Raw genomic sequence first — 57,671 nt, 5'->3', positions numbered from 1 at the left:
AGCGACGCCGTCGGAGACGACGCGTACGTCAGCGATCGTCGGATCGGCGACAAACAGTGACTCAACGGCCGCAGGAAAGCGCAGCACCCGCCCTTCCCCCGGCGTCAGGCCGATCTGCTGGGCACTGCCCGGATCGATCGTGACCGGGCGGGCCTGTGCCATGACCGGCAATAGCCCCAAGGCGAGCACCAGCCAGCACAGCGGCCGGCACATGGCCGCTGTCAGCCAATGGATAGCGTTCAGAAAACGTTCGGGCATGGGCGCTCCTTGCCGACTCAAGAGGCTGCCAGTGACGCAGGGGCGCGTTCTGGCGACGGTTTATAGCCCCGCGGCAGCTCCACAGGCGCGAGTGGCTGCACGGAAAATTCGCGGGTCAGGTCCTGGAAGCTCAGTACGGCGATATCGAGCCCTTGCCGGACAACCAATTGGCGCAGATAGCGGCGCAGGTCTGGTGAGGTCATCAGCACCGGTTCCAGGTTGCCGCTCAGTCCGTCGTAATGCCCCTGGAGCTGGGACAACACGCCACGAGAGAGGGCTTCGGGCAATGCCTGGGCGCGATCGCTACGACGTAGCGCCTGTCTGATCGCCTCTTCCAGCGGACGGGTGAGGGTAAAGGCTGCGATGACGCGGTTGCCGTCGGCGTGGCGGTGGCAGATCTGACGCGACAGTGCCGCACGGACATGCTCGCTCAACACATGAATTTCCAGATCGCGCCCGCCCCACTCCACCAGCGCTTCGAGCACGCCGCGCAAGTTGCGCAGTGCAGTGCCTTCGTCCAGCAGCCGCCGAAATACTTCGGAGGTGCGCTGCAACGACACGACGCGCTGGGCTTCCTTGACCAGCTCAGGATACTCAGCTTCCATTCGCGACAGCAGTTGGCGAGTTTCCTGGATACCGAGAAACTCCGCGGCGTACCGCCGTAGCGTATGCGCCAGATAGGCCCCGAGCGCTTCGTCGATTCCCCGACAGGCCACTCCTGCCTCATTCAGCGCAGTGCGTGCGCCTCGCTCGACCCATAAAGTTTCCCGCCGCCCGATCAAAGGTGGCAGGCTCTGTGCGTCGAAGCCGGCCAGTGACAGCGTCACCGTGTCGTCAAGTACCTGCAGACAGCCCGGCGCGACGCTCGCCTCGGCGATCGGCACCCCATCGATATCGACACCGATGCGGCCCTGCGCTGCGCTCGGATCGCATCGCACACCGACACGCGGCAGCTCGATGCCCAGTTCATCCATGACCTGCTGGCGCGCTTCGTCCGCCTGAGCTCTTACAGCGTCGAGGACCAGATCACGCTCCAGCGCAGACCCCAGCCACAGCGTAACGCGGCAGTTCCGGTCATCGCTTTCCACCAAGGCCGGTCCAACCTGCGGCTCAGCCGGCGGCGTCGCAATCAGGCTCTCGAGCACCGGGTCGGCACCGGCCGCCTGTACTGGCCGCTCGCGACGCGCCAGACGGTAGGCGAAGGCGCCAAGAATCGCAGACAGGGCCAGAAACACAGGTGCGGGGAAGCCCGGCACGATCGCCATGCCGCCAAGAATGACGGCCGTCAGCCCCAGCGCCCGCGAGTTGGCACCCAACTGACCGACGATTTCCGCACCCAGGTCGCGCTCGTCTTCAGACGCGACGCGGGTCACTACCGTGCCCGCCGCAACGGCAATCAACAGCGCGGGAATCTGGGCGATCAGACCATCACCTACAGTCAGCAGTGAATAGGTATGAAGGGCCTCGTCAAACGGCATTCCACGCTTGAGCATACCGATCATCCAACCGCCGAACAGGTTGACGAAGAGGATCACGAGGCCGGCGATCGCGTCGCCTTTGACGAACTTCATCGCGCCGTCCATCGCTCCGTAGAGCTGGCTCTCGCGCTCCAGACGGGAGCGCCGCGTGCGCGCCTCCTGCTGATCGATGTCGCCGTTGCGCAGATCGTTGTCGATACTCATCTGCTTGCCCGGCATCGCGTCGAGCGTAAAGCGGGCGGCTACTTCGGCCACGCGTTCCGAACCCTTGGTAATCACCAGAAACTGCGCAACCGTGATGATCAGGAACACCACAAGGCCGATCAGCACTTCACCGGCAATGACGAATTCGCCAAAGGCTTGCACGATCTCGCCAGCGTCGCCTTCCAACAGGATCAGGCGAGTGGTCGTGATCGACAACGCTAACCGAAACAAGGTGCTCAGCAGGATCACTGGCGGCAAGGCGGAAAAATCCACTGCTCGGGTCAGGTAAAACGCAACCACCAGGATCAACAGACTGAACGCGATGTTGATGCCAATGAGCAGATCTACCAGCCAGGTCGGCAGCGGCATGATCATCATCGCCACAGCGAGGAGCATGAACGCGGCGATCACCACGTCGCTGCGACCAGCAGCCAGTTGCGCCAGGCGATTCAGCGGAGCCAGGGTCATTCGGTTCTCCAGGCCAGATAACGGTGAAAACACCCGCGCGCATCGTCACGCCGGTTGAGTATCCATAAGGCCCGGCTGCGCAATAACTGGTGGTCGGCCTTTTCGCCTTCGAGCAAGGCCAGCTGATCGATCGCTAGCAGCGCGCGGCGGCCATCACCCGCAGCAAGGAAGCTACCAATCAGCGTCCGGAGAATGGAAGGCTGCGTGGGGGCAAGGCGCACGGCGAGCAATAGCATCGCCAGCCCGCGCTGGGGCTGCCCGGCGCGCGAGTACAGATCGCCACGCACTTGTAGCCATTGCGCGGCCTCGTGGTGGTGAATGCTCATGAAATCGGATCCGGCGATAACCATTCGAGAAGCGCCATCTGCTGATCGCACTCTTCCAGCAGCATGCACTCGAGCGTTTCCAAGGTTTCAACGTCGCCTTCCAACGATGGCAGCACCTGGTCCAGCAGGTACTGAAGAACTTCCAGCGAACGGCTTTCGCCGAGCAGCGCCGGATCGTCAATGATGGGCATCGTTGCCCGCTCCAGCGCGCTGATCAGGGACCGAGTCTGAGCACCGCGCCTTGTACGCAGCAAGCGCTCGAAGGTGTCACCAGCGGTACCGTTGACGACCGGATTGAAACGCCGCACCGCATCGGCAGTGGTTGCTGCCGACACGTCCGGGCCCGCTGAACGACCAAGTCGATGGGGATCGATTCTCACCGCCATGAGCTCCGGTGGATGTCTAGCGCTTGTCGGCTCATAGGGTCAGCACGAACTCAGCGCCATCGCGACGCAGCAGCAGGCGCTCGGCTTCGATGTTCGCCAGCACCCAACCACCGTCTACTGCTGCACCCGGGTATAAGCGTTGTCCGTTTTCGCCGATCACGTAGGGGTTTTCCCCTGTCCAGATCGCTTGCACCCGCACACGAGGCGGTTCGATCGGCGCGGCCGGGCTGACCGCACCGTGCAGCAGGTGGCTGTGCCCGTAGGTTTGGTCGAACCAACGCTGGACATCGCGCCACCGTTGCATCCTGTCGGCATCGAGCGCGCCGGTCACCTGCAGGTAGCTGCCCTGAACATCTAGGCGTAGCGCTTGAAGATCCTCGTCTGCCAACCGGGCGCGCAGTTCTTCGATAGGGTCGGCAGACGTTGGGGCAACGCTTATGGATGTTTGGGCGGGCTGCTCTGGCTCTACACGCGACGAAGCGCCACTCATGGCCAGAAACGGAAACAGGCACAACCCGAGACCCGCGACACTTCCGGCTACCACCGCAGCGCGACGATCCAGCCAGCTCCGCAGCGGCGTAGCGATCGCACCAGTGGTACCCGCGCAAATGTGCATCTCCACATCACCGATCCTGAGCGTGACAGGTAGCCGGCCAAGGTACCCGCAGCCCTGCGCGACATTGGTGCCGTCGACATGCAGATCGGCACCAACGGCTTCGACGCGCAACCCCTTGCGCTTGACCAGTTGCAGCGCGAAGTGCTCGGGCGCGATCACGGCGTCACTGAGCACGACATCGCAGGTCAGATCGCTGCCGATCCGACAGCGCTCATCGGTAAGCAGAAATGAGGCACCAGCATGCGCGCCGGCCGAGACCACGAATCGCGGTGGCGTCGGCGCCGAGTGGGTGGTGAGTGTCTGGGCAGTCATTGGATTCGAGCCCCGGAGCGGTGTTCATGGGACGTTCTACTCGCCACATGATGAAGAAAATCGATGTTGAACGGCCGGGCGACGACAGTTCGCCGCCCGGTCGCGAATCAGTTCTGAGGACGCTGTTTGGTGGCGTCGAGCTCAGTCTTCTTCTCGGTGGTGATCTCGGTGATCTTGGCCGATTTTTCGATAGCGGCGTCGAACGCTGCTTCCATTTTGGCGATTGCGGCGTCTGCGCTGGTGGTGCTGGAAGGGGCAACAGTACTCATATCGATGTCTCCTTGAAGGGATAGAAGGACATGCGCAAACCGCGACTGCTCGGCTGCAACCTGCACACTGCTTACGAACAAAGCACCCCGTTGGGCTGCGCTGTCCGTTGCATTTTCAGGATGAAGGCCAAAGGTGACGGGAATATGGCGAAAGGCTTGATGCAGAGCAGTTTATTGACACGCACCTGACAGACGGTAGGGCCGTTTACGGCCCTTCTGGCCAAGCGCCTCCCAGAACTGACGACCGTCGTCATGCACGCGAGCAATCGGCCGTCAGTGCAAAAAAAGCCCGAACGGCCAGGGGCCACTCGGGCTAACTTGGTGCTTCGGTTTCCTTGATCGAGCGAGCCGAACAAATAGATCAACTCGCTACGGTACTTCCCTCATCCATCTGGGTCTGCAAGTTACTTCCGTCCCCGTCGTAGTCCACGTGCGTGATGTAGTCAAAGCCTGGCGATGGCAGATTTCCATCCTCAACGAAGAACTCGTACTCCTCTTCGCGGTACTCGAAGATGCTCTGGTCGTCCGGCGCGTCACGCTGGCCATAGCTGTACATGTACTGGTCAAGAAACTCGAAGCGCTGCAACCCGTCTTCGGTCAACAGGCCCTGCTCATCCAGGTCAGCGAACAATTGCTGCAGGTCATCGCGATGGGCATCCATTCGATCGTTGTGCTTGATGTCCTCGACGATCAAGAACGGTGTCAACGCCACGGTCAGTGCGGCGCCTACCCACAGTAGCGGTGCGGCAATGGCCCGGGCGGCATTGGAGCCCAGAAGCGCCGCCATCTGTGCGCCACCGCCGGCGAAGTTGAATGCTCCCGCGGCCACGGTGATAGCCCCTTGCGCCACTGCAACCTTGTCGTTGCTGGCTAGTCCTGACTTGATCTTCAGTCCCCCAAGCACAAGGTCGGCCACACCGGTAAATGTGTTGGCCCCTGCGTCCATTACCCGAAGAAAGGCCGAAACGCCCCGGGTAGTCGGCGTGCTGCCGTTGAGTCCTGGGTTCTTGGCGAAGCCGTCGCGGAAGCCGGCGTTAAGCTGATCCCACTGATCGGGCGTCAGATCAAGCTTCTTCGCCAGCTTGTCCTTGTCTTCGATGGGTGCGGCATCAACGGCGGTGCTGAAGTCCGTGAGAATCTTATGCAAATCGCCTTCGACCAGACCCATGTTCCGGCCGGCACCGCCTGGCACGTCCTTTCCAAATATCTGCGGCAAGGACTTGTCGAGCCCCAACATTTGATTGACGTGAGTGCCACGGACGCTGTCGACGATATTGCTGCCCAGATTGACGAAGTGCTGCCCTGCGCCCAACACGCTGACGAAGTCCTTGGCGATGGCCAGTCGCTCCTCTGGCGTGTCCGCCAGCGTGCCGCCCTTGCCCGCGATCTGATAGATGCCAGAGGCCAGCGAAATCAGACCGCCTGCCGAGCCGAGCACGCCGTTGCTATTGAGCTCGGTGATGGTCTTCAACATGCTGCCGTGGGCACCCTCGCCCAACGTCTTGTAGATGTCCTTGCCCATGACCTTATCGATATCGGCCGCGGTCACGGTCCCGTTTTTGGCAAAGGTCGCGCCCAGCTCCTTCAGGGCCTCACCGAACGCTTTGGCGGTCTGCTTGTTGCCCAGAAACTCCTGGACGAAGCGCTCGGTTTCCACAGTACGGCGGGTCATGTCGACGCCGCCTTTTTTTAATGCAGCCAGCAGCGTCTTGATGGTGTCCTGGGTCGCAAGCACCGTGTTTTCGTCATTGATTCCGGAGGGATCGGCGAGCAGCTTGTCCAAGTCCATGGTCGTTGCATCGATCATCATGTGCTGCGAAAACTGTGCGGCCTTGTCCGGATCGAAGGCAGCAAGCGATGCGTAGGTCTTGCCGATATCGGCTTCAGCCAGATCAGCCTTGCCGCCTTCCTTCAGATCGGCAATGTAGCGCGAGTACTCCTCGGAGAAGGCCATCTTCTCAAGCTTGTCGAGTACCGCGTCTTTGTCCGGCAGCGCGTCAAGAGCCTTGCCCTGTTGGGCCTGGAAATCTTTTTGCACAATGCTGGAGCCGAACAGCTCGGCCGTTTGCTCATCAACCTTGGCTCGATCGATGATCGAGGCGAAGTCCTCGCCGTTGACCTTGGACGTGCTCTGACCCATCGACATGTCCAGCGTCACCATGTCCAGGCCATTCTCGCTGGCAGCCTGGGCGCGCAACGCGTTGTACAGCTTGGCGCGGTCGTCGTCCTTGCCGATGCTGCCGTTGTCGATGCCGGTCTTCCATTCGCTGATCAGGTTCTGCCAGGTCAGCTCGCCTACGGTCAATTTGCGGTTCTTGTCATTCGGATCGACAGTCGTGGTTTCCAGGTTGGCCACATCCGTTTCGGAATCCAAAGGCAGACCGGCGCTCTTGCGTTCGAACTCCAGTTTGCTGTCTTCGGTAGCCTCAGGTCCCTTGAGGCTTGAGAAACCGTACTTACCGAAGTCCTGGAGGCGGCCTGCTTCGGTGCCATTCCTCGCCTCGCCATCCTTGGTGATGCCGTCAATGCTGCCATTGCCCACATCGCTTCCAGACAAAAGCTTTCCGTCACTGTCATGTGTTTCGATAAATTCGAGTACTTGCGACGCCCTGAACGCGGCGTCGGCATCCGTCTCGAAATCGCCGACCTGGTCTTTCAGCATGTCCTTGATGCCGCTCTGGTTCCCGAGATTCTTGAGCAGTGGATCGCCATTGATGATGTCTTGTGCCGAGCGATCATCGCTGTCGGGTCGCTCCCACACGATGCCGAGCTTTTCCGCCTGTTCGCGAGCGTCCTTGTCATTGGCGGCCGACGCCGGGTCCTTGAGTTCGCCTTTGAGGTGGGAGAAGCCGAACTTGCCGAAGTCCTGAAGACGCCCGGCCTCCGTGCCGTTCTTCGCTTCGCCGCTCTTCGTGAAGCCATCGACACTCCCATTGCCGACATCTTTCCCCGCGATCTTCTGGCCTGAACTGTCCATCGTCTCGATATGCTCGAGAACCTGAGCCGCTCGGTAAGCGGCATCGGCATCCTTCTCGAAGTCGCCAACCTGCTCCTTGAGCATGTCTTTGACACCGCTCTGGTTCCCAAGGTTTTTCAGCAACGGGCTGTCGTCGATGATGTCCCGGGCAGAGCGCTCATCACCTTCGGGACGTTCCCATTTGATACCCAGCTTCTCGGCCATTTCGCGTGATTGTTTGTCATCCGCTGCAGCGGACACCTGATTGAGCTCCCCCTTGAGGTGAGAGAATCCATACTTCCCAAAATCCTGTAGACGTCCGGCCTCGGTGTTCGCCCTCGCCTCGCCGCTCTTGGTGAAGCCATTGATGCTGCCGTTGCCGATGTCACCGCTGATGATGCGGTTACCGTCGCCATCAAGCTTCTCGACATGTTCCAGTACCTGAGCGGCTCGGTAAGCGGCATCGGCATCGTTTTCGAAATCGCCGACCCGCTCTTTGAGCATGCCTTTGATGCCGCTCTGGTTACCTAGATTCTTGAGCAGGGGATTGTCATCGATGATGTCTTGCGCTGAGCGGTCATCCCCGTCTGGACGTTCCCATTGGATGCCGGCGGCCTCGGCCTGCTCTCGGGCTTCGGTGTCGTCGCCAACAGTGCTGACATCGTTGAGCTCACCCTTGAGGTGGGTGAAGCCATATTTTCCGAAGTCCTGCAGTCGACCCGCTTCGGTGGCATGTCTCGCTTCGCCGCTGCTAGTGAACCCGTCTACTCTGCCGTTATCCACATCGTTGCTGGCGATACGGTTGCCGCTTTCGTCGAACTTCTCGATATGCTCCAGGACCTGCGCGGCCCGGTACGCCGCATCGGCATCCTTCTCGAAATCGCCGACGCGCTCTTTCAACTTGTCCTTCACGCCGCTCTGGTTTCCCAGATTTTTCAGCAGCGGCGTATCGTCGATAATCTCTTGTGCTGAGCGTTTGTCGTCTGCTGGACGCTCCCAATTTATGCCTGCTTCCTTGGCCCCCTCAGCCGCCTGTTCCCACGCTCTGGTGGAATCCGAGTCCGTTCTGGGGTTGTCGCCTGCGTTACTAGTCGCTTTGACGGTCATTGTCTATTCCTTTCTCGAAGCACCAGAAAAAGTACAGTGACTACATGAGCTTACGTGGGCCGGGCGCAATACTCGCTACTGGCTGGATCGGATGATGTAAACACCGCCCATGAGAACCCTCATGAATGAAAATTCAATGACAGCCACCCCATCGAGCAGCGCACTGCATTTCAACGGGACCTGACGTGATTAGCGATAACGCTTCGGCAGACCAGACGCAGCACGAATCCTCTCGCGAGCGGTGCGATGTGTTTCGTAACGACAGGGCCTCCTGATCCGCATCGGACGGCGATGTCCGGGCCGCTGCCTGACAGCCATAACGCCAGCAAGCCATCCAACGGTGCGGTGAACCTCTGCAAGACCGATCGATACCGGCCTCTTCCAAGCTCCGCCGACCTGCGGTAAACGGGCCGCCCCCAGGAGTAGGGGCGCATGTCTTCGACCAGGCAATTGCGCTTGTGCAATCGTCCAGGGATATCTATGCCGGGAAGACGAGCGATGCTTATCGAAGCATGGGCGCGCCGTTTAGCGGGATCACCGCGGCGGCACCGCCAATCGTTCAACTCAGCACGGGCAGTTGACTCAGAGACAAGGTATCTAGGTGGCCAGCGCTACCGTATTCTGCGCCGTGCGCAACGACACTTGGGCTGACCAGGAATTACGGGCACCTATCGCTGAAATGCCGGAAAGCCTTGCACACCTCGATACGGCCATCGGCGTGAATGGCTATGCACAACTTGCGCCCCGCCCGCCTTGGCACAATAGCGGTAGCGGCGGGCGAGTGAGCTTGCCAATTTGGTATTCGAACCCTTTGTCGACTCCGGCTCTATCGTATAGTCCTTGCGCACCGGCTTTGCCTGTCTCACAGGGTGTCTGAAAGCGCCATGTGTCCAAAAACCTCGGTCACATTCGTTTGGGACACATTTTAGTACACCCTGATCCGCGCTGGCACGGTAGCTACTAAAAGAAGCTGATAATCAACAGGCACAAAAAAGCCCCTATTACGGGGCTTTCAGGGATTTCCGATTCCTCCAGAGAGGTCTCGAAATCATGTGATGGTGCGGACGGAGAGACTCGAACTCTCACACCTTGCGGCGCCAGAACCTAAATCTGGTGTGTCTACCAATTTCACCACGTCCGCAGTCTTTCAAACAAAAACGCCAGGCTACGCCTGGCGTTTCGGAATATGGGGTGGACGATGGGGTTCGAACCCACGACCGCAGGAGCCACAATCCTGTGCTCTACCAACTGAGCTACGCCCACCATATTGCATTGCTTGTGCCAGAGCCCAGAAACTGGCGCACCCGGCAGGACTCGAACCTGCGACCATCCGCTTAGAAGGCGGATGCTCTATCCAACTGAGCTACGGGCGCTTTTATCTGCAATCTATTCGGAGCGCAGACTTCAAGCTCCGGCTAATGGAGAATTTACCTCCAAAAGCCGTCTTACCCAGCAGCAAGCTGTGCTCGACAAGCGGGGCGAATCTTAATGGCCTGTCCGCAGGCCGTCAACAGCTAAACCGAAAAAATTTCAGGCAGGTAAAGGAGTTACGGATAGGGAATACCGCATCGCCTTTGCCGGACGGTGTCACCGTGAGAGAATGTGCGTCCTTTTCCAATCCTTCTCGATGGTTAATCACGCGTCATGACCGCAAAACTGATCGACGGTAAACAGATTGCTGCCAATATCCGCCTGCAGATCGCCGGCCGAGTGGCCGAGCGCTCCCAGCAGGGCCTCAGAGTTCCGGGGCTGGCAGTGATCCTCGTGGGTTCGGACCCGGCCTCGCAGGTATATGTCGCGCACAAGCGCAAGGACTGCGAGGAAGTGGGATTCAAGTCCACTGCCCACGATCTGCCGGCGACCACCAGCCAGGGCGAACTTCTGGAGCTTATCGATCAGCTCAATGACGATCCGCTTATCGACGGAATTCTCGTGCAGTTGCCGTTGCCCAAGCACCTGGACGCTTCGCAGCTGCTCGAGCGCATTCGACCTGACAAGGATGTGGATGGCTTCCACCCCTATAACATCGGCCGCCTCGCGCAGCGCATGCCCCTACTCCGCCCCTGCACACCGAAGGGCATCATGGCGTTGCTGGAGAGCACCGGTGTCGACCTGCACGGCCTCAACGCAGTGGTTGTAGGCGCGTCCAACATCGTCGGTCGCCCCATGGCGCTGGAATTATTGCTCGCGGGCTGCACGACCACCGTCACGCACCGCTTCACCCATGACCTGGCCGAGCACGTCAAACGTGCCGACCTGATCGTGGTCGCGACGGGGATCACCGGCTTGGTAAAAGGCGAATGGATCAAGGAAGGCGCCATCGTCATCGATGTCGGCATCAATCGGCAGGCCGACGGCAAGCTGGTCGGGGATGTCGAATTCGACGTGGCGGTACAGCGTGCCAGCTGGATTACACCCGTGCCCGGCGGAGTTGGCCCCATGACTCGCGCCTGCCTTCTGGAAAACACGCTGCATGCGGCGGAGCATTTGCACGGCTAACCCACGCCAGCTCATCAGAGCAGCCGTCATCGCAGGACGGTCTTCACAAGACGGGCGACCCGACCTCTCCGCTCAAACGGCACCCTCGGGTGCCGTTTGATTGTCGCTTCCTACCGCTATCGGTGGTTTAACGTTACTGGTTCCAGGATTTGATCAGCTCTTCATAACTGACGGTCTGCCCCTGGGGCTTTTCATTTTCTAGTTTGGGTTTCGGCGAGCCAGGCTGGCTAAGCCAGTATTCGGGGTCGCGCGGTTCGTTCATCTTAGGCCCGCACTTCGGCTGTACGTTGGCACGTTCCAGCCGGGCCATCATGGTGTCCTGTGCCTCGGCAAGGCCGTCCAGCGCTTCCTGAGGCGTCTTGTCACCGCTGGCAGCTTCGGCGATGTATTGCCACCAGAGCTGAGCCAGACGTGGGTAATCCGGTACGTTGGTTCCGGTTGGCGTCCACTGCACGCGTGCCGGGCTACGGTAGAACTCCACCAGGCCGCCCAGCTTGGGTGCCGCTTCGGTCATGGCGTCGGAGTTGATGTCGGATTCCCGGATCGGCGTCAGCCCGACCAAGGTCTTTTTCAGCGACACGGTCTTCGACACGGTGAACTGCGCGTACAGCCATGCGGCCAAACGACGCTTTTCGGGTGTCGATTCAAGGAAGGTCCAGGCGCCAGCATCCTGATACCCGAGCTTCATCCCCTCTTCCCAGTAAGGCCCCTTCGGCGATGGCGCCATCCGCCATTTTGGCGTGCCATCTTCGTTGACCACGGGCAGGCCGGGCTTGGTCATGTCCGCAGTGAAGGCGGTGTACCAGAATATCTGCTGCGCAATGTTGCCTTGTGCTGGTACCGGTCCGGACTCGGAGAAGGTCATACCCTGGGCTTCCGGCGGTGCGTACTCGCGCATCCAGTCGACGTATTTCTGCGTCGCGTAGACCGCAGCCGGCCCGTTGGTGGCGCCGCCGCGAGCGACGCTCGAGCCGACCGGATGGCAATCCTCGACACGGATGCCCCACTCGTCCACTGGCAAGCCGTTCGGGAGCCCTTTATCACCGGCGCCCGCCATGGAGAACCAGGCATCGGTGAAGCGCCAGCCCAGCGACGGATCCTTCTTGCCATAGTCCATGTGGCCATAGACGCGCTGCCCATCGATCTCTTTGACGTGTTTGCTGAAGAATTCGGCGATGTCTTCATAGGCGGACCAGTTCACCGGCACGCCGAGCTCGTAGCCATAGCGCTCCTTGAATTGCTTTTTCAGATCGTCCCGCTCGAACCAGTCGGCACGAAACCAATAAAGGTTGGCGAATTGCTGAACGGGCAGCTGGTAGATCTTGCCGTCCGGGCCGGTGGTGAACGAGATACCGATGAAGTCGTCGAGGTCGAGGGTCGGCGAGGTGTAATCCTTGGCTTCGCCTTCGATCATGTCGCTGATGGCGACTGCTTTTCCATAGCGAAAATGCGTGCCGATCAGGTCGGAATCGTTGATATAGCCGTCATAGATGTTCTTACCAGACTGCATTTGCGTCTGCAGCTTCTCCACGACATCGCCTTCCTGCATCAAGTCGTGTCGCAGGCGGATCCCGGTAATCTCACTGAACGCCTTCGCCAGGGTCTTGGACTCGTATTCGTGCGTGGTAATGGTCTCCGACGCGACGTTGATCTCCATTCCTCGGAACGGCTCGGCGGCCTTGATAAACCATCGCAGCTCTTCCATCTGTTGTTCGGGCGACAGGGTCGAGGGATTGAATTCCGACTCGATCCATTTCTTCGCCGCCTCCTCCTGGGCATCGCCCCATGCCGTACCTGCAGTACCGGACAACGTCAGCAGGGCCGCGAGCGCCATGCAATGTCGGGTGTTGTTTTTATTCTCGAACATAAACACCTCCTTTGGGTTTTTCGGAGGGATGGGCCGCGCGGCTCAACCCCAGCGCATCACTGCAAACAACCAGACGAGAGATAGCGCGGACGCTATCCAGATGCTCCAGTCGGTCAGCCCTATCAGCAGAAGATGCCAATAGGCGCTGCCCAGAAGCCCGATGAACAACCGATCGCCCCGCGTGGTAACGATGGGCAGAAAACCTTTGCGCGCAACGCAAGGCCGCCTCAGTTCCCAGACGCTCATCAATGTCAGGGTCAGGCCGATCACGGCAAAAAATACGGCGGTCGGCGTGGTCCAGGCCATCCAGTTCATGCGTGACTCTCCTATACCCTGCCGAGGGCGAAGCCCTTGGCGACGTGATTGCGGACGAACCAGATCACCAGCATCCCCGGCAGGATCGTCAGCACCCCGGCAGCCGCCAGCACGCCCCAGTCGATACCGGAAGCCGAGACGGTGCGCGTCATCACCGAGACAATGGGTTTGGCATCCACCGAGGTCAGCGTGCGGGCCAGCAGCAGTTCGACCCAGGAAAACATGAAGCAGAAGAACGCCGTCACACCGATGCCGGGGCCAATCAGCGGGACGAAAATCTTCACGAAGAATTTGGGAAAGCTGTAGCCATCGATGTAGGCGGTTTCGTCTATCTCTTTGGGCACGCCCGACATGAAGCCCTCGAGAATCCATACCGCGAGCGGCACGTTGAACAGACAGTGCGCCAGGGCCACCGCAATATGCGTATCGAACAACCCGATCGACGAATACAGCTGAAAGAACGGCAGCAGAAAGACCGCCGGCGGCGCCATGCGATTGGTCAGCAGCCAGAAGAACAGGTGTTTGTCGCCGAGGAAACGAAAGCGGGAAAAGGCATAGGCCGCCGGCAACGCCACGGTGAGTGAAATGACCGTGTTCAGGCAAACGTAGTACAGCGAATTGATGTAGCCGCTGTACCAGCTGCGGTCGGTGAAGATCACGCGGTAGTTGTCCAGTGTGAACGCCCGAGGCCAAAGCGTCAGGCCGCCCAATATCTCGGTGTTGCTCTTGAACGACATGTTGATCAGCCAGTAGATCGGCACCATCAGAAAGACGATGTAGAGGATCAATACCGCTCGCTTGCGCAGATGCATTCAGTCGGTCCTCGTCATTTCTGGTCGCCGTGCGTCATGGCGGTATAGAACAGCCAGGACACCAACAGGATGATCAGGAAGTAGATCAGCGAGAACGCCGCCGCCGGACCCAGGTCGAACTGCCCCACCGCCATCTTGGTGAGCGTCTGGCTGAGAAAGGTGGTGGCGTTGCCCGGCCCGCCACCGGTGAGTACGAAGGGTTCGGTGTAGATCATGAAGCTGTCCATGAAGCGCAGCATCACGGCGATCAAGAGCACGCTCTTGAGCTTGGGCAGCTGGATGTGGCGGAACACCGCCCATGCCGAGGCGCGGTCGATTCGCGCCGCCTGGTAATAAACGTCGGGGATTGCGCGCAACCCGGAGTAGCAGAGCAAGGCCACCAGGGAGGTCCAGTGCCAGACATCCATGATCAGCACCGTGACCCATGCATCCCGGGTGTTCGATGCGTAGTTGTAGCTGATGCCCAGCTCATTGAGCACGTAGCCAAGCAGTCCGATATCCGCACGCCCGAAGATCTGCCAGATCGTCCCGACCACGTTCCATGGAATCAGCAACGGAATCGCCATCAGAATCAGGCACAGCGAGGCCCAGCGACCACGAGTCGGCATCGTCAGCGCGACCGCGATGCCCAGCGGGATTTCGATCAGCAGCACGCTGCCGGAAAAAACGAACTGCCGCAGTAGCGAGTCATGCAGGCGAGGATCGTGAAGGATCTGGCGATACCAGTCCGCGCCGACGAAGAACCGGGTCGAGGAATCGAAGATGTCCTGAACCGAATAATTCACCACAGTCATCATCGGCAGGATGGCGCTGAAAGCCACCAGCAAAAACACCGGCAATACCAGCCACCAGGCACGGTTATCCTGGATTTTCGTCATGGCCTAGCCTCCACAAGCCGGTCGTCGGCATAGAGCATCAGCCACTGAGCGGGGAAGCTCACCCAAGCCTGCCCTTTCGGGATGGGATGATCTTCCGGTAGGCGCGCCTTGAGCAGGTGCTCCTGCAGGCGAAGCGTTAGGATCTTGTAGGTGCCCAGATCTTCCACTCGCACCACCTCGGCTTGCATTCCGCCAGCAGTCGCCTCCCCTGTCACCTGAACGAACTCCGGACGAATACCGAGTTGCAGGCGACTCGCCGCAAGGTCGGGCAAACGCGCCGCCAAACCGCTGGCAAGCGGCAGATGCAAATCACCGAAACCAACGCCGCCCTCCTCGGCACGTACGTCGATCAGATTCATTCCCGGACTGCCGACGAAGAATCCGACGAAGGTGTGCTGGGGCCGTTCGAACAGCTCCCGCGGCGTGCCAAACTGAACGATCTGCCCGCCGTGCATCACGGCAATCTTGTCGGCAAAGGTCGAGGCCTCCAACTGATCGTGGGTGACGTAGATCATGGTGATGTTGAATTGCTCATGGATCTGCTTGAGCTTGCGACGCAGCTTCCATTTCAGGTGCGGATCGATGACCGTCAGCGGCTCGTCGAAAAGAATCGCCGATACGTCGTCCCGTACCAGGCCACGCCCCATGGAGACCTTTTGTTTCTCGTCGGCGGTGAGGTTGCGCGCCTTGCGCTTGAGCAGAGGATGTAGATCCAGAACCTCGGCGATTTCGTGCACCTTGCTGGTCACGCGCGCCTCCGAAACGCCCTGATTGCGCAGCGGAAAGGCGAGGTTATCGAATACCGTCATGGTGTCGTAGACGACCGGAAACTGGAAAACCTGGGCGATGTTGCGCTGCTCGGGCGTCATCCTGTTCACCTCGCGCGCGTCGAACAGCACTTGCCCCTCGGATGGGCTGAGCAAGCCGGAGATGATGTTGAGTAACGTCGACTTGCCGCAGCCGGACGGCCCCAACAGCGCGTAGGCACCGCCCTGCTCCCACACATGGTCCATCTCGCGAATCGCATAGTCCGCCGCACCTTGCGGCTGCGAGCTATAGCTGTGGGCAAGGTTCTGCAATCGAATCTCCGCCATGTGTGCTCCTTCAGACGCGTCGGACCGGTGCCTGAGCCAGCTCGCCGGCAGCATCGAACACGAACAACTTGTGGGTTGGGATGTACACGCGAATCGGCGAATCCACCGGATAGTCATGTACGCCCTGCAGGTGCAGAACCAGACTGAGGTGCTCATTGCGCACATGAAGGAAGCTTTCCGAACCGCTGATTTCAGCCAGCTCGACTGTGCCGGATACTTCCAGGTCGTCATCGTTGGACGGCACCAGGCCGATATGGCTGGGCCGGATGCCGAAGCGGTAATCGCCCTCGCTCAGAGTTCGCAGGTCCGCATTGAGCGGGAAATGCATGCAGTCCTGAAAGCTGACCTCGTTGGCGGCGATACGCCCAGGCAACAAGTTTATCGGAGGTTCGGAGAACAATTCGGCGCTGAGCATCCGGCTTGGCCGGTGATAGACCTCCGCCGTAGGGCCGCTCTGGATGACTCGCCCTTCATGCAGGACAGTCGCCGTTCCGCCCAGCGCCAGCGCTTCGTTGGGCTCGGTGGTGGCATAAACGGCAATGCTGCGGCGCGTCTTGAACAGTTCGCGCATTTCCTGCCGCAGTTCTTCGCGCAGCTTATAGTCGAGATTGACTAACGGCTCGTCGAACAAGATCAGATCCGCGTCCTTGACTAGCGCCCGGGCCATCGCGGTGCGCTGCTGCTGGCCGCCGGAAAGTTCCAACGGATACCGCTGCAGGAAATTTTCGATGTGCAGCATCTCGGCGGTTTCACGAACCTTTCGCTCGATCTCTGCCTTGCCGGCGCCGGCCTGCCGCAACGGCGAGGCGATGTTCTCGAACACGCTCAGCGTTGGGTAGTTGATGAACTGCTGGTAAACCATCGACACGTTCCGCTTGCGGACCGGCACGCCGGTGACGTCGGCGCCGTTCATCAGGATGCGTCCGCTGCTCGGCTTGTCGAGCCCCGCCATGAGCCGCATCAGCGAGGTCTTGCCCGACAGTGTTCGCCCGATCAGCACGTTGAACGAGCCCGGTTCGAAATTCAGGCAGGCATCGGCGATGTGCACGTGGCCATCGACGGTCTTGCTGACGTGTTCCAGCGTGAGGGACATGCTGCATCCTTCTAATTGTTGTGAAGGATACGGAGCGATATCCGTGCCAACGCCGCACAAGGCTCTAGGTCGGGACTGAGGTGGCAGTGCTGTTTTCTCAAGTGTTCAAACTGAACATTTTTGAACATTGACAGCGCGTAGAAATGAACAAAACTGTTCAAGATTCGCGCTACGGCAGTAGCGAATAACAATAAGAATTTGCGTCGTCAGAGGGCAACATGGCCGACCCAGCCCAGTCCATCGCACACCAGACGCTGATCGAAGATTCCTGGAGCCGCTGCGAGCGCTACGGGCTGAATCCGCTCAGCACGCCAAGCTTCGGTCAGCCGGCCGCGCAGGAGGTGAGCGCCCTGTTGGAGCGCCAACGCAGCCTGGTGCAGACCACCCAGCGTGAAGTGCTCCCTTATTACGAGAATATCCTTTCGAATTCTAGCTGCCTGATCCTGCTGGCGGACAGCGGGGGTCAGTTACTGGAGTCGTGGGGCGATCGGCGCTTCGTCGAGCCGACCCAGCAACGCGGATTCAAACCTGGCGCCAGCTGGATGGAGCGCGACACGGGGACCAATGCGATCGGCACGGCGCTGGCCAGCGGACAGGCCGTGCATATCCAGCGCGACGAACACTTCCTCAAGGCCAACCGCTACCTGTCCGGTGCGGCTTCGCCGATTTTCGATGCTCAGCGCCAGCTGATCGCCGTGCTCGATGTGTCCAGCGACAGCTACCTTCCGCCATCGCACACGCTCGGCATGGTGAAGATGATGAGCCAGTCAGTTGAGAATCGGCTGATCCTCAATCTGTTCCACGACAATTACTTTCAGCTGACCTTCAATACCGGACAGGACAATCTCGACAGCCAGTGGGCCGGATTACTGATTTTCGATGAATCCGGGCTAATCGTGTCGGCCAACCGGCGCGCCGACAACCTGCTCGGCATGGCGCTGACGCGGACCCGTATCGACAGGCTATTCGACGTGCCGCTGTTGCAACTGATCAATCAACCGGAAGATCAGCCCCTGCTGCTGCGGGCCATGGGTCGCCACCGCTTCCATGGCATCGTTCGGCGCCCACAGAAACCATGCATCCAGCCGCGCGACTTCCGTACGACGTCGGGGCGGGAACGGCCGATCGATATAACTAGCATTGATCAGGGCGATCCGCAGGTGCACAAGGTGGTTCGCCAGGCGCAGCTCATGCTCGAAAAGGACGTTCCGATCCTGGTACAGGGAGAAACGGGTGTCGGCAAGGAAGTCCTAGTCAAAGCACTGCATGCAGCCAGCTCGCGAGCCGATGCGCCCTTGATCGCGGTGAACTGCGCCGCTATCCCCAACGAGCTGATCGAATCCGAACTCTTCGGTTACGAGAAAGGCGCCTTTACCGGCGCTCATCAGAAAGGCAGCCTCGGCCTGATTCGCAAGGCGGACCGAGGCGTGCTGTTTCTCGACGAGATCGGGGACATGCCGATGAGCCTGCAGGCGCGCCTGTTGCGCGTACTGCAGGATCGCAGCGTGCAACCGCTCGGCGGCGGAGAACCATTCCCGGTCGACTTTCGCCTGATCTGCGCGACGAACCGCTCGCTACGCCAGGACGTCGATAACGGTCGCTTTCGCCAGGACCTGTTCTACCGCGTCAGCGGCCTCAGCGTGGAGCTGCCGCCCTTGCGTGTTCGCCGCGACAAGCACGCGCTTTTCCAGCGAGTCTGGGAGCAGCATCGAGAACCCCGGCAATGGGCCGGATTGAGTACCGAAGTGCAGCGTTTGTTCGAACGCCACCCCTGGCCGGGAAATATTCGCCAACTGAGCAGTGTCATCCAAGTTGCCCTAGTACTGGCTGACGAACAGCCAATCCGCCCGGAGCATTTGCCTGACGACTTCTTCGTGGATCTTAACGAAAGCGCAGAAAGTCACGATAGAACAGAGCCGACCCACTCTATCGGCATGGCGCCTTCGCTTTCGTTACCCACGAACCAGCCGCTGCGCTTACAGTTCGAAGCCTGTCGCGGCAACGTTTCGCACCTCGCCCGGCATTTAGGCGTCAGCCGCAACACCCTCTACAAACGCTTACGCGCCGAGGGTCTTTATCCAGGTTAAGTTCGCTGCACAGCGCTTAAGCGTTTCAACGAACCGAATAGCGCCTGCCTTACGGGACGGGTAAAACGGTACGGCAGACGTAGGGTGGGCTTTAGCCCATCAATGTTCCAAGGCTCCGTCCTCGCTGCGGCGGGCTGAAGCCCACCCTACGTCGCTGAACTCGAAGCGGACAGGCAGACTGTAGGGAAGGCTTCAGCCCACCGGTGGTATCTGGACTATAGCGTAGGGCTGACGGCTCGCGAGGCTGAAGCGGACGCCGCTTGGCCCTACCGGTCGAACAGGGAACGGTAATGCAGCCCTGTTTATCCGCACCTGAGGAGCTTCCGTCGCTTACCGAAAACAAAAGAGGCCGCACGCGGCGGCCTCGATGGAGTGTGCAACTTATTCACTAAGACGCCAGGTGGTGCCGCCCTTGCCGTCTTCCAGCACCACGCCCATGGCCGTCAATTGATCGCGAATGCGGTCCGACTCGGCCCAGTTCTTCTCGGCGCGGGCGTTCAATCGTGCTGCGATCAAGACATCCACCTCGGCTGCATCAATCTTGCCGGCGGCCCCGGCCTGCAAGAAGGCCTCAGGCTCGAGTTGCAGCACGCCGAGTACGGAGGCCAGTTCCTGGAGGCGCGCAGCCAGCGAAGCAGCGGATTGCAAATCCGTGTCACGCAGGCGGTTGACCTCTCGGATCATCTCGAACAGCACAGAGCAGGCTTCCGGCGAGTTGAAGTCATCGTCCATCGCAGCGCCAAAGCGCTCGACGAACGCCTCGCCACCCGCGGGTGCCGCTTCGGGCAAGCCTTTCAGGCCGTTATAGAAACGTTCCAGCGCGCCCTTGGCTTCCTTGAGGCTGTCTTCGGAATAGTTGATCGGGCTGCGGTAGTGGCTGGAAACCAGCAGATAGCGCACCACTTCCGACTGATACTTTTCCAGCACTTCGCGAATGGTGAAGAAATTGCCCAGGGACTTGGACATCTTCTCGCCGTCCACCCGTACCGCACCGGCGTGCATCCAGGCGTTGGCGTAGAGCTTGCCGGACGCCGCCTCGCTCTGGGCGATTTCGTTTTCGTGGTGCGGGAAGACCAGGTCCGGGCCGCCGCCATGAATGTCGAAGGTCTCACCCAGGCAGCAGGTGGACATCACCGAACACTCGATGTGCCAGCCCGGACGGCCTCTGCCCCACGGCGAATCCCAGCTCGGCTCACCGGGCTTTGCGGCTTTCCAGAGCACAAAATCCAGCGGATCTTCCTTGGCTTCGTCGACCTCGATACGGGCACCGATCTTCAAATCCTCGATCTTGCGCCGCGAAAGCTTGCCGTAACCAACAAACTTACCGACCCGATAATAGACATCGCCATTACCTGGCGCGTAGGCGAAGCCCTTGTCGATCAGGGTCTGGATCATGCCGTGCATGCCGGCGATGTGCTCGGTGGCGCGCGGCTCAAGATCGGGGCGCAGTACATTGAGCCGAGCCTCGTCCTCATGCATCGCGGCGATCATACGACCGGTAAGCGCCTCGAAGCTTTCACCGTTTTCCTGAGCGCGACGGATGATCTTGTCGTCGATATCGGTGATGTTGCGCACATAGGTCAGCTCGTACCCGCGCTGGCGTAACCAACGCGCGACCACGTCGAAGGCCACCATTACCCGCGCATGGCCGATGTGACAGAAGTCATAGACCGTCATACCACAGACGTACATGCGTACCTGGTTATCGATCAGCGGTTTGAGCGGTTCCTTGGCCTTGGTCAGGGTGTTGTAGATCGACAGCGCCATTATTGCCCCCAGGAATCACGCAGGGTGACAGTCCGGTTGAACACCGGCTTGCCGGGCTGCGAATCCTTGAGATCAGCGACAAAGTAGCCTTCGCGCTCGAACTGGAAGCGCTCCTCCGGCTGCGCGTTGGCCAGGGACGGCTCGGCGCGGCAGCCTGTGAGTACCACCAGCGACTCGGAATTGATGTTGTCGAGGAAGCTGCCGCCCTGCTCGTCTTTCTCAGGGTTGGCGGAGCGGAACAGGCGGTCGTACAGGCGCACCTCGCACTCGACGCTTTCCGCTGCCGGTACCCAGTGGATCACGCCCTTGACCTTGCGGCCCTCGGGATTCTTGCCCAGGGTGTTCTCGTCGTAGGAGCAACGCAGCTCGACGATATTGCCCTGCTCATCCTTCACCGCCTCATCGGCACGGATTACGTAACTGCCGCGCAGACGCACCTCGCCACCAGGAATCAGGCGCTTGAAGCCGGCCGGCGGGACTTCTTCGAAGTCGCTGGCATCGATATAGATTTCGCGGGAGAACGGCAGCACGCGCACACCCATGTCCTGCTTGGGATGGCGCGGCAGTTCCAGGTTCTCGTCCTGGCCTTCTGGATAGTTAGTGATCAGTACCTTGAGCGGCTTGAGCACACACATTGCACGCGCCGCGTTGGCATCGAGGTCTTCACGGATAGCGAATTCCAGCATGCCGATGTCCACCACGCCGCCGGCGCGACTCACGCCGATCATGTCGCAGAAGTTGCGGATCGAGGCCGGCGTATAGCCGCGGCGACGAAAGCCCGACAGGGTCGACATACGCGGATCATCCCAGCCACTGACGTGCTTTTCGTCGACCAACTGCTTGAGCTTGCGCTTGCTGGTGATGGTGTAGTTCAGGTTGAGGCGGGCAAATTCGTACTGACGCGGCTGTGCCGGCACCGGCAGTTGTTCCAGGAACCATTCGTAGAGCGGACGATGGTCCTCGAACTCCAGGGTGCAGATCGAATGAGTGATGCCCTCGATGGCATCCGACTGGCCATGGGTGAAGTCATAGCTGGGGTAGATGCACCACTTGTCGCCGGTCTGGTGATGGTGGGCGTGACGGATGCGGTACAGGATCGGGTCGCGCAGGTTCATGTTCGGCGAGGCCATATCGATCTTCGCCCGCAGCGCGCGGGCGCCGTCGGGGAATTCGCCAGCCTTCATGCGTGCGAACAGATCGAGGTTCTCTTCGACGCTGCGCTCACGGAACGGACTGTTCTTACCCGGTTCGGTCAGGCTGCCGCGGTATTCGCGTGCCTGCTCGGACGTCAAGTCGCAGACGTAAGCCTTACCCGCCTCGATCAGATGGACGGCCCATGCATGCAACTGGTCGAAGTAATCCGAGGCGTAATGCTCCTCGCCGGCCCACTGGAAGCCCAGCCACTGCACGTCGCTCTTGATCGCGTCGATGTATTCCTGGTCTTCCTTGGCCGGGTTGGTGTCGTCGAAACGCAGGTTGCAGACGCCACCGAATTCCTGGGCCAGGCCGAAGTTCAGGCAGATCGACTTGGCATGGCCAATGTGCAGATAGCCGTTGGGCTCGGGCGGAAAGCGCGTAACAATGCTGGCGTGCTTGCCCGAGTCCAGGTCGGCCTGGACGATCGGGCGGAGAAAATTGGTGGCGGCGGTAGTCTCAGGCTTGCTCATGGTGTCCTTAACGATCTGCGAGTGCGCGGCTCAGGGTAGGCCGGCCAAATCAAAGCGCTTATCATAGCGGACCCGTCAACCCCCTGACAGAGCAAAGCGCCCGCCGTATTGCTCTGCAGCAGCGGTCCATTTCCATTGCCGCGCCGCCCTGCTATCGCGACGCGGTTTTCCTCTCCATAAGGATTGCTCCGATGATCAAGTTCCACACCAACCACGGCGTCATCACCGTCAAGCTGTACGAAGACAAAGCCCCGGAAACCACAGCCAACTTCAAGGAATACGTGAAGAGCGGTCACTACGACGGCACCATATTTCACCGCGTGATCAGCAATTTCATGATCCAAGGCGGCGGGTTCGAGCCGGGCATGAAGCAGAAAGCTACCCGCGCGCAGATCAAGAACGAAGCCAACAACGGGCTCTCCAACAAGGTCGGCACGTTGGCCATGGCGCGCACCATGGAGCCGCACTCGGCATCCGCCCAGTTCTTCATCAACGTCAAGGACAACGATTTCCTCGACCACACCGCGCCGACCGTCCAAGGCTGGGGCTACGCGGTGTTTGGTGAAGTGGTCGAAGGCATGGACGTGGTCGAGAAGATCAAGGGCGTGTCCACCACCATGAAGTCCGGACATCAGGACGTTCCGGTGGACGACGTGGTCATCGAGAAAGCCGAGATCGTCGAGTAAGCCTCGTTGATTCTGCTGATTTCAGATCTGCATCTCGAAGAAGAACGCCCGGACATTACCCGGGCGTTTCTTCGTTTTCTCGAGACACGGGCTATCAAGGCCGAAGCGTTCTATATCCTGGGCGATTTCTTTGAGGTCTGGGTTGGTGACGACGGTATGACGCCTTACCAGCACGAGATCGCCGCCGCCCTTCGCGTCCTGAGCGAAAGCGGGACGCGCATCTATCTCATGCACGGCAACCGCGATTTCATGATCGGCAAGGCGTTCTGTCGCGAGGCGGGCTGCACATTGCTACCTGATCCGCACGTTGCTGAGTTCGGCGGCCAACGGGTCTTACTGATGCACGGTGACACGCTCTGTACGCGCGATGAAGGCTACATGCGATTACGTCGATGGCTACGCAATCCCGTCAGCCTGTTCGTTCTTCACCACTTGCCGCTCGCCAAACGCCAGAAGCTGGCGCAAAAACTGCGATCAAGTAGCAAGGAAGAGACCCGTATGAAAGCCAGCCATATCGTTGACGTCACGCCTGGTGAAGTCGTTGATGTCATGCAGCGTCACGGCGTCCGGACCTTGATCCACGGTCATACTCATCGCCCTGCCAGCCACAGGCTTCAGGTCGCCGGCCAGCCCGCAATGCGCATCGTGCTGGGCGACTGGGATCGACAAGGGTGGGCGCTACAGATCGATGAATCAGGCGTTCATCAGGCGCCGTTCGAACTGAGCTGAGCCGCTCAGTCGGCGACCGGAACGCCGCTGTGGAAGCGAAACTCATTGTCTGCGCTTTCAATCAATTCACGCTCGCGCGCCCGCACTCGGACGATGGTAGCGTCGATATCAGCGGCGTCACCGTACAGATAAGCCAGCTTCAGATAATCCTGAAAATGCCGCGCTTCTGACTTGAGCAGGCCGTGATAGAACTTGCCGAGCTCCTCGTCCAGATGCGGCACCAGCATCGCGAAACGCTCGCACGAGCGAGCCTCGATGAACGCCCCGATCACCAGCGTATCGGTCAGTCGATAGGGCTCGTGATTGCGCACCAACTCGCGCAGACCCGCCGCATAGCGTGACGAGCCGATGTTTCGCAGACCAATGTCGCGCTTGCGAATAATGGAAAGCACCTGCTCGAAGTGCCGCAGCTCCTCTCTGGCAAGACGCGACATCTTGTTTTGCAGATCCGGTTTGTCGACGTACCTGAACATAAGCTGGAAAGCGGCACCGGCAGCCTTCTTCTCGCAGTTGCCGTGATCGATGAGCATCACGTCCTGGTTCTGCAGCGCAACCTCAACCCAAGCGGTCGGAGTGGCGCAGCCAAGAAATTCGTTCAATTCAGGGAGCATGGTGAGGTCTTGGTATTCGCGAAAGTGATGGATGCGGCGATCGACGTCAACGCTGCCGCTAGCGGCGCATTATACGAGGCCAACGCCGGACAGCCAGCGCCGCTTGATGTGGATCAGTAGCCGGCGCGCTTGCGTTGTCTATAGTGAGTTCAACCGATATTGGAAACGGAGCCGATCATGCAAGCCATACGCCGTATTCTTGTGATAATTGACCCGAAACTTCCTGAAAACCTGGCTTTGAAGCGGGCGCGCCTCATTTCCAGCGTCAGTCAATCGGAGCTGCATCTGCTCGTCTGCGATACCCGGCAGGATCACAACGCCTATCTCGCCAAGGTCCGCGCTGAACTGGAAGAGCACGGGCACACCGTCACTACCCAGCAAGCCTGGCATGACAACCTGCACCACACGATCGTCACGGTTCAACAAGCCGAGGGCTGCGGCCTGGTGATCAAGCAACACGTTGCCGATAACCCACTGAAGCGCGCCTTGCTGACGCCCGATGATTGGAAGCTGCTGCGCTATTGCCCCTGTCCCGTGCTGATGGTCAAGACCGAGGCGCCATGGACGGGCGGCAATATTCTCGCCGCGGTGGACGTCGGCAACGCTGACATCGAACACCGTACGCTTCACTCGAGCATCATCAATCATGGCTATCAAATCGCTGCGCTTGCCGACGGCAAATTGCATGTCATCAGCGCCCATCCTTCGCCGATGCTGTCGGCAGCCGATCCGGCCTTTCAACTGAAAGAAACTATCCAGGCGCGCTATCGCAGCGCCTGCAAGCAGTTCCAGGCCGACTACGACATTCCCGATGGCCAGCTGCATATCGAGGAAGGCCCTGCGGATGCGCTGATCCCGCGCGTCTGCCATCAACTTCAGGCCGTCGTGACGGTCATCGGCACGGTTGCCCGCACCGGTTTTTCCGGCGCGTTGATGGGCAATACCGCCGAGGTGGTACTCGATACGCTGGAAAGCGACGTGCTGGTTCTCAAACCGGAAGACATCATTGGCCACCTCGAGGACCTGGTAGCCCGTCGCTGAGTCAGACTCTCGGCTGCTTTTCCGTTGGAGGCCTCACTCAGCGGTATCGCTGAGGAACCGAGGCGCGATATAGCGCTGGTAATGCGCCTCGGAGAGCAGAAAAAACTCCCGATCGATGGCGTCGCGCAGCTCGGGAAGAGACCACTCGCGAAACTCCGGCAGCAACACGACTCCATAAGCATCGAGTTGCTGAATAACCCGTGCGCCCCGAGCAATAAGCTGATAAGCCCAACAATACGGTGACTGCTCCGCGACGAAGCGGATCTGCCGGCTTTCCAGCTGGCAGCGCAGTAAATCGGCATCGAAGATTTCAAGCTTGGCGGCCATCACTTGCGCCAGGAGCAGCTCCAAACGCCGCCAGACGGAGCGCTTGCTCTCCTCGTCATAGGCATTCCAACTCACCACCTCATGGTGGAAGCGCTTGCAGCCACGGCAGACGAGATCACCATAAACAGTGGAACAGAGGCCCACACAAGGGGTTTTAATGCGCTGATTGGACATAGCGAGGGTGAGTCGATGAACAGCGCCGCATCTTAGACTTTTGTCCAAGCCAGGTCACGAATGAATCCACTGCAGCGCCTCTTTTCTGGCCGTGCACCCCGCGCCGCCCGGCGTTCCAGCTGGCTTTCGCGAACGCTCGACAGAACCCTCAATATTCGGGCGCCATGGCGTTTCACTTAACTTTACGGGCCCTTTCCAGTAGAATCGCTCCGCCGTTTTCGGCGCCACAATCCGTACGAAGCTGTTTTCAAAGCGTCACGAGCACAGTTGAACCGGTCATTCGCCGGGTGCGCAGATCCCTCTCTCCTGCGCACCCGTCACGCCGCCGGCGTAAAACTTTGAAAACAGCTTCCGGATGCGCGTCCCGAGACACCCAAGGGACCAATGATGAGGGTATATAACTGTGCTTGAAGCCTATCGCAAACACGTAGAAGAGCGTGCCGCCCAGGGCGTCGTGCCCCAGCCGCTGAACGCCGAGCAGACCGCAGGCCTGGTCGAACTTCTGAAAAACCCGCCAGCCGGCGAAGAACAATTCCTCCTCGATCTGATCACCAACCGCGTCCCCGCGGGCGTGGACGAAGCAGCGTACGTCAAGGCCGGCTTCCTCGCGGCCATCGCCAAGGGCGAAACCACTTCCCCTCTGATCAGCAAACAGCACGCTGTCGAACTGCTGGGCACCATGCAAGGCGGTTATAACATCGTCACGCTGGTCGACCTGCTCGATGACGCCGAACTCTCCGACACCACCGCAGCGCAACTGAAGCACACCCTGCTGATGTTCGATGCCTTCCACGACGTCGCCGAGAAAGCCAAGGCTGGCAATGCCAACGCCAAGGCCGTAATGCAGTCCTGGGCCGAGGGCGAGTGGTTCAAGAATCGCGCTCCGGTTGCCGAAAAAGTTACCCTGACCGTATTCAAGGTCACTGGCGAAACCAACACTGACGACCTGTCGCCGGCACCTGACGCCTGGTCGCGCCCTGACATTCCACTGCACGCGCTGGCCATGCTGAAAATGGCTCGCGACGGAATCAACCCCGACGTTCCTGGTTCGGTTGGCCCGCTCAAGCAGATGGAAGAGCTGAAGACCAAAGGCTTCCCGGTCGCCTATGTCGGCGACGTAGTGGGCACCGGCTCCTCGCGCAAATCGGCCACCAATTCGGTGCTATGGTTCTTCGGCGACGACATTCCGAACGTACCGAACAAGCGTGCCGGTGGCTTCTGTTTCGGCACCAAGATCGCGCCTATCTTCTACAACACGATGGAAGACGCCGGCGCCCTGCCGATCGAGTTCGATTGCTCCGACCTGGCCATGGGCGACGTGATCGACGTCTATCCGTACAAAGGTGAAGTTCGCCGCCACGATAGCGATGAGCTGGTCACCACCTTCGAATTGAAGACCGACGTTCTGCTCGACGAAGTTCGCGCTGGCGGTCGTATTCCGCTGATCATCGGTCGCGGCCTGACCGAAAAGGCGCGTGCCGAATTGGGCATGGGTCCGACCGATCTGTTCAAGAAGCCTGAAGCCCCTGCCGAGAGCAGCAAGGGCTTTACGCTGGCACAGAAGATGGTCGGTCGCGCCTGCGGTCTGCCGGAAGGCAAAGGCGTCCGTCCGGGCACCTACTGCGAACCGAAGATGACTACAGTCGGCTCCCAGGACACCACTGGCCCGATGACGCGTGACGAGCTGAAAGACCTGGCTTGCCTGGGCTTCTCCGCTGATTTGGTCATGCAGTCCTTCTGCCACACCGCGGCCTATCCAAAGCCGATTGACGTCACCACTCACCACACCCTGCCGGACTTCATCATGACCCGCGGCGGTGTTTCCCTGCGTCCGGGTGACGGCATCATCCACAGCTGGCTGAACCGTATGCTGCTGCCGGATACCGTAGGTACCGGTGGTGACTCGCACACCCGCTTCCCGATGGGCATTTCCTTCCCGGCCGGCTCCGGCCTGGTCGCGTTCGCCGCTGCCACCGGCGTCATGCCGCTGGATATGCCGGAATCGGTCCTGGTTCGCTTCAAGGGCAAGATGCAGCCTGGCATCACCCTGCGCGATCTGGTTCACGCCATCCCCTACTACGCGATTCAGAAAGGCCTGCTGACCGTCGAGAAGAAGGGCAAGAAGAACATCTTCTCTGGCCGCATCCTCGAAATCGAAGGCCTGAACGATCTGACCGTCGAGCAAGCGTTCGAGCTGTCCGACGCCTCCGCCGAACGCTCCGCCGCTGGTTGCACCATCAAGCTGCCGGAAGCCGCGATCGCTGAGTACCTGCAGTCCAACATTACCCTGCTGCGCTGGATGATCAGCGAGGGCTACGGTGATGCGCGTACCCTGGAGCGCCGCGCACAAGCCATGGAAGCCTGGCTGGCCAAGCCGCAATTGCTGGCTGCCGATGCTGACGCTGAATACGCTGAAGTTATCGAAATCGATCTGTCCGAAGTCACCGAGCCGGTTCTCTGCGCTCCGAACGACCCGGACGATGCCCGCCTGCTTTCCAGCGTACAGGGCGAGAAGATCGATGAAGTGTTCATCGGTTCGTGCATGACCAACATCGGCCACTTCCGCGCTGCCGGCAAGCTGCTGGACAAGGTCGAGGGCTCGCTGCCGACTCGTCTGTGGCTGTCGCCGCCGACCAAGATGGACCAGCATCAGCTGACCGAGGAAGGCTATTACGGCATCTACGGCCGCGCCGGTGCGCGTCTGGAAATGCCGGGCTGCTCACTGTGCATGGGCAACCAGGCACGGGTAGAAACCGGCTCGACGGTGGTATCCACCTCGACTCGTAACTTCCCCAACCGCCTGGGCGATGCGACCAATGTGTACCTGGCCTCTGCCGAACTGGCAGCGGTCGCCTCGATTCTCGGTCGCCTGCCGTCTGTCGAGGAATATATGGTCTACGCGGCGCAGATCGACACCATGGCAGCGGACGTCTATCGCTACCTGAGCTTCGATCAGATCGCTGAGTTCCGCGAGTCTGCGGCCAAGGCGAAGATTGACGTAGTCGCCGTCTAACGCTGTAGGTAACCAAGAAAAGCCCGCCTCGGCCAAATGCTTGTTTCACTCACGCATTAGCCTAGCCGGGCTCTTCGGAAGATCCGATGCCAAGCGTTTGGCATCGGATTTTTTTATGCCTTCCAAACGGCAACTGTCCTGCCCGACTTCGATACCAGTCCGGCTTCCTGGTCAAAGCTTTTTCCGGTTAGTTGAATCCGCGCTACGCCGCTAGCTCAGGTGCCCATGCTAGAGCAGCGTCGTCTGACCCAAATACTCATAGCTTCGTTTTGGGACAGACCCGTGCGGGTAGCGACGTGCCTGAATAGGTGTGCCAAGGACTAGCGTCGAATTACTTGACAGCTAAAGTGGCGTCTCTGAAGGTCGCAAGCATCTTGGTCGCCGACCCGTTGGAATGGTTCTCTGCACTTAGAGAGACGATATGACGGCGATGCTGGCAGGTCTGCAGGTCCTGCGGCGAAGGCTGGCTGCTAAGCCTGACTAGCGCAGGTGAGAACCGGAACAGCCTGTTTCCGGCTCGACGAAACCTTGTCAGCGAGAGGGGATTCGCTACGGCTAGCGGTTTGCTGACAAGAATCGGATGGCTGGTTTCACCGCCCACGATCCTCAAGACCGGGACGGTGGGTTCTCAAGACCTGTCCGAACATTACGACCAGACGCTCAGCTCAGCCGGGCATCTTCAGCGCTTCAGGCGAGACCACAATGCCGTTGTTGTCCGCATAGAGGTATTCACCAGGACGAAAGGTCACGCCGCAGAAGGTCACTGGGATGTTCAATTCGCCGACGCCACGCTTATTACTCTTCAACGGGTGACTGGCCAGGGCCTGCACACCGAGATCAGTTTGCGCGACGATATCCACGTCGCGAATGCAACCGTAGACGATCAAGCCCTGCCAGCCATTACGCGACGCCTTCTCAGCGAGCATGTCACCCAGCAAGGCGCAACGCAGCGAGCCACCACCATCGACCACCATCACTTTGCCGGTACCGTCGAGCTCAACCTGTTCCTTGACCAACGAGTTGTCCTCGAAGCACTTGACCGTGACGATCTCGCCGCCAAAGGAGTCGCGACCACCGAAGTTGCTGAAGATCGGCTCTACCACCTGAATCAAGTCAGGGTAGGCATCGCATAGATCAGGCGTGACATATTGCATGGGAATCTCCTTCACCTTTGAAACCATCTTGGTTTAGTCGGCGTTCCACTCCCTCGTGAACTAGCGAAGCGGACCAAGCAAAACCGCGATTCAACAAGCCGCCAAAATAAGTATTGCGCATAGAAAAGGGCGGAATATCCGCCCTTTCGTTCCAGCCCCTATCAGTCGATTTCGGCATCGGCCAGGAAGAACCAGGTGTCCAGCACGGAGTCCGGATTCAGGGATACGCTTTCGATGCCCTGTTCCATCAGCCACTTGGCCAGATCTGGATGATCCGATGGGCCCTGCCCGCAGATTCCGATGTATTTGCCCGCCTTGTTGCACGCCTGAATGGCGCTGGCCAGCAACTTCTTCACGGCAGGATTACGCTCGTCGAACAGATGAGCGATGATGCCGGAGTCACGATCAAGACCGAGCGCGAGCTGGGTCATGTCATTGGAGCCGATGGAGAAACCATCGAAGAACTCCAGGAACTCGTCGGCCAACAGCGCGTTGGAAGGCAGTTCGCACATCATGATGATGCGCAGGCCATTCTCACCGCGCTTGAGGCCGAACTGGCCGAGAATGTCGATGACCTGCGAGGCCTCGCCAAGCGTGCGCACGAAAGGCACCATCAGCTCGACATTGGTCAGCCCCATGACGTCGCGGACCTTCTTCATCGCCCGGCATTCGAGCTCGAAGCAGTCGCGGAAGGATTCGCTGATGTAGCGCGACGCGCCACGGAAGCCGAGCATCGGGTTCTCTTCTTCCGGCTCGTAAAGCTTACCGCCGATCAGGTTGGCGTATTCGTTGGACTTGAAGTCCGACAGCCGCACGATGACTTTCTTCGGCCAGAACGCAGCGGCCAGCGTACTCACGCCTTCGACCAACTTCTCCACATAGAAATCGACCGGATCGCCATAACCGGCGATGCGCTTCTCGACGCTACTCTTCACATCCGCCGGCAGGCCGTCGAAATTCAGCAGCGCTTTGGGGTGCACACCGATCATGCGGTTGATTATGAATTCCAGGCGAGCCAGGCCCACGCCCTCGTTCGGCAGCTGGGCGAAGTCAAATGCACGGTCCGGGTTGCCGACGTTCATCATAATCTTGAACGGCAGTTCAGGCATGGCGTCGATGGAGTTCTGACGGATATCGAAGCCCAGCTCGCCCTCGAAGATCAGACCAGTGTCGCCTTCGGCGCAAGTGACGGTGACGCGCTGACCATCCTTCAACAACTCAGTAGCGTTACCACAACCCACAACGGCCGGGATGCCCAGCTCACGCGCAATGATCGCCGCGTGGCAGGTGCGGCCGCCGCGGTTGGTGACAATGGCGCTGGCGCGCTTCATTACTGGTTCCCAGTCCGGATCGGTCATATCCGACACCAGCACGTCGCCCGGCTGGACCTTGTCCATTTCCGAGACGTCGCGAATGATCTTCACCGGGCCTGCGCCAATACGCTGGCCGATGGCGCGACCTTCGACCAGTACAGTGCCTTTCTCCTTGAGCAGGTAACGCTCCATGACGTTGGCGCTGGTGCGGCTTTTAACGGTTTCAGGGCGCGCCTGGACGATGTACAGCTGACCATCATCGCCGTCTTTGGCCCACTCGATATCCATCGGGCGGCCGTAGTGTTTCTCGATGATCATCGCCTGCCGGGCCAGATTGCTGACTTCTTCATCGGTGAGGCAGAAACGCATGCGTTCGGCCTGATCGACATCGACCGTCTTAACCGATTTGCCGGCGCTGGCTTCTTCGCCGTAGATCATCTTGATCGCCTTGCTGCCCAGGTTGCGGCGCAAGATTGCGGGGCGGCCCGCTTCAAGGGTGTGCTTGTGTACGTAGAACTCGTCGGGGTTGACCGCGCCCTGCACGACGGTCTCGCCCAGGCCATAGGCGCCAGTGATGAAGACCACATCGCGGAAGCCGGACTCCGTGTCCAGCGTGAACATCACGCCAGCAGTGCCGGTTTCGGAGCGCACCATGCGCTGCACGCCGGCGGACAGGGCGACCAGCTTGTGATCAAAGCCCTGGTGCACGCGATAGGCAATGGCACGGTCGTTGAACAGGGAGGCGAACACTTCCTTGGCAGCGCGGATCACGTTATCCACGCCACGAATATTGAGGAAGGTTTCCTGCTGACCGGCGAAAGATGCATCGGGCAAGTCTTCTGCAGTTGCCGAAGAGCGCACCGCAACCGCCAGGTTGTCGTTACCGGCGGACATCTCGGCGAAGGCTGCGCGGATATCGGCATCCAGCTGCTGAGGGAATTCAGCCTCCATGACCCAGCCGCGAATTTGCGCACCGGCCTTGGCCAATGCATTCACGTCGTCTACGTCCAGCGCATCGAGCAGCGCATGGATCTGCTCGTTCAGGCCGCTGAGTTCCATGAAGTCACGATAGGCCTGTGCCGTAGTGGCGAAACCACCAGGTACCGAAACGCCCGCGCCAGCAAGGTTGCTGATCATCTCGCCCAGGGAGGCGTTCTTGCCCCCTACACGCTCAACGTCATGATTGCCGAGCTTATCGAGGGAAACTACGTACTCTACCAAGGTGCTCTCTCCACATTGTGTTGGAAACTCGGTCGGCTCCATCCGCGATCCGGTGGCCTGCCCCTGCAAAATGGGTGACAATGCCCGCCACTTGTGGCTCGGCGAAGGGGGCTACTATAGCTGAGAACCGTTCTTGACTTAAGGCCCCAGGTGCAATGAAACGAACTGCATTTTTCATATCCGACGGTACCGGCATCACGGCCGAGACACTTGGCCAGAGCCTGTTGGCACAGTTCGAAAACATCAGCTTCACCAAGCTGACTCGGCCATACATAGATACCGCCGACAAAGCGCGGCTGATGGTACAGCAAATCAATAAAGCGGCGGAAAGCGACGGCGCGCGCCCGATCATATTCGATACGCTGGTGAACCAGGAGATTCGCGACATCCTGGCCGAGTCCAATGGCTTCATGATCGACATCTTTTCGTCTTTCCTTGCTCCGCTGGAACATGAACTGATGTCACGTTCCTCCTATTCGGTCGGCAAATCCCATTCGATCAGCCATAACGCCAACTACATGGAGCGAATCGACGCGGTCAATTTCGCTCTCGATAACGATGACGGCGCCCGCACCCATTACTACGACAAAGCGGACCTGATTCTGGTCGGTGTCTCCAGGTGCGGCAAAACGCCCACCTGCCTGTATATGGCAATGCAGTACGGCATCCGGGCAGCCAACTATCCGCTGACCGAAGACGACATGGAGCGCCTGCAACTACCGACCGCTTTGAAAACTCACCGGGACAAGCTTTTCGGCCTGACCATCGACCCGGACCGCCTCACCGCTATTCGCAACGAGCGCAAACCCAATAGCCGCTACGCGAGTTTCGCTCAGTGCGAATTCGAAGTACGCGAGGTGGAAAACCTGTTCCGCCGCGAGAACATCAATTACATCAATTCCACGCATTTCTCCGTCGAAGAAATTTCCGCCAAGATCCTCGTGGAAAAAGGCGTCGAGCGCAGACTGAAATAAGCACCGCTTCGCTAGACAACAAAAAGCCCGATAGGTGCAACCGATAGCGGTTTTTTGAGCGACTTCTGGAAGCAGAAAACAGGATTGGTGGAGAACGCGAAGCTAGCCCCTCTCTTTCATCCCGCCGAGGCTCGCACGGACAGCCTGCCTCGGCGATGTACTTTCGGCTTTCTCGCCAAAGTGGCTCGGCTCAGAAGCAGTCGCCCGGTACGCGTACCCAACCCTCCATCAGGATGCGAGCGCTGCGGCTCATGATTGCTTTGGTCACGGTCCATTGACCATCTACCTGCTTCGCCTCAGCGCCGACCTTCAGGGTGCCGGACGGATGGCCGAAGCGCACCGCCTGGCGCTCACCGCCCCCCGCCGCCATGTTAACCAAGGTGCCTGGTACCGCTGCCGCCGTGCCGATCGCGACCGCGCAGGTGCCCATCATCGCGTGGTGCAGCTTGCCCATGGACAACGCACGGACCAGCAGATCCACTTCGCCGGCCTCGATAGTTTTGCCGCTGGAAGCCACGTACGTGTTCGGCTTGGAGACGAAGGCGACCTTCGGCGTGTGCTGGCGGGTCAAGGCTTGCTCAGCCGTCTGGATCAGCCCCATACGCAAAGCGCCTGCCACACGGATGGCCTCCAGACGCGCCAGCGCTTCGGGATTGGTGTTGATCTCTTCGCGCAGCTCTGTGCCCTGATAGCCAATGTCCTTAGCATTGACGAACACGGTGGGGATGCCAGCGCTAATCATGGTCGCCTTCAACGCGCCGATGCCTGGCACCTCTAGATCGTCGATCAGGTTGCCGGTGGGGAACATCGAGCCGCCCTCATCGCTATCATCGGACGGGTCGAGGAATTCGAGCACGATTTCCGCCGCCGGGAAAGTCACCCCGTCCAGCTCGAAATCGCCGGTTTCCTGCACCTGGCCATTGCTGACCGGCACATGGGCGACGATGGTCTTCTGGATATTGGCCTGGAAGATGCGAACCACGCAGGTGCCGTTCTCGGGAATGCGCGTCGGATCGATCAGTCCGGCATGAATGGCGAAGGCGCCGGCACCAGTAGACAGATTGCCGCAGTTACCACTCCAATCGACGAACGCCTTGTCGATGGAAACCTGGCCGTAAAGGTAATCCACGTCGTGATCGGGCTGGTTGCTCTTCGAGAGGATCACGCACTTGCTGGTGCTGGAGGTGGCGCCGCCCATGCCGTCGATATGCGCGGCATAAGGGTCTGGGCCGCCGATCACGCGCATGAACAGCTTGTCTCGGGCTGCGCCTGGAACCTGGCAGCGCTCGGGAAGGTCCTGCAGGCGGAAGAACACGCCCTTGCTGGTGCCGCCACGCATATAGGTAGCGGGAATCTTGATTTGGGGTGCATGAGCCATAAAGAGTCCTCATGAAACGTTGCCGCCAGACGGCGGCAACGGGAATGGAGTGCAGATACGGGTGGATGTTGCTTCTGATACCTACCCCGACACTGCTCGGTGGTCGCCACCCGGTGGATCGCCACCCGGTGGATCGGTAAAGCGTGATCCACCCTACGCCTGCCCGAGGAAATCCTTGGCAAAGCGCTGCAGCACGCCGCCCGCATCGTAGACCGACACTTCGTCGGCGGTATCCAGACGGCAGGTCACCGGCACTTCGACGCTCTCGCCGTTACGACGATGAATGACCAGCGTCAGCGTTGCACGCGGCGTACGCTCGCCGATCACGTCGAAGGTCTCGGTGCCGTCTATCCCTAAGGTCTTGCGGTCGGTGCCCGGCTTAAACTCCAGCGGCAACACACCCATGCCCACCAGGTTGGTGCGGTGAATACGCTCGAAGCCTTCGGCGACGATGGCTTCCACACCCGCCAGGCGCACGCCCTTGGCCGCCCAGTCACGGGACGAACCCTGACCGTAATCGGCGCCAGCAATGATGATCAGCGGCTGCTTGCGGTTCATGTAGGTTTCGATGGCTTCCCACATGCGCATGACGGCGCCTTCCGGCTCGACGCGCGCCAGCGATCCCTTCTTCACCTGTCCATCGACGACGGCCATTTCGTTGACCAGCTGCGGATTGGCGAAGGTGGCGCGCTGCGCCGTGAGGTGGTCGCCCCGGTGAGTCGCGTAGGAATTGAAGTCCTCTTCCGGCAGGCCCATCTTGTGCAGGTATTCACCAGCGGCGCTGTCCAGCAGGATGGCGTTGGACGGCGACAGGTGGTCGGTGGTGATGTTGTCCGGCAGCACCGCCAGCGGGCGCATGCCCTTGAGGCTGCGCTCGCCGGCCAGCGCGCCTTCCCAGTACGGCGGGCGGCGAATATAGGTGGACATCGGACGCCAGTCGTACAGCGGACTTTCAGCTTCTTCCACCGCGCCCAGATCGAACATCGGGATATAGATCTGGCGGAACTGTTCAGGCTTCACCGAGGAGGCAACGATGGCGTCGATTTCCTCGTCGCTCGGCCACAGGTCCTTGAGGGTGATCGGATTGTCCTGAGCGTCATGGCCCAGCACGTCCTGCTCGATGTCGAAACGCACGGTGCCGGCGATGGCGTAGGCCACCACTAATGGTGGTGAGGCCAGGAAGGCCTGCTTGGCGTAGGGGTGAATGCGCCCGTCGAAGTTGCGGTTGCCGGAAAGCACCGCGGTGGCATACAGGTCGCGGTCGATGATTTCCTGCTGGATCTTCGGGTCCAGTGCACCGGACATGCCGTTGCAGGTGGTGCAGGCGTAGCCAACGATGCCGAAGCCAAGCTTTTCCAGTTCCGGCAGCAGGCCGGCTTCCTCCAGGTACAGCTTGGCGACTTTGGAACCCGGCGCGAAGGACGTCTTCACCCAAGGTTTGCGCAGCAGGCCCAGTTCATTGGCCTTCTTTGCCACCAGACCGGCGGCGACCACGTTGCGCGGATTAGAAGTATTGGTGCAGCTGGTGATGGCGGCGATGATCACCGCACCGTCCGGCATCAGACCTTCCTCTTCGGCCTGCGCCTTGTCCAGGTTCACCGCGATGCCGCGTTCGGCCAACGCCGAGGTCGGCAGTCGGCGGTGCGGATTGGACGGGCCGGCCAGGTTGCGCACCACGGTCGACAGATCGAACTCCAGCACGCGCTCGTATTCGGCGCTGACCAGCGCATCGGCCCAGAGGCCGGTGGTTTTCGCGTAGTGCTCGACCAGCGCCACCTGCTCCGGCTCGCGCCCGGTGAGCTTGAGGTAATCGATGGTTTGCTGGTCGATATAGAACATCGCCGCCGTGGCGCCGTACTCGGGGCACATGTTGGAGATGGTGGCGCGGTCACCGATGGACAGGCTGTCGGCACCTTCGCCGAAAAACTCTACCCAGGCTCCGACCACGCGCTCGTTGCGCAGGAATTCGGTCAACGCCAGGACGATATCGGTCGCGGTGATTCCCGGCTGGCGTTTGCCGGACAACCGGACGCCGACGATATCGGGCAGGCGCATCATTGAGGCGCGACCGAGCATCACGGTCTCCGCCTCCAGACCGCCGACACCGACGGCGATCACGCCCAGGGCATCAACGTGCGGGGTGTGGGAATCGGTGCCGACGCAGGTGTCGGGGAAGGCCACGCCATCGCGCGCCTGGATCACCGGCGACATCTTCTCCAGATTGATCTGGTGCATGATGCCGTTACCGGCCGGAATCACGTCGACGTTCTTGAAGGCGGTCTTGGTCCATTCGATGAAATGGAAGCGATCTTCGTTGCGACGCTCCTCGACGGCGCGATTTTTCTCGAAGGCATCCGGATCGAAACCGGCATGCTCCACCGCCAGCGAGTGATCGACGATCAGCTGCGTCGGCACCACCGGGTTGACCTTGGACGGGTCGCCGCCCTGCTCGGCGATCGCGTCACGCAGACCGGCGAGATCGACCAGCGCGGTCTGGCCGAGAATGTCGTGACAGACCACGCGGGCCGGATACCAGGGAAAGTCCAGGTCCTGTTTACGCTCGATGATCTGCTTCAGCGAATCGGTCAGCAGCGCCGGCTCGCAGCGACGCACCAACTGTTCGGCCAGCACACGGGAGGTATAGGGCAGCTTGTCGTAGGCGCCCGGCTGGATCTCTTCGACTGCCGCGCGGGTGTCGAAGTAGTCAAGCTGGGTGCCGGGCAGAGGTTTGCGGTGTTCTGTATTCATGCCGGAAGAACTCAATCCAGTAATGTTCCGAGGGGCAAGGGAGAGGGAGTCCGATCACGAACTCCCCTCTTCCGATCAGCGTTCGGCGATCGGTACGACCTTGCGCTGCTCCGGACCGATGTAATCGGCGCTCGGCCGAATGATCCGGTTGTTGCTGCGTTGTTCGAACACATGGGACGCCCAGCCGGTGACACGCGAGCAGACGAAGATCGGCGTGAACAGCTTGGTGGGGATGCCCATGAAGTGATAGGCCGAGGCATGGTAGAAGTCGGCGTTGGGGAAGAGCTTCTTCTGCTCCCACATGGTCTCGTCGACCGCAACCGATACCGGGTACAGCACGGTGTCGCCTACTTCGTCGGCCAGCTTCTTGGCCCAGACCTTGATGACCTCGTTGCGCGGATCGGACTCTTTGTAGATCGCATGGCCGAAGCCCATGATCTTGTCCTTGCGCTCCAGCATACCCAGCAGGCCTTCGCGAGCCTCTTCCGGTGTCTTGAAGCGCTCGATCAGCTCCATCGCCGCCTCGTTGGCCCCCCCATGCAGCGGGCCACGCAGCGAACCGATGGCACCGGTCACGCAGGAATAGAGGTCGGACAGGGTCGAAGCACAGACCCGCGCGGTGAAGGTCGAGGCGTTGAACTCATGCTCTGCATAGAGAATCAGCGAGACATTCATCACCCGGACGTGCAGGTCGCTCGGCTTCTTGCCGTGCAACAGCGCGAGGAAGTGCCCGCCCAGGGTGTCTTCGTCGCTACTGCACTCGATGCGAACGCCGTCGTGGGTGAAGCGATACCAGTAGCACATGATCGCCGGGAATGCCGCCATCAGGCGCTCGGCGACGTCACGCTGCTGCTCGAAGCTGACTTCCGGCTCCAGAGTGCCGAGCACCGAAGCGCCGGTACGCATGACGTCCATCGGATGGGCGCTGGCCGGTATGCGCTCCAGCACTTCCTTCAGCGCCTGCGGCAGGTCGCGCAGAGTCATCAGGCGGCTCTTGTAGGCTGCCAGTTGGTCCGTATTGGGCAATTCTCCGTAGAACAGCAGGTAGGCCACTTCCTCGAAATCGGCCACTGCGGCCAGATCGCGAACGTCATAACCACGATAGGTCAGACCGGCGCCTTCCTTGCCGACCGTACAGAGCTCGGTCTGTCCGGCGATCTGACCGCGCAGACCTGCCCCACTCAACACCTTTGCTTCAGCCATTTGCTATCTCCTTATTGGATTTATTCTGGATATTGCTCAATCACGTCGATGGAAGGCTCCGATCACACCGCCGGAACCGCGCGGGCTCAGCTCTTCTTCTGAGCGAACAACGCATCGAGGCTCTGCTCGAAAGCGTGGTAGTTGATGCGGTCGTAAAGCTCCATGCGGGTCTGCATGGTATCGATCACGTTCTTCTGCGTGCCGTCACGGCGCAGCGCGGTATAGACGTTCTCTGCCGCCTTGTTCATGGCCCTGAAAGCCGACAGCGGATACAGCACCAGGGAGACGTCAACGCTGGCCAACTCCTCGGTGGTATACAGCGGGGTGGCACCGAACTCGGTAATGTTGGCCAGGATCGGCGCGTTCACCTGATCGGCAAAGGTCTTGTACATCGCCAGTTCGGTGATGGCTTCGGGAAAGATCATATCTGCACCCGCCTCGATGCAGGCAGCGGCGCGATCCAGCGCGGCGTTCAGCCCTTCCACAGCCAGCGCATCGGTACGCGCCATGATTACGAAGCTGTCATCGGTACGCGCGTCGACGGCCGCCTTGATGCGGTCGACCATCTCCTGCTGGGAAACGATCTCTTTGTTCGGGCGATGACCGCAGCGCTTGGCGCCGACCTGGTCCTCGATATGGATAGCCGCTGCGCCGAACTTGATCATCGACTTGACGGTACGCGCTACGTTGAACGCCGAGGAACCGAAGCCGGTGTCGACATCCACCAGCAGCGGCAGATCGCAGACATCGGTGATGCGGCGCACGTCGGTCAGTACATCGTCGAGACCGGTGATACCCAGATCCGGCAAGCCCAACGAACCAGCTGCGACGCCGCCACCAGACAGATAGATGGCCTTGAAGCCTGCGCGCTTGGCCAGCAGCGCATGGTTGGCGTTGATCGCACCGACGACCTGCAGCGGATGCTCACTGGCCACGGCGTCACGGAAACGCTGACCGGCGGAAGGAAGAGTCATGCATTACCCCTTTCATATGGTGTTTGTTCGAGAACGCCCTGGAAGTGGCGCTCGACGTTGCGCTTGGAAGCAGCGATATGGCGGCGCATCAGCAGCTCCGCCAGCTCGCCATCGCGGTCGGTGATAGCGTCGAGAATCCGGTGATGCTCGGCGAAGGCTTGATGTGGCCGGTTCGGAGTCGTAGAGAATTGGATGCGGTACATGCGCACCAATTGATAGAGCTCATCGCAGAGCAACTTGGCCAAGGTGCGGTTGCCACTGCCCTGAATGATGCGGTAATGAAAGTCGAAATCGCCTTCCTGCTGGTAATAGCCGACGCCCGCCTGGAACGCCTCATCGCGCTCATGCGTACTCAGCACACGCCGCAGCTCTTCGATCTCGGCGTCGCTCATGCGCTCGGCGGCCAGCCGACAAGCCATGCCTTCCAATGATTCGCGGATCTCGTAGAGCTCGATCAACTCGGCATGGCTGAGGGAAACCACCCGTGCGCCCACATGGGGAATGCGCACCAGCAGCTTCTGCCCTTCCAGGCGGTGGATCGCCTCGCGCAACGGCCCACGACTGATGCCATAGGTGCGCGCTAGCTCCGGCTCGGAAATCTTGCTGCCGGGTGCGATATCGCCCTTGACGATGGCAGCCTGAATCAGCCGGAACACGTGTTCGGACAGGGTTCCGCTATCTAATTGATCAGAACGGAGGTTTTCGACGGTATCGAGCATATTGTTGACACCAAGGATATCAATTGCCGACAACTTACGCCCCGAAACACCAAATGGTCAATGGGACGAAAGTAGATTGTCGACAATATGGTCAGCGAGGCGCGGCTGGCATCTATGACATTACGCAGCCGAGCTCAAGGCATAAGCCTAGTCGGCGGAACGAACGGCCATGTAGAATGCGCCGGTAATGGGCGCCTGGCGCCCGCCTCGCCATGCCTCCAAGCTCACGGCCTGCCGTTCCGCCCATGCTTTCCGACTCGACTAACCCTGGACCTATGAGCGCCAAACTCTTCCTTCTGTCGCTGTGCCTTCTGGCCTCCCCGCTCTTCGCCCAAGCGGATGGCAAAACCATCTATGGCCTGAACGAACATGTCGCTCTACCCGACTTTGGTATCGAGCTACCTGCGAAACTCGATACGGGCGCGCAAACCGCCTCGCTCAGCGCGCGCGATATCGAAAACTTCAAGCGCAAGGGGAAGGATTGGGTTCGCTTCTACCTCGCCGTCGACGAGGCTCATGACCACCCGATCGAGCTGCCGCTGCAGCGCATCAGCAAGATCAAACGTCGCGCTGGAGACTTTGATCCAGAAGAAGAAAAAACCTATACACCGCGCCCCGTCGTGGAGCTCGAGCTGTGCATGGGCAAGGCCAAACGCAGCATTGAAGTGAACCTCACGGACAGAAGTGCATTCCAATATCCACTTTTAATAGGTTCCGATGCGCTTACTCGCTTCGGTGCCCTGGTCGATCCAAGCCTTAAGTACGCTGCTGGCAAACCCGGCTGCATTATCGAATCCGACGCTGACGAGTAATTCCATGCGCGCCCTTACCCTGCATCTCAAAGTCCTGATTTTCCTGCTCGTCACGCTGGGCATCGCGATCACCGCGTACCAGATTTTCGTCTTCGGAATTCCGATTACCGAAGACGAAACCGATGACCTGTGGAATATCGACGCCAAAATCGAATTTCAGGCCAGCCCGCGCGAGCCGGTGAAGCTGCAGATGTACGTGCCTCCGCTGAACCAGGAGTTCGTCAGCCTCAACGAAAGCTTCATCTCCAACAATTACGGCGTCAGCATCAACCGCGCCGACGGCAACCGTCGCGTCACCTGGTCGGCGCGTCGCGCCAGTGGCAATCAAACGCTTTACTACCGCCTGGTGCTCACCAGACGCTACAGCGGCGAACAAACCGCGGCCACCGGCCCGATCTTCCGCGACAGCATTCCGGTCGAAGGTGCCGAAAAAATTGCCGCCGAAGCCCTGCTCTCACCGATCCGCCAGCATTCGGCCGATGTCGAGACCTTCATCAGCGAAGCCATCAAGCGTGTAAACAATACCGATGATGACAACGTCAAATTGCTGCTCGGCGGCGACTCGTCGACTCCGAACAAGGCCCGTGTGATCGATCTGCTGCTGTCCATCGCCCATGTGCCGATGGAGCGCGTGCACACCGTTCGACTGCTCGCCGATATGGCGCAGACGCCCGAACTCTGGCTACGCAGCTTCAACGGTGACAAGTGGCTGTATTTCAACCCGGAAACCGGTGAGCAGGGGCTGCCGAAGGATCGTTTGGTCTGGTGGACCGGTGACGAGCCGCTGCTAACGCTCGAAGGTGGGCGTAATGCGCAAGTGACGTTCACGCTCAACAGCAGCGAGATGAACGCCATCCGCCTGGCGAAGCTGACGGACGAAAACACCGACGCGGACTTCCTTGAATACTCGCTGTATGGCCTGCCACTGCAGACTCAACAGACCTATCAGATCATGATCATGATCCCGATCGGCGTTCTGGTGATTCTGATTCTGCGCAACCTCGGCGGCTTGCAAACGCTGGGTACCTTCACTCCGGTGCTGATCGCCCTAGCGTTCCGCGAGACCCAGATTGGCTTCGGCATCATTCTGTTTACCGTCATTACCGCACTCGGTTTGTCCCTGCGCTCCTACCTTGAACATCTGAAGTTGCAGATGCTGCCACGCCTCTCGGTCGTGCTCACGTTCGTCGTCGTGCTGATTGCGGTGATCAGCCTGTTGAGTCACAAGCTCGGGCTCGAGCGCGGGCTTTCCGTCTCGCTGTTCCCGATGGTGATCCTGACCATGACCATCGAGCGCCTGTCGATCACCTGGGAAGAACGCGGTGGCGGCCATGCCTTCAAGGTCGCGGTTGGCACACTGATCGCAGCAAGTCTGTCGTTCCTGCTGATGAACATTCCGGAACTGACCTACTTCATCTTCACCTTCCCGGCAGTGTTGCTGATCATGGTGGGCTTCATGCTGGCCATGGGTCGTTACCGTGGCTACCGCCTGACCGAGCTGTTCCGTTTCAAAGCCTTTTTGAAGGATTGAGCCATGTTCGGTCTGATCAAGACGTGGAAGGCCCTGGAAGCCAAGGGCATCATGGGCATCAACCGCCGCAACGCGGACTATGTGCTCAAGTACAACAAGCGCAACCTGTACCCGATCGTCGATGACAAGATCATCACCAAGGAACGGGCCATCGAAGCCGGTATCGATGTGCCGGAAATGTACGGCATCATCGAGACCGAAAAGGATATCGAGAAGCTCAACGACATCGTAAAGGGGCGCCCCGATTTCGTCGTCAAGCCGGCACAGGGCGCTGGCGGCGACGGCATTCTGGTGATCGCCGATCGATTCGAGGGCCGCTACCGGACGGTTTCGGGCAAGATCATCACCCATGAGGAGATCGAGCATCAGATCTCCAACATCCTCACCGGCCTTTATTCGCTGGGTGGACACCGTGACCGGGCGCTGATCGAATACCGCGTTACGCCGGACCCGATCTTCAAGAGCATCAGCTACGAAGGCGTACCGGACATCCGCATCATCGTGCTGATGGGCTACCCGGTCATGGCCATGCTGCGCCTGCCGACCCGCCAGTCCGGCGGCAAGGCCAACCTGCACCAAGGGGCCATCGGCGTCGGTGTGGATCTGGCCACCGGCATCACGCTGCGCGGCACTTGGCTGAACAACAAGATCACCAAGCACCCCGACACCACCAACGCGGTGGACGGCGTGCAACTGCCCAACTGGGACGGCTTCATGAAGCTCGCCGCCGGCTGCTATGAGCTGTGCGGGCTGGGCTACATCGGCGTCGACATGGTGCTCGACCAGGACAAGGGCCCGCTGATTCTCGAGCTCAACGCACGCCCTGGTCTGAACATTCAGATTGCCAATGACTGCGGCCTGACTCATCGGGCGCATGCGGTAGAATCGCGCATCGCCCAGCTTAAGGAAAAAGGCATCCAGGAGACCCCGGAAGAGCGAGTGGCATTCGCCCAACAGCTGTTCGGGCATATTCCAGCCCACGACTAGCTCACCGCTCTCGCCCGACCCTCAGCGGTCGGGTGCTCCTGTCCAGCCAATCATCGCCAATGCCTGTCTGCACCCTATACACCCTCGAATACAAACCTGATCCCGCGAGCTGGTTCGAGCGAATTCGTCACGCCCACGGCGCGGTGCTGCTGGACTCCGGCAGGCCAGGCGCCGAGCGGGGTCGCTATGATCTGCTCAGCGCCTGGCCGCTCGGCATCTTCGAGCCCGGTGCAGACGAATCCGGTGCAGCTTTTTTCCAACGCCTGCGCCAGGCGCTCGAGCTGCTTGGCCGCGCCGACATTCCTGACGATTGCCCCCTACCCTTTGCCGGTGGCTTGATCGGCCTGTTGGCCTACGACTTCGGCAGACGGCTCGAGGCATTACCGAACCGTGCCCTGGATGACCTGGCGCTACCCGCCGCCCGGTTCGGCCTCTACCCGTGGGCACTGATCAACGATCACCAGCTCAAGCGCAGCCATCTGGTATTTCATCCCAACCTTGGCGATACAGACCGCCAGCGCCTGATACGGTTATTCGAAACCGATGCCGAATATGAACACCAGCCATTCGAGCTCCAGGCGAAGTTCACTGCCGAGCTCGAGCTTAATGGCTATAAGCAGGCCGTCGAGAAGATCCAGCGCTATATCCAGGAAGGCGATTGCTATCAGGTGAACTTTGCCCAGCGCTTCCGGGCGCCCTGTCAGGGCGATGAGTGGGATGCTTACCGTCGCGTGCGTAACGTTTGCCCCACGCCTTTTTCTGGCTTTATCGCGCTCGACGGCGGTGCTATTGCCAGCTTTTCACCCGAACGCTTTCTTCGGCTAAAGGAAGGTCGCGTCGAGACCCGGCCGATCAAGGGCACCCGCCAGCGGGGCATGGATCCGCACACCGATGCGGAGCAAGCTCAAGCACTGTTGGCAAGCGACAAGGATCGAGCGGAAAATCTGATGATCGTCGACCTGATGCGCAACGACCTCGGCCGCAGCTGCCGAATCGGCAGCGTGCAGGTGCCTGAGCTCTTCGCGTTGGAAAGCTATCCCAACGTGCATCACCTGGTCAGCTGCGTCAGCGGAACCCTGGCTGATGGTCGAGACGCGTTCGATCTTCTTGCTGGCAGCTTTCCCGGCGGTTCGATCACAGGCGCGCCGAAGATCCGCGCGATGCAGATCATCGACGAACTGGAAGCCACCAGTCGTTCGGTTTACTGCGGCTCGCTGCTTTATATCGATGTTCGTGGCGAGATGGACAGCTCCATCGCCATCCGCACCTTATTAATAAAAGACCAGCAAGTTACCTGCTGGGGCGGTGGCGGAATCGTCGCAGACTCTGATTGGCAAGCGGAATACGAGGAGTCCATAGGCAAGGTCAAGGTGCTTATGGAAGTGCTGGAAACCATTCCTCATTAACCATGCGCCAGGCATGGCTCGAATTGCCGTCCACGGTCGGACACATAACCATTGATAGAAGAAACCCAATGCCCAGCCTGAATCGCATCATTCTCATAAACACCCACCTCATGGGTGTGGTCGAGCTGGTGGTGGATGATCACACCAACATCTGCGGTACCAACGCTTCCGGTAAAACCACCCTCCAGCGCCTGGTACCTGTGTTCTATGGCGAATACCCGAGCCGCGTGGTGCCCTCCACCCGCGACAGTTTCGAGCGCTGGTATCTACCTACGGACCAGAGCTTCATCGTGTTCGAGTACCGGCGCATGGACGACGAGCTGTGTCAGGCCGTGCTCGCAGCCGCTAGTGACGGCAGGGGTGTTGACTACCGCCTGGTGCACAAGGCGTTCGAACTGGACGATTACATCAAGAACCGCCAGGGCGACCGCATCAGCTGCCTGACCATGAATGAGCTGGGCCGCCACTTTAAACAGATGGGTGTGGCCACGACCAATCAGCTGAACACTCGTCAGTTCCGCGCGATCATTCAAAATGATCGCAGCCTACTCGCTGCCGACAACCAGCGCAGCGAATTGCGCAGTCTGGCTCGCCAGTTCTCCCTGTGCGCGGGCGAGCATTCTCTACGGCATATCGAAAAGCTGGTGCGCGCCGTGCACTCACGCGAAGGCAAGATGGAAACCATCAAGTCGATGATCGCGGCCATCCTCGAAGAGGATGGCGTGACACCGCCGACTACTCACCTGAACCCGCAGCGGGTCGAGGACTGGATTCGCGACAGCCAGCTGATTCAGGGCTTCGATGCGATTCGTCCGGAATTCGCCCGACTGGAAGGCGACCATCAAGACTTGCAAAGCTGCGAGGCTCGCCTGAGCGGCCTGCTGCTGGCCTATCGCACTGACGAGCCCGTGCTGTTTGCGCGTCAGGAACAACTCAAGGACACACTCGAACAGACCGGCTTCGCGCTCAAGCAGCTTGAAGAAAAGTGGCGCGACGAGCGCGACGAGCTCTCCCTCTCGCTTTCCCAGGCCCAAGGCCAGATTGAAAGCGCAGAAATACAGCTGACCCACATCGAGGAGCAATATCAGGGTTACCTCGACGCCAACATCGATCAGGCCAAGGCCGACCTGGACAAGCTCGATGGCTGGAAGCTTGAACTGAATAATCTCAAAGAGCGCCTGCGACTGCTTACCGAGCAGCATGCGGATGTTCAGAACGCCTACCTGGAGCGCAAACAGGAAATTCAGGAGCAACAGCAGGAAGCGCTGGAGCGCCTGCACGATCAGGAGCGTCAGCTGCACGACGAGCTGGCCGCACGCAACCAACAGAAGAACAACGCCATTGGCCAGTTGGAAAAATCCTTCGGGAATCACCAGCAGGAGGCCGACGGCCGCTTTCGCGAGCAGAAGCACGCCGTCCAGCTGGAACAGCGCAGCCTGGAACAGCAGATCGCCAGTTTCAGCTACAGCGAGGAAGAAGTCCTTAGCCTGAACATCTTCGACCGCCGTCTGGATGATGCCGAACACAAGCGAGAAGAAGCCAGCCAGACGCTGGATACCCTGATTCAAGAAGAACGCAAGCTGCTACGACAGCGCGAAGAAGGCAGCCAGCAACTCAACCTGGCCGCTCGCCGCGTGGCCGAGCGTCAGCGGACGCGGGACGAGGCCGAACAGCTCCTCTACCCACGCCAGAACACCTTGCTCGAATTCCTGCGCCGCGAACAGCCTGATTGGGAATTGCAGCTGGGGAAGGTGATCGAGCCTGCCCTGCTGCAGCGAACCGACCTCAAACCGGCACTCAGCGAGCCACAGAGCGATAGCCTGTATGGCGTGCACCTCGAATTGGCTGCTCTGGAAACACCCGAGCACGCGGCTAGCGAAGCCGAGTTGCGCCATCGCCTGCAGCTCGCCGAAGACAACCTGCAGGATGCGCAGCATCAGCAGCAGCAGACAGAGCACCAACTGGCGGAAACCAGTGCAGCCCTGGACGTACTCAACCCCCGCCTTGTGGTCGCCCGTACCGAACTCCAAAACCGCAAGAGTGATCATCAGCGCCTCAAGGAAGAACGTGCTGCGCTCAAGGGGCGTCTGGAAGCCGCCTTAGCCGAACGACGGCTAGAGGCCAAGAAACAGCTCAGTGACTTGGGCAACGTGATCAAGCAACTCCAGCTGGAACAGGAAAGCCTGCTGGAGGACTTGGAAGCGCAGCTCCAAGAAGCACGGATAGAGACACTTGCCCATTGGCAGCAAGTGATCGGCGATCTGGACCACCGCATGGCACAACTCAAGGCCCAAATCGATAACCAGCGAAGCACCGGCAAAGCCGAGCTGGCCGCCTGTGAACAGTGGTATCGGAACGAGTTGAAATCTCGCGGCGTGGATGAAACCCAGCTCATCCAGCTCAGGACCGACCTGCGCGCGCTCGACCAGCGCATCAGGGACACCGAGGCGCGCCGGGCCGACGTCAACCGCTACCAAGAGTGGTATGCGTTGAGCTGGCTGAAGCTCAAACCCAAGCTACAGGATGAGCTGACCAACCAGAAGGTGCTGGCCACCGAACTCAGGCAGCAGTTGGACGCTGCTTCCGCCCAATTCAAGGCCAGCCGCGGCGCGCTAGACAAGCAACGACAACAGGCTCTGCAGGCTCAAATCATTGTCGGCGACCAGCTGGACAGCTTGAAAACACTGCTGCGTCGTTTGGGCGAGCTCAAGCTGCCGCGCGAAGGCACGCTCGCAGAAGGCGAGCTTGATGAGCGTCTGCGGCACGGCCAGGAACAATTGCATCACCGCGACGCCCTGCTCGCTGCCATCAAACAGCACGTGGACCGCTTCGACACCCTCATCGCAAGCAAGTCCGGCTCCAGCCTGGCGGAAACCTGGGAGCGCAGCCGTGAAGAATGCAGCCGAATCAACGAACGCGGCATCCCCAGTCTGGATTACCGCCGCCTGGTACCGGCGCTCGACGAGCTGCTCAACAAGCTGGTACCGCAAAGCCTCAACGGCCTGCGCGAGCAAGGGCGGATCTTCGGTAATGAGCTGTTTACCTTCTTCGATATTCTGACGGATATCGATAAACGCATCGCCAACCAGAGCGCCCGCATCACTCGTGAAGTCAGCGAGGACCTGCTTCTCGAAGGCGTATCCAATTCCGCGGTGACGATTCGCTCGCGCATCACCGAACTGGAGTTCTGGCCGGAGCTACGTGCCTTCGCTCGTGCCTATCTGGCTTGGGAAGAAAGCGGCTTTGCCGAGCTGCCCAATGGCGACTACACCGGCAGCATGCGCCGCGCATTGGAAGTTCTTGGCCGCTCTGCGTTGAACAGCGGTGTTGCAGGTTTATTGGAAATCGAACTGCGTCTACGTGAAGGCCGAAGCGATCTGGTCATCCGCACCGACCGCCAGCTCAATGAATCCTCCAGCCACGGGATGGCTTATCTGATTCTCTGCAAGTTTCTGCTGGCGTTTACTCGGCTGCTACGAGGTAACGCGCCCGCAGTTATTCATTGGCCGATCGACGAGCTGGGCACCTTACACCACGCCAACGTGAAGAAAATCTTCGATGCTTGCGGCAATAACTCGATCCGCATCCTCGGCGCTTTCCCTAACCCGGACTCTGAAGTGCTGTCGCTGTTTGCCAATCGTTACATTGTCAACAAACAGACCCGCCAGTTGCAGGTGGTCAAACCGCGCCTGGACGTGATTGGCGAACGCCTCAAGGCACGCATGACCGGGGAGACCGCCTGATGTTATCCACCAAAGGCAACGTGATCGAATCACTGCTGCAAGGGTCCTTCATCTGCCGGACCAGCAATGAAGAGGGCTGGCGATTCTTGAAGAACCCGGCCAACCGCGAACAGGTGGATGAGTACCTGAACACCCTCAACCGTGTAGTCGCCACGGTCGGTGGCGCTGCCGACTCCGACGTGTTCTTCTGCGGCTATCGCCAGTTGGGCGACGCCGAGCGACGGATCGTCAGCCAGCAATTCCGCGATATTTGCAATGCTCTGACGCCGCTGGCGGAGTGGCTGGTCTTGGTACAGGAGGCCAGCGCCCACGACGCCCCGCTGACGGAAGGAAGCCCGATTCGTCTCAACGAACTGCAAAGCATCGTCGAAGACACGCCGGCGTTTCGCGAGCAGCTCAACCGTATCAGCCATTACGCCCTGTTTCGCTCCACCAGTAGCAACGTTGACGCCCAGATCAAGCAGGTATTCAAAAAGCTGTGCGAACTGGGCTATTTGTTGCGCCCAAATCCCGACAAACAGATATTTCTCGGCACCGGTAAGCTGGATTACCTCTACGAAGTGATCCGTTTCATCGATGAAGCAGAAGGGCTAGCACTGGAGGAGCGTGCCGAAGCCTCCAGCCAGGGCAATCTGATATGAACAACAACCTGCATCAGGCCGGCGTGCGCTTCCTGCGCCAGCTGGGGCGCCATGCCGAACCGATTATGGATGCCTATCTGGCTGGCTCTGTGCCTGACCAGAGCCTCGAGCCCGGCGTACAGGAGCGCCTGATCAAGGACGGCATTCTGTATCGCCCCGAGCCTGGCTCCGATCTGCACTTGCGCCGTGTGGTACGCGCGCTACTCGAGGAAGCGCTGCGCGACGACCGCAATCGGCAGATCGACGCCAACACCGGCTCGACGCTTGCGACGTTCAAGACCTTGGCTGCGCATTACAAGGAAGCCCATCACCAGGGTGACTTCCCGGCGGCAGACGCCTATCTGGCCGATTTACGCGAGCACGTCTACAGCTTTACCGAAGGGCTGAGCCACAGCATTCGAGTGCTGTGGAGCCGGATCAACAACGAGTTCGGCTACGTCGGCAGCCTGACTGCGAAAATCCGCGAAAACGAGTTGGCCCAGTCGCAGGTGAGCGAACTGCTCAATGGACTGGAAATGATCGATTTCCAAGAGCTGGCGGATACCGCGGGGGATTTGAGAGAGCTACGCCGTCTGCTGGTGGCCAGCCTGCAACGCAGCGTCAGTGCCTGTTCGCAGGAGCTGAGTATCGTCCAGGGCCGTTTGTTGGAGCTGCTGGGCCGCTTTCGAAAGATTCAAGGTCGCACCCTGCTGCTCAAGGGCTGGCTGCTGCACGGCGAGCAGCAACCGGACTATCAGGTCGGCAACCACACGACCCGCTCACAATTGCCGCAGCTTTTCAGCCTGGCCCCGCCTACCTTGGGCCCAGCCGCAGTTAACATCCATGCCAGTAGTCATGAAGCCGACCTGCTCGCCCTACTCGCGCAAATCAAGGCCTCGCAACAAGCGGAGAATATGCTCACCCCGCTACCAGAAGCCGAAGAGTTGCTGCTGCAGGAAGTCGAAGGCTTCGAGGTGCAGACCAGTCCGATTCAGGAAGCAGTGCAGGACTATCTCTGCCATGTGATCGAGAACGGTCACCCCGTCACCGCCCTGACTTGGCATTCGCAACAGGCGCTGCCCTGGGAAACGGAATCCTGGCTCTACCAGGTGATCGGCGGCTACGAAGCCCTGCCCGATGACCAGAAGAGTCATTTCGAGCTGGACCTGCAGGGCGAGTCCCATCCGATTTACAACGGCAATTACATCGTGCGGGACATTGCCCTGTGGTTGGCCTAGTGACGCGCCATTTCAATGCCGTCCACCGTGCGGTACGCAACCAGTTACCCTCGGTGTCTCTCAATGCAGCCTGGGAAGATATCCGCCGCTATGTCGAAATTGGCATGCGGCGCGGCGGCAAACTGCACTTGAACGACGCCGATTACCGGGCGCTGCGTACGTTTTTTCTCCGGGTCGAGGGTTGGGACCCGATAACGCCACCGCCTGCCGGTAGTCGCACAGAGATTGCCCGCCAATTCCGAGATGACAAGCTAGGATCGGAACGCCCGGGCGATAACTTCGTACTGGTCAAGGGTAACCTGCCCGCGCCTCTGCCGCAGTTGCCCGCAGAACTCAGCCTACGAGTCCCGCTGGACACACTAGCCTTGGCACAGGTTCGCAATCTCGTGTTGGTAGAGAACCTGGACAGCTTTGACCAGTGGCAGGAGTACCGCATCCCCGAAGCGCTCAACGACGCCCTGGTGTTGTACCGAGGCCATGGTGGTCTGGCTCGCGGCGCGCGAAAGCTGATTGCACAGCTACCTGAGTCGGTGTGTCTGCACGTCTTTCCCGATTTCGATCCGGCGGGTCTTGTTATCGCCGTCAGCATGTCAGCCCGCGGCCTGCTAGTTCCCGCGCTCGGCGATAAGCTTATTGAGAAAAGCCACCGCGATCATTTCGAGCGCCAGTACCGCCAAAGCAAGCACCTCGATGAACTTGAACTGGGTGGCTGGCGGCCCGTCTGGCAGGCAATGCGTGAGAACCAGCTGAGCATCAAACAGCAGCACATGCTGGCATTTGATGCAGCGTTACAGCTGGTAATGCGCTAGCAGTGTGAGCCCGAGGCACAACTCACCGGCAGCCTTGAACGCTACTCGAAGATCAAGTCGAGCCTTCCATTACCGGGCGCTGCCATCGGCCTGATCTCGATTCTTCCTGCTTCGTCGCTTTAACCGTCGCGCTTACAGCGATAGCTCTCGGTTCGACGCCTTCAGGAATTCTTGCTTCAGCGCCTCGAAGGTATGCACAGCCGGGAACTGCGGAAACTCACGGATGACGTTGTCCGGCGCATGGAAGAGGATGCCGGCGTGGGCCTCGGAGAGCATGGTGGTGTCGTTGTACGAATCACCAGCTGCGATAACGCGGTAGTAAAGGCTCTTCAGAGCGATCACGGACTGCCGCTTGGGGTCTTTCTGGCGCAGCTCGTAATTTACGACACGCCCTGATTCGTCAGTGATCAGGCGATGGCAAAGCAGCGTCGGGAAGCCCAGCTGACGCATCAGCGGCTGCGAAAACTCATAGAACGTGTCCGACAGGATCACGACCTGGAAGCGCTCGCGCAGCCAGTCGACGAACTCGACGGCGCCATCGAGCGGTTTCAGGGTCGCGATGACGGCCTGGATATCCGACAATTTCAGACCGTGCTCGTCGAGGATGCGCAGCCGCTGCTTCATCAGCACGTCATAGTCAGGAATGTCCCGCGTGGTCGCCCGGAGGGATTCGATTCCAGTGGCCTCGGCAAAGGCGATCCAGATTTCTGGAACCAGCACACCTTCCAGGTCAAGACAGGCTATTTCCACGGGCCACTCCTTAAAGCAGAAAAATTGAAGCGGCACTCTAACGACAAGGGCGGAGCGGTGCAACGCGACGCCTTATTCACTAAAGTTAGGCGGAGCCTCAGCAAACGTTATTTAGCGTCATAAAGCCTATTTGTTACCATCCGCGGCCAGCAGAGCGCCCCAAGCGCCAATCAAGGAAGCCGCCTGATGACTCACCAATTTGATGTAGCCGAGCTGGCCGCGGCCTATGCCGGCAAATCCCCGCAAGAGATTCTCAAGCTCGCCTTCGACCTCTTCGGAGATGACCTGTGGATTTCGTTCAGCGGCGCCGAAGACGTCGTGCTGGTGGACATGGCCTGGAAACTGAACAAAAACGTAAAAGTGTTCAGCCTCGATACCGGTCGTCTGCACAGCGAAACCTATCGCTTCATCGAGCAGGTTCGCGAGCACTACGGCATTCCGATCGAGATCATGACGCCCGATCCTGCCCTACTCCAACCGATGGTCAACGAAAAGGGATTGTTCAGTTTCTATCGCGACGGCCATGGCGAATGCTGTGGCATCCGCAAGATCGAGCCGCTTCGGCGCAAACTGTCCGGCGTTCGAGCCTGGGCCACCGGCCAGCGCCGCGACCAGAGTCCCGGTACCCGGAGTCAGGTTTCGGTGCTGGAAGTCGACAGTGCTTTTTCAACGCCTGAACACACGCTGTACAAATTCAACCCCCTGGCGCAGATGACCAGCGAGGAAGTCTGGGGCTATATCCGCATGCTGGAGGTGCCTTACAACAGCCTGCACGAGCGTGGATTCATCAGCATCGGTTGCGAGCCTTGCACACGCCCGGTACTGCCGAACCAGCACGAGCGCGAAGGTCGCTGGTGGTGGGAGGAATCCACGCAGAAAGAATGCGGCCTGCACGCCGGCAATCTGATCGCGAAGCAATAAAGACCATTAAAAGCGGCAGCCTTGGCTTGAGGCGTGCCGCTGCTCCTAATAGGTCGGCAACTCGACGTTCTGGAACAATTCGTCCAGCTCGACCTTATTTCGGCATTGCACGGCTTTCTCGAGCATTTCTCGATCGAGATGCGGTGCGAAGGTTTCGATGAAATCTGCCATGAAGCCACGCAGAAAGGTACCGCGGCGGAAGCCAATTTTCGTGACGCTGGCTTCGAACAGCTCGCTGGCATCGAGCACCACCAGATCCGGATCAAGCTTGGCATCGACCGCCATCCGCGCCACGATGCCTACGCCCAATCCCAGCCGAACATAGGTCTTGATAACGTCTGCATCCGCCGCCGTGAACACTACCTTGGGCGATAAGCCCCGGTGGCTGAATGCCTCGTCCAACTTGGAACGCCCGGTAAAACCGAATACGTAGGTCACGATCGGATGCTCCGCCAGCGCGTCCAGAGTGAGCTTGTCCAGCTCGGTCAGGGGGTGTCCCTGCGGCACGACGACGCAACGGTTCCAGCGATAGCACGGCATCATCACCAGATCGCCGAACTGCTCCAGACCTTCGGTGGCGATGGCAAAATCCACAGTCCCGTCAGCTGCCATTTCGGCAATCTGCATGGGCGTGCCTTGATGCATGTGCAAGGAAACGTCGGGGTACTGTTTGATGAAGGTGCGGATCACTTGAGGCAAGGCATAGCGAGCCTGCGTGTGAGTGGTTGCGATACTCAATGTGCCGCGCTTCTCATTGGAGAATTCCTGAGCGATCTGTTTGATGCTTTCGCATTTGCGCAGGATTTCGCCGGCCGTGGTGATGATTCGTTCGCCAGCTGGAGTGACTCTGGTCAGATGCTTTCCACTGCGAGCGAAGACTTCGACACCCAGCTCATCTTCAAGCAACCGAATTTGCTTGCTGATGCCGGGTTGAGAGGTGAACAGGCTCTGCGCCGTGGCCGAGACATTGAGGTCATGATGCGCCACCTCCCAGATGTAACGCAGTTGCTGAAGCTTCATAGAGATCCCTCAAAATGCCAATGGCGCCTGAACGCCACCATTTTTTATAACTTCTGCGCCAGAAATCGGAATTCTAGGTCATTTCCGTATGTATCGCCCGCAGCATCCAGACGACGTCACCTTGCTGCAACCTCTGCAACGTAGAACAGTGAGCATACCGGGGTATACGCCGCCCGGTCTGTCAGCGTGATCGCATCCAGAGACGCCGAAGCCGCGAGCACTTAAGGATATCGCGGTCTCGTTTGAGCTTAGCAGCCCGAAGGAAAACCACTACCGCGCCGAACGCCCGTCCGACAGCCGATTGAGGTTACCCAAAGTGCGTTGGCTAGCGGCCTGGTCGCCCGGCAATAAAGCATAAGGCCTGGTACAGAGCCTCGGTCTTGGGCATCACAAATCCCGCATTCGCAGCTGCGGCCAGCGGAGCGGCATAGATCGAATCGAGCTCCAACGCGCGCCCGTGCGCATGATCGTGATACATGCTCGGCAGATAATTGGGCATATGATCAGTGGCCATCATCATCCGATCCACGAGCACTTCAGGTAGCGGGTGACCACAAGCCGCGGCAGCTCCACAGACTTCGAGCATGATTGACCTGACCAGCGCTCGACTGTCCGGATTGGACCTCAAGGGTGCGGTGCCGGCATCCAGAAGCACGGAAAGGCCGTTATACGGTACGTTCCACACCAACTTCTGCCAGCGTGCCTGAGCCAGATTGTCGGCCGCGTTGGAATCGACTCCCGCCGCTCGGAACATCGCCACGCCCTCTTCGACCAGCGCCTGCTGTTGCTCCAGGGTGGCTGCCGACCCCGAGTGATAGCCAAGGTTGACCCCGCCAAGCGCCTGATGCTCGACGACACCTAACGCCGAGCGGTGCACGCAGATGAAACAGAGGCCTCCAAGCAGATGAATGTTGTTCGGGAGAACCTGACGCAGGTCCTCCTCGACCCCCAGACCGTTCTGTAAGACCACAACTTTGGCATCCTCTCCCGCCGCCTCCGCGATCAACGGGGTCAGCTCCGGATTACTGGTGCTCTTGGCACCAACCAGCAGCCAATCGCACTTGGGCATATCCGCAGTGCTGCGATAGGCCTGCACCGCATCCAAATGCAACGAGCCATGCACCGCGCTGTTTATCCGTAGCCCGTTCTGCAGGACTGCTTCGTACTCGCTGCGAAGCAGAAAGTGCACGTCATAGCCGGCACGAGCGAGCATCACGCCATAAAAGCCGCCAATAGCACCGGTACCGATGATTCCGATTCGAGGGTTGGGTGCGGTCATACAGGAACTCCAGCTACGGTTCAGTGGGACGCCAAAAATAGCGCGCTTGCAGTCGCCACCTTATCAGCGTCCCAAGGCAGCGCCCAGCCGCCGCGAACGGTCCGCTTTTCGGAGCGAACCTACATTGAGCACACCGCGGTGCAGTCCGGCTTCAAGATTATTGTCGAGGCGAGGCAATACGCGATAAGGTTCCGCTCCCCGCTGCGCCCCAACGCTCCGCTCCGCCGCACCGGGATGGCTGGCGGACGGCTCACGTGACCCTGACGAGTGACAGATGGCTGATCTACCAATCGACGACCTAAACGTTGCATCCAACGTGACCCTCATCACGCCGGAGCAACTGAAGCGTGAACTCCCGCTGACCGCCACGGCATTGCAGACCGTTTCACACGGGCGCCAGGTTGTCCGCGACATCCTAGACGGCAAAGACCACCGCCTGTTTCTGGTAATCGGTCCCTGCTCTATCCATGATCTCAAGGCCGCGCATGAATATGCCGAACGCCTCAAGATCCTGGCGGAGAAGGTGTCCGACAGCCTGTTCCTCGTCATGCGGGTGTACTTCGAGAAACCACGCACCACCGTCGGCTGGAAAGGCCTGATCAACGATCCGTACATGGACGACTCGTTCAAAATTCAGGACGGCCTGCATATCGGTCGCAAGCTGCTACTGGACCTCGCCGAGATGGGCCTGCCTACCGCCACCGAAGCGCTAGACCCCATCTCACCGCAATATCTGCAAGACCTGATCAGCTGGTCGGCAATCGGCGCGCGCACCACTGAATCCCAGACACACCGTGAGATGGCCTCAGGTCTATCCTCCGCAGTGGGTTTCAAAAATGGTACGGACGGCAGCCTGACCGTCGCCATCAATGCGCTGCAATCCGTTTCCAGCCCGCACCGTTTTCTCGGCATCAACCAGTCCGGTGGCGTATCCATCGTGACCACCAAGGGCAACGCCTACGGGCATGTGGTTCTGCGCGGGGGCAATGGCAAGCCGAACTACGACTCGGTCAGCGTGGCGGTATGCGAACAGGAATTGAACAAGGCTGGCGTTACCCCCAACATCATGGTCGACTGCAGCCATGCGAACTCCAACAAGGACCCTGCGCTGCAGCCTTTGGTCATGGAAAACGTGGCCAATCAGATCCTCGAGGGGAACAACTCGATCGTCGGATTGATGGTGGAAAGCCATTTGGGCTGGGGTAATCAGCCTATTCCAAAAGACCTGTCGGACTTGAAGTACGGTGTATCCGTCACCGACGCCTGCATCGATTGGGAAGCCACCGAGAAAGCCATTCTTGGCATGCATGCAAAGCTGAAGGATGTATTGCCCAAGCGCGCCCGCGGCTGACGGCTATTTCTGGTTCGAGAAAACGCCGCTTGCCGGCGTTTTCCTTTTATTCGCTTTCGATAATATCCGTTGAGTTGCCCTGTCGCTCGATATACCGCTCTACGTACGAACAGGATGGAATCACCGTATAGCCTTCACGCTGGGCGTAATCCAGCGCGTGCTGCGCCAGTACAGCCGCAACGCCACGGCCGCGAAGCGCATCAGGCACGAAAGTCCTGTAGATATCCAGGGTCTGCTTACCCAAATCTACATAAGCCAGGTAGGCGCGATAGCCGTCCACGGTAGTTTCGAACTGGTGGCTCGTCCGGTCATGGTGGATGGTTAGCTTGTCGGTCATCTAGCCTCCTCAGCAGGCTTGCTGCCTTCAACTTGAGAGGTGCATGCGGAGCCCGCACATTCCCCATTTTCTTGTTTGTTTGACGACGCATGCTACCGCTATGTAAGACGTCGCTTCAATTGCTTAAAGCTGGCGATGCCCTA

The 57,671-nt window shown here is 59.7% G+C and carries 45 protein-coding genes and 3 tRNA genes (1 of these 48 only partly in view); 17 read left to right on the top strand and 31 right to left on the bottom strand.

The features are described from left to right. The 10 genes from NA645_RS10655 to NA645_RS10610 all read right to left on the bottom strand — a co-directional run. Positions 1-213, bottom strand: partial view of a type II and III secretion system protein family protein gene (locus NA645_RS10655; protein WP_256048848.1) — the 5' portion only. 1,071 nt of this gene lie to the left of the window's left edge; 213 of the gene's 1,284 nt are visible here — the first part of the coding sequence; it begins with the start codon at positions 211-213; the stop codon falls past the left edge of the window. Positions 214-275: 62 nt separating this feature from the next. Next, positions 276-2,408: a type III secretion system export apparatus subunit SctV gene (sctV, locus tag NA645_RS10650; protein WP_256048772.1), complete on the bottom strand. Its 2,133-nt coding sequence runs from the start codon at positions 2,406-2,408 to the stop codon at positions 276-278. Then, positions 2,405-2,734, bottom strand: a complete 330-nt coding sequence (locus NA645_RS10645; RefSeq protein WP_256048771.1) for a type III secretion protein — start codon at positions 2,732-2,734, stop codon at positions 2,405-2,407. Before NA645_RS10645 ends, sctV begins: the two co-directional genes overlap by 4 nt. Continuing rightward, positions 2,731-3,114, bottom strand: coding sequence for a hypothetical protein (locus NA645_RS10640; RefSeq protein ID WP_256048770.1), 384 nt, complete (start codon positions 3,112-3,114; stop codon positions 2,731-2,733). The genes NA645_RS10645 and NA645_RS10640 overlap by 4 nt, the downstream gene beginning before the upstream one ends. Positions 3,115-3,151: 37 nt before the next feature. Continuing rightward, positions 3,152-4,048 (bottom strand): SctD/MshK family protein, encoded by an 897-nt coding sequence (locus NA645_RS10635; RefSeq protein WP_256048769.1) that lies wholly within the window; start codon positions 4,046-4,048, stop codon positions 3,152-3,154. 107 nt (positions 4,049-4,155) lie between these two features. Further along, positions 4,156-4,317, bottom strand: coding sequence for a hypothetical protein (locus tag NA645_RS10630; protein ID WP_177330795.1), 162 nt, complete (start codon positions 4,315-4,317; stop codon positions 4,156-4,158). A 361-nt stretch (positions 4,318-4,678) separates the two neighbouring features. Further along, on the bottom strand, positions 4,679-8,380 hold the full coding sequence (locus NA645_RS10625; protein ID WP_256048768.1) for a hypothetical protein: 3,702 nt from the start codon (positions 8,378-8,380) through the stop codon (positions 4,679-4,681). Between the two features lie 1,056 nt (positions 8,381-9,436). Beyond that, positions 9,437-9,521, bottom strand: a tRNA-Leu gene (locus NA645_RS10620). Between the two features lie 46 nt (positions 9,522-9,567). Continuing rightward, positions 9,568-9,643 (bottom strand) — tRNA-His (locus tag NA645_RS10615). Positions 9,644-9,676: 33 nt separating this feature from the next. Continuing rightward, positions 9,677-9,753 (bottom strand) — tRNA-Arg (locus NA645_RS10610). Between the two features lie 271 nt (positions 9,754-10,024). Here NA645_RS10610 and folD point away from each other — a divergent pair. Beyond that, positions 10,025-10,879, top strand: a complete 855-nt coding sequence (gene folD / locus NA645_RS10605; protein ID WP_256048767.1) for a bifunctional methylenetetrahydrofolate dehydrogenase/methenyltetrahydrofolate cyclohydrolase FolD — start codon at positions 10,025-10,027, stop codon at positions 10,877-10,879. A gap of 133 nt (positions 10,880-11,012) precedes the next feature. Here folD and NA645_RS10600 read toward each other — a convergent pair whose 3' ends face one another. The 6 genes from NA645_RS10600 to NA645_RS10575 are packed head-to-tail and all read right to left on the bottom strand — an operon-like array spanning position 11,013 to position 16,938. After that, positions 11,013-12,746, bottom strand: a complete 1,734-nt coding sequence (locus NA645_RS10600; RefSeq protein WP_256048766.1) for an ABC transporter substrate-binding protein — start codon at positions 12,744-12,746, stop codon at positions 11,013-11,015. Positions 12,747-12,788: 42 nt separating this feature from the next. Further along, positions 12,789-13,061 carry a DUF2160 domain-containing protein gene (locus NA645_RS10595; RefSeq protein WP_256048765.1) on the bottom strand — a complete coding sequence of 91 codons (273 nt, stop codon included), beginning with the start codon at positions 13,059-13,061 and terminating at the stop codon, positions 12,789-12,791. A gap of 11 nt (positions 13,062-13,072) precedes the next feature. Beyond that, a complete protein-coding gene (locus tag NA645_RS10590) occupies positions 13,073-13,873 on the bottom strand; it encodes a carbohydrate ABC transporter permease (protein ID WP_256048764.1) in 801 nt (266 codons plus the stop codon). A gap of 14 nt (positions 13,874-13,887) precedes the next feature. Then, positions 13,888-14,751 (bottom strand): carbohydrate ABC transporter permease, encoded by an 864-nt coding sequence (locus tag NA645_RS10585; protein ID WP_256048763.1) that lies wholly within the window; start codon positions 14,749-14,751, stop codon positions 13,888-13,890. Then, positions 14,748-15,845 (bottom strand): ABC transporter ATP-binding protein, encoded by a 1,098-nt coding sequence (locus NA645_RS10580; RefSeq protein WP_256048762.1) that lies wholly within the window; start codon positions 15,843-15,845, stop codon positions 14,748-14,750. The genes NA645_RS10585 and NA645_RS10580 overlap by 4 nt, the downstream gene beginning before the upstream one ends. Positions 15,846-15,855: 10 nt before the next feature. Next, complete coding sequence (locus NA645_RS10575; RefSeq protein ID WP_256048761.1) at positions 15,856-16,938, bottom strand: ABC transporter ATP-binding protein; 1,083 nt, start codon at positions 16,936-16,938, stop codon at positions 15,856-15,858. Positions 16,939-17,156: 218 nt separating this feature from the next. Between NA645_RS10575 and NA645_RS10570 the strand changes: the two genes are divergently transcribed. Further along, positions 17,157-19,025, top strand: coding sequence for a sigma-54-dependent Fis family transcriptional regulator (locus tag NA645_RS10570; protein WP_256048760.1), 1,869 nt, complete (start codon positions 17,157-17,159; stop codon positions 19,023-19,025). Between the two features lie 381 nt (positions 19,026-19,406). Here NA645_RS10570 and cysS read toward each other — a convergent pair whose 3' ends face one another. After that, complete coding sequence (gene cysS / locus NA645_RS10565; RefSeq protein WP_256048759.1) at positions 19,407-20,792, bottom strand: cysteine--tRNA ligase; 1,386 nt, start codon at positions 20,790-20,792, stop codon at positions 19,407-19,409. Continuing rightward, on the bottom strand, positions 20,792-22,459 hold the full coding sequence (locus NA645_RS10560; RefSeq protein WP_256048758.1) for a glutamine--tRNA ligase/YqeY domain fusion protein: 1,668 nt from the start codon (positions 22,457-22,459) through the stop codon (positions 20,792-20,794). Before NA645_RS10560 ends, cysS begins: the two co-directional genes overlap by 1 nt. A gap of 191 nt (positions 22,460-22,650) precedes the next feature. Here NA645_RS10560 and NA645_RS10555 point away from each other — a divergent pair, with 191 nt between their 5' ends. Then, positions 22,651-23,145 carry a peptidylprolyl isomerase gene (locus NA645_RS10555; RefSeq protein ID WP_256048757.1) on the top strand — a complete coding sequence of 165 codons (495 nt, stop codon included), beginning with the start codon at positions 22,651-22,653 and terminating at the stop codon, positions 23,143-23,145. A gap of 6 nt (positions 23,146-23,151) precedes the next feature. Then, complete coding sequence (lpxH, locus tag NA645_RS10550) at positions 23,152-23,874, top strand: UDP-2,3-diacylglucosamine diphosphatase (protein ID WP_256048756.1); 723 nt, start codon at positions 23,152-23,154, stop codon at positions 23,872-23,874. A 5-nt stretch (positions 23,875-23,879) separates the two neighbouring features. On the opposite strand, the gene NA645_RS10545 is transcribed toward lpxH, so the two are convergent. Continuing rightward, positions 23,880-24,485, bottom strand: coding sequence for a tRNA-(ms[2]io[6]A)-hydroxylase (locus tag NA645_RS10545; protein WP_256048755.1), 606 nt, complete (start codon positions 24,483-24,485; stop codon positions 23,880-23,882). Positions 24,486-24,662: 177 nt separating this feature from the next. Here NA645_RS10545 and NA645_RS10540 point away from each other — a divergent pair, with 177 nt between their 5' ends. Then, positions 24,663-25,526, top strand: a complete 864-nt coding sequence (locus NA645_RS10540; RefSeq protein WP_256048754.1) for a universal stress protein — start codon at positions 24,663-24,665, stop codon at positions 25,524-25,526. Between the two features lie 33 nt (positions 25,527-25,559). Here NA645_RS10540 and NA645_RS10535 read toward each other — a convergent pair whose 3' ends face one another. Then, complete coding sequence (locus tag NA645_RS10535; protein ID WP_256048753.1) at positions 25,560-26,027, bottom strand: DUF1289 domain-containing protein; 468 nt, start codon at positions 26,025-26,027, stop codon at positions 25,560-25,562. Between the two features lie 403 nt (positions 26,028-26,430). Here NA645_RS10535 and acnB point away from each other — a divergent pair, with 403 nt between their 5' ends. After that, positions 26,431-29,040 (top strand): bifunctional aconitate hydratase 2/2-methylisocitrate dehydratase, encoded by a 2,610-nt coding sequence (acnB, locus tag NA645_RS10530; RefSeq protein ID WP_256048752.1) that lies wholly within the window; start codon positions 26,431-26,433, stop codon positions 29,038-29,040. A gap of 665 nt (positions 29,041-29,705) precedes the next feature. Here the strand turns inward: acnB and rraA are convergent. Then, positions 29,706-30,194, bottom strand: a complete 489-nt coding sequence (gene rraA / locus NA645_RS10525; RefSeq protein WP_256048751.1) for a ribonuclease E activity regulator RraA — start codon at positions 30,192-30,194, stop codon at positions 29,706-29,708. A gap of 161 nt (positions 30,195-30,355) precedes the next feature. Further along, entirely contained in the window at positions 30,356-32,728 is a 2,373-nt protein-coding gene (gene ppsA, locus NA645_RS10520) for a phosphoenolpyruvate synthase (RefSeq protein ID WP_256048750.1), read from the bottom strand. Positions 32,729-32,883: 155 nt separating this feature from the next. Between ppsA and ppsR the strand changes: the two genes are divergently transcribed. Next, positions 32,884-33,702, top strand: coding sequence for a posphoenolpyruvate synthetase regulatory kinase/phosphorylase PpsR (ppsR, locus tag NA645_RS10515; protein WP_131648912.1), 819 nt, complete (start codon positions 32,884-32,886; stop codon positions 33,700-33,702). A 190-nt stretch (positions 33,703-33,892) separates the two neighbouring features. Here ppsR and prpF read toward each other — a convergent pair whose 3' ends face one another. From prpF to NA645_RS10490, 5 genes are all read right to left on the bottom strand, one after another. Then, positions 33,893-35,080: a 2-methylaconitate cis-trans isomerase PrpF gene (prpF, locus tag NA645_RS10510; protein ID WP_256048749.1), complete on the bottom strand. Its 1,188-nt coding sequence runs from the start codon at positions 35,078-35,080 to the stop codon at positions 33,893-33,895. A gap of 153 nt (positions 35,081-35,233) precedes the next feature. Then, entirely contained in the window at positions 35,234-37,828 is a 2,595-nt protein-coding gene (gene acnD, locus NA645_RS10505; RefSeq protein ID WP_256048748.1) for a Fe/S-dependent 2-methylisocitrate dehydratase AcnD, read from the bottom strand. Between the two features lie 75 nt (positions 37,829-37,903). Next, positions 37,904-39,031 carry a bifunctional 2-methylcitrate synthase/citrate synthase gene (gene prpC / locus NA645_RS10500; RefSeq protein WP_256048747.1) on the bottom strand — a complete coding sequence of 376 codons (1,128 nt, stop codon included), beginning with the start codon at positions 39,029-39,031 and terminating at the stop codon, positions 37,904-37,906. Between the two features lie 86 nt (positions 39,032-39,117). Next, positions 39,118-40,005, bottom strand: a complete 888-nt coding sequence (gene prpB, locus NA645_RS10495) for a methylisocitrate lyase (protein ID WP_256048746.1) — start codon at positions 40,003-40,005, stop codon at positions 39,118-39,120. Then, entirely contained in the window at positions 40,002-40,724 is a 723-nt protein-coding gene (locus NA645_RS10490; RefSeq protein WP_256048745.1) for a GntR family transcriptional regulator, read from the bottom strand. Before NA645_RS10490 ends, prpB begins: the two co-directional genes overlap by 4 nt. A gap of 275 nt (positions 40,725-40,999) precedes the next feature. Here NA645_RS10490 and NA645_RS10485 point away from each other — a divergent pair, with 275 nt between their 5' ends. The 8 genes from NA645_RS10485 to NA645_RS10450 all read left to right on the top strand — a co-directional run bounded on the left by NA645_RS10485 (position 41,000) and on the right by NA645_RS10450 (position 51,870). Next, positions 41,000-41,536, top strand: coding sequence for an ATP-dependent zinc protease (locus NA645_RS10485; RefSeq protein ID WP_256048744.1), 537 nt, complete (start codon positions 41,000-41,002; stop codon positions 41,534-41,536). Between the two features lie 4 nt (positions 41,537-41,540). Then, positions 41,541-43,067 (top strand): inactive transglutaminase family protein, encoded by a 1,527-nt coding sequence (locus NA645_RS10480; protein WP_256048743.1) that lies wholly within the window; start codon positions 41,541-41,543, stop codon positions 43,065-43,067. Positions 43,068-43,070: 3 nt separating this feature from the next. Continuing rightward, positions 43,071-44,054: an alpha-L-glutamate ligase-like protein gene (locus NA645_RS10475; protein WP_256048742.1), complete on the top strand. Its 984-nt coding sequence runs from the start codon at positions 43,071-43,073 to the stop codon at positions 44,052-44,054. A 59-nt stretch (positions 44,055-44,113) separates the two neighbouring features. Further along, positions 44,114-45,460: an aminodeoxychorismate synthase component I gene (gene pabB, locus NA645_RS10470; protein ID WP_256048741.1), complete on the top strand. Its 1,347-nt coding sequence runs from the start codon at positions 44,114-44,116 to the stop codon at positions 45,458-45,460. A gap of 68 nt (positions 45,461-45,528) precedes the next feature. Next, entirely contained in the window at positions 45,529-49,203 is a 3,675-nt protein-coding gene (locus NA645_RS10465; RefSeq protein WP_256048740.1) for an ATP-binding protein, read from the top strand. Next, on the top strand, positions 49,203-49,844 hold the full coding sequence (locus tag NA645_RS10460; protein ID WP_256048739.1) for a hypothetical protein: 642 nt from the start codon (positions 49,203-49,205) through the stop codon (positions 49,842-49,844). The genes NA645_RS10465 and NA645_RS10460 overlap by 1 nt, the downstream gene beginning before the upstream one ends. Further along, on the top strand, positions 49,841-51,061 hold the full coding sequence (locus NA645_RS10455; protein ID WP_256048738.1) for a phosphoenolpyruvate carboxylase: 1,221 nt from the start codon (positions 49,841-49,843) through the stop codon (positions 51,059-51,061). The genes NA645_RS10460 and NA645_RS10455 overlap by 4 nt, the downstream gene beginning before the upstream one ends. Beyond that, positions 51,061-51,870 carry a DUF7281 domain-containing protein gene (locus NA645_RS10450; RefSeq protein WP_256048737.1) on the top strand — a complete coding sequence of 270 codons (810 nt, stop codon included), beginning with the start codon at positions 51,061-51,063 and terminating at the stop codon, positions 51,868-51,870. Before NA645_RS10455 ends, NA645_RS10450 begins: the two co-directional genes overlap by 1 nt. Before the next feature lie 132 nt (positions 51,871-52,002). Here the strand turns inward: NA645_RS10450 and thrH are convergent, their stop codons facing one another. Then, the gene (thrH, locus tag NA645_RS10445; RefSeq protein ID WP_131648925.1) at positions 52,003-52,620 is read right to left on the bottom strand and encodes a bifunctional phosphoserine phosphatase/homoserine phosphotransferase ThrH; all 618 of its coding nucleotides are present in this window, start codon (positions 52,618-52,620) and stop codon (positions 52,003-52,005) included. 186 nt (positions 52,621-52,806) lie between these two features. Between thrH and NA645_RS10440 the strand changes: the two genes are divergently transcribed. After that, the gene (locus NA645_RS10440; RefSeq protein ID WP_256048736.1) at positions 52,807-53,541 is read left to right on the top strand and encodes a phosphoadenylyl-sulfate reductase; all 735 of its coding nucleotides are present in this window, start codon (positions 52,807-52,809) and stop codon (positions 53,539-53,541) included. Positions 53,542-53,586: 45 nt separating this feature from the next. Here the strand turns inward: NA645_RS10440 and cysB are convergent, their stop codons facing one another. Together cysB and NA645_RS10430 are read right to left on the bottom strand one after the other, a co-directional pair. Next, entirely contained in the window at positions 53,587-54,561 is a 975-nt protein-coding gene (gene cysB, locus NA645_RS10435; protein ID WP_131648927.1) for an HTH-type transcriptional regulator CysB, read from the bottom strand. 325 nt (positions 54,562-54,886) lie between these two features. After that, positions 54,887-55,840: a putative 2-dehydropantoate 2-reductase gene (locus NA645_RS10430; RefSeq protein WP_256048735.1), complete on the bottom strand. Its 954-nt coding sequence runs from the start codon at positions 55,838-55,840 to the stop codon at positions 54,887-54,889. Between the two features lie 274 nt (positions 55,841-56,114). Between NA645_RS10430 and NA645_RS10425 the strand changes: the two genes are divergently transcribed. Then, positions 56,115-57,191 carry a 3-deoxy-7-phosphoheptulonate synthase gene (locus tag NA645_RS10425; RefSeq protein ID WP_256048734.1) on the top strand — a complete coding sequence of 359 codons (1,077 nt, stop codon included), beginning with the start codon at positions 56,115-56,117 and terminating at the stop codon, positions 57,189-57,191. Positions 57,192-57,237: 46 nt separating this feature from the next. Here the strand turns inward: NA645_RS10425 and NA645_RS10420 are convergent, their stop codons facing one another. After that, on the bottom strand, positions 57,238-57,528 hold the full coding sequence (locus tag NA645_RS10420; RefSeq protein ID WP_256048733.1) for a GNAT family N-acetyltransferase: 291 nt from the start codon (positions 57,526-57,528) through the stop codon (positions 57,238-57,240). Positions 57,529-57,671 lie beyond the last annotated feature (143 nt).

Source organism: Stutzerimonas stutzeri (assembly GCF_024448955.1).
Taxonomy (GTDB): Bacteria; Pseudomonadota; Gammaproteobacteria; order Pseudomonadales; family Pseudomonadaceae; genus Stutzerimonas; species Stutzerimonas stutzeri_AQ.
Note: the sequence above shows the minus strand (reverse complement) of the source record. Positions and strands in the feature narration are given on the sequence as shown.

What these genes read in the sequence shown, in the direction of transcription:
- sctV (WP_256048772.1), bottom strand. Translation starts at nt 2,408, where the DNA reads ATGACCCTGGCTCCGCTGAATCGCCTGGCGCAACTGGCTGCTGGTCGC.
- NA645_RS10645 (WP_256048771.1), bottom strand. Translation starts at nt 2,734, where the DNA reads ATGAGCATTCACCACCACGAGGCCGCGCAATGGCTACAAGTGCGTGGC.
- NA645_RS10635 (WP_256048769.1), bottom strand. Translation starts at nt 4,048, where the DNA reads ATGACTGCCCAGACACTCACCACCCACTCGGCGCCGACGCCACCGCGA.
- NA645_RS10630 (WP_177330795.1), bottom strand. Translation starts at nt 4,317, where the DNA reads ATGAGTACTGTTGCCCCTTCCAGCACCACCAGCGCAGACGCCGCAATC.
- NA645_RS10625 (WP_256048768.1), bottom strand. Translation starts at nt 8,380, where the DNA reads ATGACCGTCAAAGCGACTAGTAACGCAGGCGACAACCCCAGAACGGAC.
- folD (WP_256048767.1), top strand. Translation starts at nt 10,025, where the DNA reads ATGACCGCAAAACTGATCGACGGTAAACAGATTGCTGCCAATATCCGC.
- NA645_RS10600 (WP_256048766.1), bottom strand. Translation starts at nt 12,746, where the DNA reads ATGTTCGAGAATAAAAACAACACCCGACATTGCATGGCGCTCGCGGCC.
- NA645_RS10595 (WP_256048765.1), bottom strand. Translation starts at nt 13,061, where the DNA reads ATGAACTGGATGGCCTGGACCACGCCGACCGCCGTATTTTTTGCCGTG.
- NA645_RS10590 (WP_256048764.1), bottom strand. Translation starts at nt 13,873, where the DNA reads ATGCATCTGCGCAAGCGAGCGGTATTGATCCTCTACATCGTCTTTCTG.
- NA645_RS10585 (WP_256048763.1), bottom strand. Translation starts at nt 14,751, where the DNA reads ATGACGAAAATCCAGGATAACCGTGCCTGGTGGCTGGTATTGCCGGTG.
- NA645_RS10580 (WP_256048762.1), bottom strand. Translation starts at nt 15,845, where the DNA reads ATGGCGGAGATTCGATTGCAGAACCTTGCCCACAGCTATAGCTCGCAG.
- NA645_RS10575 (WP_256048761.1), bottom strand. Translation starts at nt 16,938, where the DNA reads ATGTCCCTCACGCTGGAACACGTCAGCAAGACCGTCGATGGCCACGTG.
- NA645_RS10570 (WP_256048760.1), top strand. Translation starts at nt 17,157, where the DNA reads ATGGCCGACCCAGCCCAGTCCATCGCACACCAGACGCTGATCGAAGAT.
- cysS (WP_256048759.1), bottom strand. Translation starts at nt 20,792, where the DNA reads ATGGCGCTGTCGATCTACAACACCCTGACCAAGGCCAAGGAACCGCTC.
- NA645_RS10560 (WP_256048758.1), bottom strand. Translation starts at nt 22,459, where the DNA reads ATGAGCAAGCCTGAGACTACCGCCGCCACCAATTTTCTCCGCCCGATC.
- NA645_RS10555 (WP_256048757.1), top strand. Translation starts at nt 22,651, where the DNA reads ATGATCAAGTTCCACACCAACCACGGCGTCATCACCGTCAAGCTGTAC.
- NA645_RS10545 (WP_256048755.1), bottom strand. Translation starts at nt 24,485, where the DNA reads ATGCTCCCTGAATTGAACGAATTTCTTGGCTGCGCCACTCCGACCGCT.
- NA645_RS10540 (WP_256048754.1), top strand. Translation starts at nt 24,663, where the DNA reads ATGCAAGCCATACGCCGTATTCTTGTGATAATTGACCCGAAACTTCCT.
- NA645_RS10535 (WP_256048753.1), bottom strand. Translation starts at nt 26,027, where the DNA reads ATGTCCAATCAGCGCATTAAAACCCCTTGTGTGGGCCTCTGTTCCACT.
- rraA (WP_256048751.1), bottom strand. Translation starts at nt 30,194, where the DNA reads ATGCAATATGTCACGCCTGATCTATGCGATGCCTACCCTGACTTGATT.
- ppsR (WP_131648912.1), top strand. Translation starts at nt 32,884, where the DNA reads ATGAAACGAACTGCATTTTTCATATCCGACGGTACCGGCATCACGGCC.
- prpF (WP_256048749.1), bottom strand. Translation starts at nt 35,080, where the DNA reads ATGGCTCATGCACCCCAAATCAAGATTCCCGCTACCTATATGCGTGGC.
- acnD (WP_256048748.1), bottom strand. Translation starts at nt 37,828, where the DNA reads ATGAATACAGAACACCGCAAACCTCTGCCCGGCACCCAGCTTGACTAC.
- prpC (WP_256048747.1), bottom strand. Translation starts at nt 39,031, where the DNA reads ATGGCTGAAGCAAAGGTGTTGAGTGGGGCAGGTCTGCGCGGTCAGATC.
- prpB (WP_256048746.1), bottom strand. Translation starts at nt 40,005, where the DNA reads ATGACTCTTCCTTCCGCCGGTCAGCGTTTCCGTGACGCCGTGGCCAGT.
- NA645_RS10490 (WP_256048745.1), bottom strand. Translation starts at nt 40,724, where the DNA reads ATGCTCGATACCGTCGAAAACCTCCGTTCTGATCAATTAGATAGCGGA.
- NA645_RS10485 (WP_256048744.1), top strand. Translation starts at nt 41,000, where the DNA reads ATGAGCGCCAAACTCTTCCTTCTGTCGCTGTGCCTTCTGGCCTCCCCG.
- NA645_RS10480 (WP_256048743.1), top strand. Translation starts at nt 41,541, where the DNA reads ATGCGCGCCCTTACCCTGCATCTCAAAGTCCTGATTTTCCTGCTCGTC.
- NA645_RS10475 (WP_256048742.1), top strand. Translation starts at nt 43,071, where the DNA reads ATGTTCGGTCTGATCAAGACGTGGAAGGCCCTGGAAGCCAAGGGCATC.
- pabB (WP_256048741.1), top strand. Translation starts at nt 44,114, where the DNA reads ATGCCTGTCTGCACCCTATACACCCTCGAATACAAACCTGATCCCGCG.
- NA645_RS10465 (WP_256048740.1), top strand. Translation starts at nt 45,529, where the DNA reads ATGCCCAGCCTGAATCGCATCATTCTCATAAACACCCACCTCATGGGT.
- NA645_RS10460 (WP_256048739.1), top strand. Translation starts at nt 49,203, where the DNA reads ATGTTATCCACCAAAGGCAACGTGATCGAATCACTGCTGCAAGGGTCC.
- NA645_RS10455 (WP_256048738.1), top strand. Translation starts at nt 49,841, where the DNA reads ATGAACAACAACCTGCATCAGGCCGGCGTGCGCTTCCTGCGCCAGCTG.
- NA645_RS10440 (WP_256048736.1), top strand. Translation starts at nt 52,807, where the DNA reads ATGACTCACCAATTTGATGTAGCCGAGCTGGCCGCGGCCTATGCCGGC.
- cysB (WP_131648927.1), bottom strand. Translation starts at nt 54,561, where the DNA reads ATGAAGCTTCAGCAACTGCGTTACATCTGGGAGGTGGCGCATCATGAC.
- NA645_RS10430 (WP_256048735.1), bottom strand. Translation starts at nt 55,840, where the DNA reads ATGACCGCACCCAACCCTCGAATCGGAATCATCGGTACCGGTGCTATT.
- NA645_RS10425 (WP_256048734.1), top strand. Translation starts at nt 56,115, where the DNA reads ATGGCTGATCTACCAATCGACGACCTAAACGTTGCATCCAACGTGACC.
- NA645_RS10420 (WP_256048733.1), bottom strand. Translation starts at nt 57,528, where the DNA reads ATGACCGACAAGCTAACCATCCACCATGACCGGACGAGCCACCAGTTC.